We start from the raw sequence: 51,603 nt of genomic DNA, 5'->3' as shown, positions 1-51,603 counted from the left end.
CCGTCAGATTGGTGGTGCTGACGTTGGTTGCGCTCAGCGTGTTGATCGTGCCATTGCTGGCCGTCAGATTGGTGGTGCTGACGTTGGTTGCGCTCAGCGTGTTGATCGTTCCGTTGCTGGCCGTCAGATTGGTGGTGCTGACGTTGGTTGCGCTCAGCGTGTTGATCGTGCCATTGCTGGCCGTCAGATTGGTGGTGCTGACGTTGGTTGCGCTCAACGTGTTGATCGTTCCGTTGCTGGCCGTCAGATTGGTGGTGCTGACGTTGGTTGCGCTCAGCGTATTGATGGTGCCGTTGCTCGCGGTCAGGTCGGTGGTGCTGACATTGGTCGCGCTCAGCGTGTTGATCGTGCCGTTGCTCGCGGTCAGGTCGGAGGTGCTGACGTTGGTCGCGCTCAGCGTGTTGATCGTGCCGTTGTTGGCCGTCAGGTCGGTCGTGCTGACATTGGTGGCGCTGACGTTGGTAGCGCTCAACGTGTTGATGGTGCCGTTCGACGCGGTCAGGTTGGTGGTGCTGACGTTCGCCGAGCTCAGCGTGTTGATCGTGCCGTTGCTTGCCGTCAGGTTCGTCGTGCTCACGTTGGCCGAGCTCAACGTGTTGATGGTGCCGTTCGACGCGGTCAGGTTGGTAGTGCTGACGTTCGTCGAGCTCACCGTATTGATCGTGCCGTTCGAGGCCGTCAGGTTGGTGGTGCTGACGTTGGTGGAGGTCAGCGTGGCGATGCTGCCGGTGTTCGACGTCAGGTTGGTGGCATCGATGTTGGTCGAGGTGATGCCGGTCGCCAGCACATTCGTCGATGTGACGCCGGTCGCCAGGATGTTGGTCGAGGTCAGCGACTGGATCGTGCCGTTGCTCGAGGACACGCTGCCGGTGGTCACGCTGCCCGCGCTCACGGTGTTGGCCGTGATGCTGGTGGAGCTCAGCGTGTTGATCGTGCCGCTGGTGGCGGAGACGCTGGACGTGGTCAGGTTGTTGATGGTGCCGTTGGTGGCCGAGACGTTCGTGGCGCTGACGCTGCCTGCAGACACGGTACCCGCGGTGATCGTGCCGGCGCTGATGCTGGAGGAGGTCAGGTTGGTGACCGTGCCGCTGGTGGCGGAGAGGTTCGTCGCAGTGACGTTGGCCGAGGACACGGTGCCGGCGGTGATGCTGCCAGCAGACACGGTGCCTGCGGTGATCGTGCCCGTGCTGATGCTGGAAGAGGTCAGGTTGGTGACCGTGCCGCTGGTAGCGGAGAGGTTCGTCGCAGTGACGTTGGCCGAGGACACCGTACCGGCGGTGATGCTGCCCGCAGACACGGTGCCTGCGGTGATCGTTCCGGTGCTGATACTGGAGGAGGTCAGGTTGGTGACCGTGCCGCTGGTGGCGGACAGGTTCGTCGCAGTGACGTTGGCCGAGGACACGGTACCGGCGGTGATGCTACCTGTAGACACGGTGCCTGCAGAGATGCTGCCTGCGGACACAGTGCCCGCTGTGAGGGTGGCTGTGCTGATGCTCGTGGAGGTCAGGCTGGTTGCCGTCGCCGAGGTCGCGCTCAGGCTCGTGGTGGTCACTCGCGTTGCGGTGATGCTGCCTGCCGCGACCGTGCCGGACGTGATGCTGCCCGAACTCAGGGTATTGATCGTGCCGTTGGTGGCGGTGATATTGGTGCTGCTCACGCTGGCAGAGGACAGCGTCGTTGTCGACACGCCGCCGACTGCGTTCAGCACACCACTGTTGTTTCCTCCGAATCCCGGGCCAGGGGTGTCGACGATGACCTCCTGCCCACCGATCGTGACCTGCGCGTTTGCCACCGGCAGAGTCATCACGTATCCGGCGCTGACGAGCACCGATGCAAGAAGTTTGCTCACGCCCGGACGGCGAACAATGAAAGAGCGAACACTGGAGCGCTGGGATGTAGTCATTTGGACTTTCTTCCTTGAAGAAATCAGTTGCCATTTCTGGTCTTCCACACGCCCTCGTCGTGCGGAAGCAGGGTTGGGTTTCATCGAGTTACCCAATGCAACCGATGCTAGGAATCGAGGTCTTTGCTGAACATCACCGGTATCCGTAGTTATGGTTGTATGCATGTCGGCCGATGCGGCATCGACGAATGCATACATGTGCCGCGAAGCCAATGCACATGCGGCTTTGCGGGCATCGCATGAATCGCGTATTGACGTTTTGAGATGCGTCCTCGGACGCGTTTCGTGTGTCGCGGTGCTACGTAACACGCGCGGTAACTCGCACGTAACAACGGCCTGAAAACGACCTTCGGAAGGCCCTCGCGAGCGCTCGTTTTTCAGCTCGTTTCGGGCAATTTCTTCAACGAAATCAAAGTACTACACGCGTCCTTGCGTGATGTGCGCCGACGCTCGTCCGAGTGGGCATCGTTCCTGCGGTATCTGAAACGAAAGACAACATTTCGAAGCTACCCAAGGGTGGCGACAGAGCCAGAGGACGTCGCGTGATCAATTTTTTCTTGGACATCGGCAATGGCATCAGCGCATGCGGCACGGAACAGGTCCGTTGCGGCAAGGCAGGAGACAACGCAGGAGAGCTGACATGGAAATGAACATCCACTACACCTCTTCGGTCTCTTCGGCGCAGGTGCCTACGGCAGCGCAGTTGTATGGCGGCGTCTTCCATGCCGCGCTGATCGTCGCGGACGACGCCGCCTGCGCAGACCGCATGCGGCGCATCCTCTGCGAGCTCGCGCCGCATCGCCGCGTGGTGGTCGCATCGGGAAGGGCCGAGGCGTTCAATCTGCTTGCCGCGTTGCCTTACGACCTGGTGCTGGTCGACATGCGGCTGCAGGGCAACGATGGCGCCGCGGTTCTTCATCACGTGCGCCAGACCTATCCGCGCATCGAGTGCATCGGCATGTCGGCCACCGACGACCAGCAGCTCGTGAATGCCGCGATCGCCGCGGGCGCCATCGGGTATCTACTTACCGAGACCGACGACGCGGAACTCGCCTATCTGCTGCGCTCCATCGAGCGCGGCGGCTCGCCGATGGATTCGCGCATCGCGCGGCGCATCCTCGGTTCGATCGCGGCCTCGGCCAAGGCCCGCACGATCGACCCCATCCGCGTGCAGAAGCCGGCACCGCAGCGGCAGGACCGGCCGCAGGACCTGCAGCAGAAGGACGGCGCGGACTCGCGGCTGCCGCAAGGGCTGCTGTCGCCGCGCGAACTCAAGGTGCTGCGCCTCATCGCGCAGGGCTGGAGCAACAGGCAGATCGCTGAAGCCGTGTACCTGTCGGTCAACACCATCGAGTTCCACGCGAAGAGCATCTATCGCAAGCTCTCTGTCAAGTCGCGGACCCAGGCGGTCCACGAGGCGATGCAGCACGGGCTCCTGAACTGAAGTCCCCGCGGCGACAGTCTTCGTCGCCCTGCAGCCCCTGGCGGACGCCCGCGGAAGCGGCGCGCCCCGCCTGCGGCCGTCCGCCACGCGCCTGGCGGCCATTGAATATCCTTACAGCGCCCCGCTACAATCGCGGGTTGACTCCTGCTCCAGCGAAGAAGACAAGAGGATCCCCCATGAGTGACATGACCTCCGGCACGCACCGGATCGACACCAGCAAGCGCACGTGGTTGATTGCATCCAGCTGCGCTGGCGTGGCGGGCGGCGTGGCCACCGCCATCCCCTTTGTGAGCACTTTCCAGCCTTCCGAGAAGGCCAAGGCTGCGGGTGCTGCGGTCGAGGTCGATATCTCGGGCCTGAAGGTCGGCGAGAAGATCACGGTCGAATGGCGGGGCAAGCCGGTCTGGATCCTCAAGCGCTCTCCCGAGCAGATCGCGGAACTCCCCAAGCTCGACGGCCAGCTGGCCGACCCTCTCTCCAAGCGCCACCCCGACGAATTCACCCCCAAGTACGCACAGAACGAGCACCGCTCCATCAAGCCCGACGTGCTCGTCGTGGTCGGCATCTGCACCCACCTGGGCTGCTCGCCGACCGACCGTTTCCAGGCCGGTCCGCAGCCTTCGCTGCCGAACGACTGGGAAGGCGGCTTCCTCTGCCCTTGCCACGGTTCGACTTTCGACCTGGCCGGCCGGGTCTTCAAGAACAAGCCTGCGCCCGACAACCTGCCGGTGCCGCCGCACATGTACCTGTCGGACACCAAGCTCCTGATCGGTGAAGACTCCAAGAAGGCCTGAGGCGGAAGAAGAACATGGCTGAATTCCACGAGATCTCCCCCAACGCACCCGCCGGCGCCAAGCTGCTGAACTGGGTCGACAATCGCTTCCCGCTGAGCAAGCTGTGGAACGACCAGTGGGGCAAGTACTACGCGCCGAAGAACTTCAACTTCTGGTACATCTTCGGCTCGCTGGCGATGCTGGTCCTGGTGATCCAGATCGTCACCGGCATCTTCCTGGTCATGCACTACAAGCCCGACGCGAACCAGGCGTTCGCATCGGTCGAGTACATCATGCGCGACGTGCCGTGGGGCTGGCTGATCCGATACATCCATTCGACGGGCGCATCGGCGTTCTTCATCGTGGTGTACCTGCACATGTTCCGCGGCCTGATGTACGGCAGCTACCGCAAGCCGCGCGAGCTGATCTGGGTGTTCGGCTGCGCGATCTTCCTGTGCCTGATGGCCGAGGCCTTCATGGGCTACCTGCTGCCCTGGGGCCAGATGTCCTACTGGGGCGCCCAGGTGATCGTGAACCTGTTCGCCGCCATCCCGTTCGTCGGTCCCGACCTGGCCCTGCTGATCCGCGGCGACTACGTGGTGAGCGACGCCACGCTGAACCGCTTCTTCAGCTTCCACGTGATCGCCGTGCCGCTGGTGCTGCTCGGCCTGGTGGTCGCCCACCTGATCGCGCTGCACGAAGTGGGCTCGAACAACCCCGACGGCATCGAGATCAAGGCCAAGCGCGGCCCCGACGGCCATCCGCTGGACGGCATTCCGTCGCATCCGTACTACACCGTGCACGACATCTTCGGCGTGGTGGTGTTCCTCACGATCTTCTCGGCGGTGATCTTCTTCGCCCCCGAGGCAGGCGGCTACTTCCTCGAATACAACAACTTCATCCCGGCCGACTCGCTGAAGACGCCGAACCACATCGCCCCGGTGTGGTACTTCACGCCGTTCTATTCGATGCTGCGCGCGACCACCGACGACATGGTCAACGTGTTCTCGCTGATCATCGCCGTGGCCGCGATCTGGAACTTCGTCAAGGGCAAGTCGGGCACGGGCCTGAAGATCGCGATCATCGTCGCGGCCGCCGTGGTGATCTTCCTGCTCAAGACCTTCGACGCCAAGTTCTGGGGCGTGGTCGTCATGGGCGGCTCGGTCATCATCCTGTTCTTCCTGCCCTGGCTCGACCACAGCGAAGTCAAGTCGATCCGCTACCGTCCGGGCTGGCACAAGTACGTGTACGGCCTCTTCGTGTTCTTCTTCCTGATCCTCGGCTACCTGGGCATCCAGCCTCCCGGCGTGTGGGGCGAGCTGGGCATCGGCTCGTTCAAGCTGGACATCGCGCAGACCATCTCGCAGATCGGCACGCTCGTGTACCTCGGCTTCTTCCTGCTGATGCCGTGGTGGAGCCGCAAGGGCGAATTCAAGACCGTGCCCGAGCGCGTGGTCTTCGCCGCCCATTGATGAGAACCAGAAGCCAAGAGAGCTGAGAGAAACACGATGAAGAAAAGCATTTCCGGCTGGCTCGCTGTACTGGGTCTCGCGCTGGGCCTGACCTTCTCCGCAGCGGCGTCGGCCGAGTCCGGCGGCATCGCGTGGGACAAGGCACCCAACAAGACGAACGACGTGAGCGCGCTGCAGAACGGCGCCAAGCTGTTCGTCAACTACTGCCTGAACTGCCACTCGGCCGCCTTCATGCGCTACAACCGCCTGCAGGACATCGGCATCACCGAGCAGCAGATCAAGGACAACCTTCTGTTCACCACCGACAAGGTCGGTGAGACCATGAAGGCCAACATCGACGCGCGCCAGGCCAAGGACTGGTTCGGCACCACGCCGCCCGACCTCACGCTGGTCGCGCGCTCGCGTGCCGGCCACGGAGGCACCGGCGCCGACTATCTCTACACCTACCTTCGCACCTACTACCGCGACGAAACCAAGGCCACCGGCTGGAACAACCTGCTGTTCCCGAGCGTCGCCATGCCGAACCCCCTGTGGGAACTGCAAGGCGAGCGCCGCCCGGTCTACACCAAGGTCGAACAGCACGGCCACGAAACCGAGGTGTTCAAGGGCTGGGAGCAAGTCACTCCCGGCACCATGACGCCCGTGCAGTTCGACAATGCGGTCGGCGACCTTGTGAGTTACCTGCAATGGATGGCCGAGCCGGCTCAGAACACCCGCGTGCGCATCGGCGTGTGGGTGCTGCTGTTCCTGGTCATGTCGGTGGTGTTCGTGTGGCGGCTGAACGCCTCGTACTGGAAAGACGTCAAGTAGTTCCGTGCACGCCGACCGGATACCTTCGGGTGTCCGGTCCCACAGAGTGGGTTGCCAACGCGACCCACTCTTTTTGATTTTTAGGAGTCTCTCGCCATGATGGTCTTGTATTCAGGAACGACCTGCCCCTTTTCCCACCGCTGCCGCTTCGTGTTGTTCGAAAAGGGCATGGACTTCGAGATCCGCGACGTCGATCTCTACAACAAGCCCGAAGACATCAGCGTGATGAACCCGTACGGCCAGGTGCCGATCCTGGTCGAGCGCGACCTGATCCTGTACGAGTCGAACATCATCAACGAGTACATCGACGAACGCTTCCCGCACCCGCAGCTGATGCCCGGCGACCCGGTCGACCGCGCCCGCGTGCGCCTGTTCCTGCTCAACTTCGAGAAGGAACTCTTCGTGCACGTCTCGACCCTCGAGAACCGCACCACCAAGGGCAACGAGAAGGCGCTCGAAAAGGCCCGCTCGCACATCCGCGACCGCCTCACGCAGCTGGCGCCCGTGTTCCTCAAGAACAAGTACATGCTGGGCGACAACTTCTCGATGCTCGACGTGGCCATCGCGCCGCTGCTGTGGCGCCTCGACTACTACGGCATCGACCTCAGCAAGAACGCTGCGCCGCTGCTGAAGTACGCCGAGCGCATCTTCTCGCGCCCGGCCTACATCGAAGCACTGACCCCGTCCGAAAAGGTCATGCGAAAGTAATTAAGATCGCCCCCAGGCTTCGCGCACTTCGTGTCGCTTCGCCAACCCCCTTCCGGGGGCAGCACCAGCGGTCCGGCAAAGCCGGTTCCGCGGTGTTCCGCGAAGAGACGGTGGCCGATTCGAGGCCGCGATTTCGCGATTGTTTGGTACCAATTTCATGATCAACGCGCTCGAGTCGTCATCCACCCGCCCATACCTCATCCGGGCGCTGTACGAATGGTGCACCGACAACGGCTTCACGCCCTACGTCGCGGTGCAGGTCGACGAGACCGTCCAGGTTCCGCGCGAGTACGTGAAGAACGGCGAGATCGTGCTCAACATCAGCTTCGACGCGACCAGCTCGCTTAAGCTCGGCAACGACTTCATCGAGTTCAAGGCCCGCTTTGCGGGCACGGCGCGTGAAATCAGCGTACCGGTGGGGCGCGTGATCGCGATCTATGCGCGCGAGAACGGGCAGGGCATGGCGTTTCCCGCGCCGGCTCCGGCTGCTCCCCAAGAGGGCCATGCCGATGCGCCGGCTCCCGCCCAGGCACCCGCACGCTCGCCGCTGCGTGATGCTTCCCGCGGCGGCAGTGGCGCCCCCGAAGGCGATGCCGGCAAGATCGTCCACCTGGTGACGGGCGAGGACGGCAGCGAGACGGTCGATGCAGATTCCCCGGACGAGCCGCCGCGACCGCCATCCGGTGGTGGCACCCGACCGTCGCTCAAGCGGATCAAGTAAGCAACAGGCAGGCGCGCGTGGCGATCGGTGCCCGGCCGGACCGGTCGGCGGCGCCACTAGAATCACGTACTGGAATTCAGCCGCTTTAGCTCAATTGGTAGAGCACCCGCCTTGTAAGCGGAAGGTCGTCAGTTCGATTCCGACAAGCGGCACCAAGCAAGAAACCCCTGAGTCCTGAATGGGCTCAGGGGTTTTCTTCTTTTCCTGGCTCATGCCGAGGCCGACTGCGCCACCCCCTGCATCGCCAACCCCAGCATCGCCAGCTGCGCCACCAGCGCCGGCCTTTGGGCCGAGCGCATGTTCTCCAGCACCGTCCCCAGCAGCGCTGCGCTGCGCCCCAGGCCGGCCTGCTTCAGCCGCTGCACCTGAGCCTGTGCCCGCGACAGCGCGCCGCCGCTTTGGTGGCGCAGGCCCTGGCGCAGCCACAGGGCCAGCAGTTCCAGGGTGTCGCCGGCCAGTGCGTTGAGCGCGGGCACCTCCTCGATGTCGCTTTGCAGGCCCAGCGGCTGCGGCGCGGCGGTCTCGACCTGGAGCACCACGGCGCGCTGTTCGGTGAGCAGGGTCAGCGGCTGCATGATGGCCTGATCGCCCTGCAGATGCACCGTGCCCGCCACTGCGCGCAGTGCGCCGTGCTCGCCGGCCAGGGTGCGGGCCAGTGCGTCGACGGCGCCGGGGGTGACTGCGCGATGGGGCAGCGCCAGGTGCAGCAGCGATGGCGCATCGTTCTCGTGCGGGCTCGTGTCGTTTTCGTCGTCCGTTGCCGGCGATTGCCCCAGCCGCGCATGGAGCACCTGGGCAGCGGCGTCCCAATGGCACGACGCCACCTCCATGCGCTCGAAGGCCACCACGTGCAACTGGCCCGAGGCGCCGGCGGAAGCACCGCTCGCGGCCTGCCTGGGCTTGACGAAATCCGGCTGCGCCTCGCGCAGGTGTGCCACCAATGCGGCCACGCTGCCTTGTCTCAGCGGCGCGACGAGGTCGTCCCACGACTTGGGTGAGAGCGGTAGCACGCCCGTCTGCCGCGCGCCGGCCGTGATGTCGACCAGCCCGTTGGCGCGCCGGGTCGCGGTCTTGGTGATGACCTGTCCGCTCGCCAGCTGGCGCAGCGGAAAACCCGCGACGCGACGGTTCATGAGGCTGGGCGCGGCACCGCCTGCGGCGGCATCGGCGGCGCGCGACCACTGGCGCTCCAGCACGGTCACGTTCTGGGTGTCGGGGTCGGCGAAGAGGATGCTTGCGCCCTCCGCCGTCTCGTCGGACCAGAGTTCGGCGCCGAGCGAGACCAGCCGCAGATGGTCGAGCGCGACTTCGCCCTTCACGCCGATGCCGAGGATCTGGCTGGCCGGCAGCGTGGGCCGGCTGGTGCCTTCGGGCGGCCGCGCGGCATGCGCCGCCGCGCGCAGCCGCGCCCACAGCTCGGTCGTCACGCGCAGCAGGCGCAGCGGGTCGAAGCGGCTGCTGCGCGCCTGTTGCGCCTGCAGGAGCTGCCAGAGTTCGTCGAGCGCGTCGTCGACCCAGCTCCAGCCCAGCGTGCGGGCCTGTTCGCGCACGGCCTCGAAGCGGGCGGCCAGCGCCATCGCCGGCTGGCTCGATCCGTCGAGCCACAGCGACAGCAGCAGGGCGTCGATGCCGGAGCGCAGCGCGGCGGCAGCCTCGCCCTGCATCACGGAGGGCGCCGGCGAAGCGGCCGCGTCTTCTTCGGACGACGCGACCGGCTGCACCTCGACCATCACTTCCGCCGAGCCCGGCTCCAGCGCACCGGCCTGGCGGAACGCCCACAGCGCGATCACCACATGAGCGCAGCCGCCGCCCTGCTTGCAGTCGCAGCGCGCATGGACCAGCGAGCTGCGCGAGAAGAAACGCACGCTGCACATCGGCAGGCGCGCGACGGGCGGCGCGCTCGCGCTGCGCCAGGCCTGCACGCCGACCACGGGCCGCGCGGCGGCGAGCTTCGCGGCCTGATCGAGCACGGATGGGGCGAAGCTCGCGGCCAGGGCGGCATCGTCGAACTGCGCGGGGCTCCACGCGGTCTCTGGCTCGGGAGGCGAGGCTTCGGCGGAGGCGATCGATGCGCCGGCTTCCGCCGGCGTTGCATTCGCCTTCGCCAGCGCCTGATAGGCCAGCACCAGCATCACCCGATGCCTGCACATGCCGCTCGCGGGGCAGCTGCACTGCGCATCGCGCAGCGTGCGCCCCGGCGGCAGGCTGGTGCGCACGCCATCGTCGAACTGTGCCTGCACCGTGCCGTCGGCGCCGGTCTCGAGCTTGGGCAGCAGGCCGGCCGCCACGTCCTTCTGCGCGCGCTTGACGAAGCCGGCGTTGGCCAGCGCGGTGAGCGCCTCCGGCGTGAGCTCGAGCAGGTCGGCCCTCGACGACGATGCGATGCTGGCGCCGCTCATCCCTGCACCTTCTCTGCCAGCCAGCCTGCGAGCTGGCCCGGCGTCATCGCGCCGATCTGCGCGCCTTCGCGCACCAGGCGCGCGGCCATCTCGCGGTCGTAGTTGGGCTCGGCGTTCGAGTCGAGCGCGGCCAGCCCGAGCACCTTGGCGCCGGATTCGACCAGCGCCTTCACGCGCCGCACCAGCTCGTATTCGCTGCCGCCCTCGTAGAAGTCGCTCACCAGCACCACGATGCTCTTCGCCGGGTTGGCGACCAGCGACTGCGCATACGCCACCGCCTTCGCGATGTCGGTGCCGCCGCCGAGCTGCACTTTCATCAGCAGCTCCACGGGGTCGGAGACGTCGGCCGTCAGGTCGACCACTGCCGTGTCGAAGGCCACGAGGCGCGTGCGCATGCCGGGCAGCTGCCACAGGCAGGCGGCCATCACCGCGCTGTGGATCACCGAATCGACCATCGAGCCGCTCTGGTCGATCAGCAGGACGATGTCCCACGGCTCAGCATGCCGCTTCGTGCGGCTGATGAAGATCGGGTGCTCCACGTAGAGCTTGCGGCGCTGCGGGTCGTAGCGGTGCAGGTTAGCGGCCAGCGTCTGCCGAAAGTCGAAGTTGCGCGCCACCTTCATGCGCGAGCGGCGGCGCCGGTCGCGGCTGCCGCTGAAGGCCTGGCGCACTTCGGTGGCGAGTTTCTCCATGATGCGGCGCACCACCTCGGCCACCAGCTTGCGCGCGGCGGCCAGCACCTCGGGGTTCATCAGGTGCTTGGTGTGGAGCACCGCGCGCAGCAGCGATTCGGAAGGCTCGATGCGCTCCAGCACTTCGAGGTTGGTCACGACCTCGTCGATGCCGTAGCGCTCGACCGCGTCCTGCTCCAGCCGCTCGATCACTTCCTTCGGGAAGAGCGTGTGGATGGTGTTGATCCAGTCCGGCGTGCTCAGAGCCGAGGGGCCCAGGCCCGCGCTGCGTTCGCCGCGGCTTTCGCGGTCGGTGTCGCGGCCGTAGAGCCAGTCGAGCGCGGCGTCGGCGGCCTGCGCCTCGGCGCTCAGTCCGCCGCAGGCCGATTCGGCCGGATCGCCCAGCAGCAGGCGCCAGCGTTGCAGCGGATCGGGAATGTCGAGGCTCATGGGCGAGGGGCTTTCTCGATGTCTTTTTCTTGTTCTTCCAGCGTCACGCCCCAGGCGGCCAGGCGCGCGAACACCGCGTCCTCCACGCGGCGGGCTTCGGCCAGCTGTTCGGGCGGGGCTTCGCCGCTGCGGTGGGCGGTGAGGGTGCGGCGCGAGAGGTGCGTGGCGTCGTGCAGCGTGAGCACCTGGTCGGCGAGCAGGCCGCGCTCCTGCGGCGGCAGCCAGGCGAAGGCGGCGCGCAGGCTGGGCATGGCGCGCACGAAATCGGCGTTGTCCAGGGCCTGCACGGTGCGGTCCATGCCAGCGACGAAGGCGGGCTCCGAAGCGAGCTGCTCGCGCGCGAGCGCCAGAAGCCCGGTGAGCGCATCGCCGAGCACCGGCGGGGGCAGCGACTGCAGCAGCTGCATGGCCTCGGCCGCGCCGCTCTCGCCCTGCGCATGCGGATCGTCGGTACGGCCGGCCAGGCTCAGCGTGGCGCCCAGCGCCGCACCGCGGCTCACGGGCGCCGCGGCGGGGTCGGCGGCCTTGCGCTGCCACACGGCGAGCGCGCGCGCCGACTCCAGGTCGAGGAGCGGCTGCGCGTTGGAATGATCCTGCGCATGCGCCAGCGCGTCGGCCACCATGCGGCGCAGTGCCAGATGCCCTTCGAGGTGCGACTGCATGTCGGCCGGCGCGATGGCCGCGGGCGGCTCCAGCAGCCACAGCGCGCGGTCGAAGCCCGACTCGATCACCACGCGCAGCACCGGCGCGTCGGCCATGCCCAGCATCTGGCCGTGGCGCAGCAGCGTATGCAGCACCGAAAGGGCAGGGCCCAGCGCCTCGAAGCGCGGCTCGGCGGCGATCGCACCGCGCAGCTCGCGCAGCAGCGTGTCGCTCAGCGCGGAAAGCCCCGCCCAGGCGGCCTGGTTGAGGCCTTCAGCCAGCGGGCCGATGCGGCCCCGGGCCTGGCGCAGGTCGTCTTCGAGCCGGGCGCGTGCCGCGTCGTGCAGGCTCGCGCCCCAGGCACCTGCCTCGATCAGCGCGGCCTGCTGCTCCAGCGGCTCGGAAAGCGACCACAGCTCGGTGCGTTCGCCCGACATCGCGAGCTTCGGCCCCTGCGTGCGCCGCACGCCGGGCAGCCGCAGGATGGCGAGGCGATGCAGCAAGCGGCTCCTCGCGCGGTCGGTTTCGGCGAGCAGGTCGAGCTTGAGCTGGCCTCGCAGCGCGATGCCGTGTGCGCCCAGCTCGGCCTGCACGGCGGCCACCAGCGGCGGCTGCGGCGTGCCGGGCGCGAGGCGGCCGACGGTGTCGCCGGCCAGCACGTCCATGGCCTGGACCAGCACGGGATCGGTGCCGGGACGGATCCTGCCGCGATAGGTCCAGGGCAGCGGCGCATCGAGCGCGTCCTTCACCACCGCGCCGGCCAGCGCGTCGAGCCAGTCGGAGCGCAGCGGCTTGTCGTGTCCGCGCAGCCGCGCGAGTCCCTGGGCGCGCAGGTGCACTGCCATGAGGTCGGCGGTGGAGGCGGGCAGCTTCTTGTCGCGCAGGCGCTGCATCACCAGCTGCAGCGCGCGGTGCGCGGCGCCCTCGGGGCCGTGGTCCCACACCCACTGGTAGTAGGCGGGCGACGGCATGCCCGAGGCGTAGCCCGCGAAGGCGTCCAGGCGCTTGAAGGTGTAGGGCACGAGGTAGGAGCCGAAGCGCAGAGGGGCCTGCGGGCCCGGCGGCTGGGCTGGCTGCGACTCGTCTTCGTCCTCGTCGGTGGTCTCGGGCGAGGGCTGCGGCGTCTCGGGCAGCGTGGCGGGCAGGCCCTGCCACAGCCGCGCGAGCGCCGGCGCGTGATAGCCGCCGCACACCACCAGCGCCTGCGCACGGCCGGGTTCGCCCGGCTGCGCCATCGCCCAGGCGATCCAGCGCGCCATCATGGCTTCGCGCGCCTGGTTGCCCAGCGAGCCGGGGTCCTGGCCGCGCAGGTGATCGAAGTAGGTGGACAGGCGCTGCGCGAGCTCGGCCACGTCGCAGCCGTCCTCGAACAGGTGGTCCCACAGCGCATCGCGGCCCTGCACCGAGAGCTTCTCGGTCAGCGCGCGCTCGTAGGCCTCGGCGCGTTCCTCGTGTTCATGGTCGGCCACGTCGGCATAGCGGTTCTCCATGCGCGAGAAGGCGTCGTGCCAGGCCGGCAGGTCGATGAAGCGCACGGCGGCACCCACCTCGCGCGCCACCTGCAGCGCCTGCCACTCGGGCGAATGCTCGGCGAAGGGCGACCACGAGCCGCGGTGCGTGCGGTCGCTCGACAGATAGCTGTAGATCGCCACCGGCGGGCTGTGCTGCAGGTAGAGCTCGTCGAGCCGTTCGTTGAAGTCGGCCGGGCCTTCGATGAGCACGTACATGGGCCGCAGCGCACGGATGCGCTCGGCCACCAGCCGCGCACACGCGGGGCTGTGGTGGCGCACGCCGACGATGTGTGGTGATTCGCTCATCCTCGTCACCGATGGTGCGCCAAGCGAAGCGAAGGCCCTTCGCGGAACACCGCGGAACCGGCTCTGCCGGGCCGCTGGTGTTGCCCCCTGCAAGGGGGTTGGCGAAGCGACACGAAGTGCGCGAAGCCTGGGGGTTTGCTCATATCACGGCAGTCTGTGGCGAGCCTCGTAGTAGGCGCGCCAGTGCGTCCCGCTGCGCTTGGCCGCCTTCTGCTCGAAGTAGCGCCGCAGCTTCGCGCGGTCGTCCGCGTTGTCCTTGACCACCGTGCCGGCGATGCAATCGACCAGGTCCGCGGGCGAGCCTTCGCGCTGTTCGAGGAACCACGCGCGCACGCCCACCGCGTGGGCCACGTTCACGGCTTCCGCGGTCGACATCACGGCGGTGAGCCGGTCCATGGCCCCGTCGCCGCTGCTGCTGCCGCCGCCATCGCCCTTCGCGGGCGCTCCGCGCAGGTCGCGGAAGGTCGACACCAGCAGCTCCAGCACGGGCTCGGGCACCGTCTTCGGGATGCCGCTCTGCGCGAGCAGCCGCGCCGACGATTCCTGTACCAGCGCCAGCTCGCGGTCGAAGTCGAGGATGGGGAACACGGTCTCGAAGTCGAAGCGGCGCTTGAGCGCCGCGCTCATCTCGTTCACGCCGCGGTCGCGCGTGTTGGCGGTGGCGATGATGTTGAAGCCCTCGCGCGCATAGAGCATGCCGTGCTCGCCCGAGAGCTCGGGCACCGCCATCACGCGGTCGGAGAGCATGCCCAGCAGGCAGTCCTGCACTTCGAGCGGCGCGCGGGTGATTTCCTCGAAACGCACCACCTGGCCCTGCTGCATGCCCGTGTACAGCGGCGCCGGCACCATCGCGCGCGGGCTCGGTCCCTCGTTGATGAGCAGCGCGTAGTTCCAGCCGTACTTGATCTGGTCCTCGGTGATCGATGCGCCGCCCTGGATGGTGAGCGTCGAGATGCCCGAGATGGCCGTGGCCAGCAGCTCCGACAGCATCGACTTCGCGGTGCCCGGCTCGCCCACCAGCATCAGCCCGCGCCCGGTGGCCAGCGTGACCAGCATGCGCTCGATGCTGGCCACGGGCGCGACGATCTTCGGCGCGATGTCGAGCGCCGCGTCGCCCAGGATGAACGAGCGCGCGGCCTTCAGGCTCAGCGCCCAGCCCGGCGGGTGCGGGTCCTTGTCCTTCGCGCGCAGGCGGGCGAGCTGGTCGGCGTAGAGGATTTCCGCCGGCGGGCGCTGCAGCGCGGCGGGGGTGGTGTCCTTGGATGTCTTGCTTGCGGTGGCCATCTGGTCGTTCAGGCGCGAAGGCCTTCCATGTCACGAATGAGTTCGCTCGCCGAGATCGGATCGAGCTGGTTCAGCGTCTCCGCGTTCTGCATGTTGCCCCAGCCCGAAGGCTTGCCGACCTGCACTTCGCCGAGTTCCTGTTCGGGGTACTCGTCGACCATGCCGACGATGATGCCCGGGTCGAGGTACAGCTCGATCACGCGGTCGGTGCCCAGCGGCTTGGTGAAGTACCAGATGCCGCCGCCGTCCTGCGCCTCGCCGCGGCGCCAGCCCTTGTTGACCAGGCCGAGCACGCGGCCGGTGGGCACCTTGGCCTTCTTCCAGCGTTCGAGCTTGTTGCTGCCCTTTTCTTCCTCGGTCAGCGTGTAGACGTCGCGGCCGATCTGCGCGAAGGGCTGCAGCAACTCGTAGTCGGCGAACACCTGGCCGAAGGCCGCGGCATCGGCGGGCGGCAGTTCGAGCGCGTGCGGCACGCCGATGCGGATGTTCTCGCCCGTGGGCAGCTCGAAAGCGTCGTCCTCGGCCGTGGTGCAGCTGCCGTCCTCGGCCACGCGGAAGCAGGCCTTGAGCGTGCCGCCGTAGCTGCCGCCGCCGGCCACCTCGTACACGCCCCAGATCAGGCGCTGCACCAGGTGGCGCACCAGCGGATGCTCGACCAGGAAGGTGCGGAACACCTCGGGCGTCCAGCGGCGGCGGGTGCACATCGCGACTTCGAGGCGCAGCAGCTGCTGGCTGGCGATGGTGCGCGCGTCCTTCTTGAGCAGCTTGAAGCGCTCGACGGCTTCCTTGCCCAGCTCGGCGTCGTCGGTCTTCTTGGGCTTCGGCAGGTCGGGCAGGCGCGCGCCGGCCACGCCGTCGGCGCCGATCTCGCGCACGTAGGGCTTGAGCGTCTCGTCGAAGCCCACCTTGAAGGCGCGAGGGCCGAAGTCCAGCCGCATGGTGCCCTGCTCGTCGAGGCCGAGGTCGGGCGCGAGCCGGTCCTCGAGCTCCTCGGTGCTCAGGCCGCGCGCCTCGGCGATGGCGTCGATCTTCTCGCGCGCCTTGTCCTGCAGGCCCTTGAACTTGACCTTCTGCGCGATGCCGTTGAGCAGCATCAGCGCCACGTCGCTGCCGATGTTGGCGAGTACGTCGAGGCCGGTGACGGCGCGCGCGTGCGAAGCCTCGCCGGGCCAGGCGCGGATGAAGGGCGTGAGCTTGCGCGCGGTGTCGTCGTTGCCCAGGTGGCCCAGGCTGGTGAGGGCCCAGCCTTCCTTGCTCGGGCCGCTGGCCTCCAGCCATGCGGTGAAGGCGTCCCAAGCGAAGTCGGCGAGCGAGGCGGCGTCGCAGGCTTCCTTGACCACGGCGATGCCTCCGTAGACCTCTTCGTTGGTCGGGAAGGTGAGCATCTGGCCCAGGTGCTCCAGCGCGTCGTCGGGCAGCGCCTTGCCGTTCTTCAGCACAGGGCGGCGCCAGCCGCGCGGCTGCCAGAACTCGGGCAGCTTCGCGCGCTTGGTGGGAAAGCGGTCGAGCGGGCTCTCGTCGAGCACGGCGCGCAGCGCCTCCACCACCTCGGGCCTGCCGTAGCGGCCGGCGACTTCGAGCAGCAGCGCCTCGTGGCCGTTGGCCTGCAGCAGGCGCAGCGCCGAGCCGGCGCAGTCGCGCGCCTCGCCGGCCTTGCCCAGCGCGGGCGCGATCAACCCGCAGGCGGCGTGCTCGGGGAACTTGAGCAGCCACTCGCGGCCCGTGGCGCGCAGCGTCTTGAGCTTGGCGAAGGCGCGCGCGGCGGGCAGCGCGAGTTCGGGCGTGCCGTAGTAGAGCGCGAACGAGAGGTTCTCGCCCGGCTTGGCGCGCACCATCGACAGCAGCCCCGGCAGCACCGCCAGGCCGTGCGTCGCGAGGATGTGGCCGATGCCGTAGTCCTCGGCCTCGCCGGCGATCGCGTTCCAGAAAGGCACGCCCACGGCGGCCGGCAACATTGCCGCGTAGGTCGACTGGAAGCGGAACCAGTAGTAGCGCTCCTTCTTGCGCTCGACCACCATCGCGCGCCATGCGGCGATCAGCGCATCGGCATCGCCGGCAGCGACTGCGGCGACGGCGGCTTCGTTCATCGGGTGCAGCTGCTTCTTGCTGCGGTCGAAGCCCAGCTCGTCGAGCAGCACGCGCACGTCCTGTCGCGCGCTCGCGTGGCGGCTCTGCTGCCACGAGTTGGCGCTCAGCGCGTTCGCGCGCGCCGCCTCGTCCCAGCGCTCGACGGGCGCGAGCGCCAGCGGCTCCAGCGCCAGCGCGCCGGCCGCCTTCTTCTGCACCTTCGCCAGCCATGGCGGCGAGGCCAGCACGCCGGGAAGCTCGTCGGCGCCGGCCACCTCGGCAGGGCCGGCCAGCAGCGCGAGCTGGCGGTCGATGACGGCCTGCGCGCCGGCGTCGAGCCAGGGCCGAAGGCCGTCGACCAGGCCCGCGTGCGCGCGCAGCAGGCGCGTGAGGCTGGGCGTGACGAGATTGGCGTCCTTGCCGCCGGCGGCGACCAGCCGCGACAGCGCCACCAGCGCCGCCTGCGGCCAGCGGTCGACCGAGAGCGAGAAGCGCGCGAGCGCCGCCTTGGAGCTGCCGGCCACGCGCGCGAGCGCCTGCACCGCCTCGGGCGTGCCGATGGCCGCGAGCCCGTCGCCGGCCTCGTCGCTGGCGGCGCCGCGCTCCAGGCCTTCGACGGCATCGATGCCGCGTTCCTGGATCAGCGTGGCGACCATGTTGTCGTGGCCCCAGAAGCCGGTGGAGTAGCCCACGCGCGTCTTCGCGGCAAGCGCGATCGCCGCGGGCTCGGTGGCGGTGAGCGTCAGCCAGTGCAGTGTCTCGGGCGTGTCCTTCTCGGCCGCGAGGGAGTGCGCCAGCGCGTTGGAGATTTCGGGCGCATCGGGCAGCAGCATCGCGATGATCGGGCGGCGGCTCGCATGCAGCTGCGGCAGGGCCGTCTCGATCCGGTCGCGGGCTTGCTGCCACGCCTCCTGCGGTGCCGCGGCCAGGTGGCGCCGCACGGCCTGCTCGCCCTGGCCCAGCGGGCCGCGCCAGCCGTTGCTCATCGGGCGGGTTACGCTGCTCGTGAAGCGGCTCTTGCGGCTCTTGGTGCCGTGGTTGTAGTCGGTCTCGACCTGCACGCGCTGCGCGTCGAGCAGCACGCCGACGGCATCGACCAGGCCGTACTGCGCGACCAGGTAGTCGACGATGGCCTCGGCCGGCTCGCTTTCGCCGTAGTAGCCCGAGGTGCCGAGCGCCAGCGCGAGCATCAGCGCGTCGGCCTCGGTATCCGCGCCCGGCGCTGTGCTGGCGGCCTGCGCGCCCAAGCGATCGAGCATGCGCTGCGCGGCGGGGCGCAGCGCGGCGTCGGTGCCGTCGAGGTCGATCGAAGCTTCGAGCTTGCGCTGCGCGAGGTACCACGCGGCCGTCGTGCTGCGGTTCTCCACCGGTTGCGGGAAGCGACGCGACGCGAAGGCCTCCCGCCGCATCTCGGGCGTGAAGCGGATCGGCGTGCCGGCGGCCAGCCACGGCGGCGTGTCGGCGCTGCCGGCCGCATCGGAAGCGGAGGGCAGCACGACTGCTGCATCGGCGGCGCCGGTCGCAGCCTCGGCGCCGAGCTGGCGTGCGATCTTCTGGGCGTGCTTGCCCGGCGTGGCGGTGGTGCCCCAGCCGGAGAGCAGGCCCTGGTCCTTGAGGCGCTTGAAGGCCAGCGCAGCGGCCTGTTCGCTCACGCCGTGCTGGCGCTTGAGCATCGCGGCCGACAGCGCGTCGGTGGGCTTGAGCTGGTCGGCTTCGAGCTGCGCGCGCACCGCCTCGAAGGCGCGGTCGGCCTGCGTGTCGATGCTTTCGGTGGGAGCTGCGGTTTCCTGCGTCGCCGGCGCCGCTTCGGCCGTCGCCGCGGATGCCGGTGCGCTCGCTTCCGTCTTGGGTGTCGCCGCCTCGGCCTTCGGCTTCGCCTCGGTCTTGCCGATGGCAGCACCGGAGTCCACGCCGACTTCGCCGTAGCCCTTGCCGGTCTTCTCGTTCACCAGCTTGGTCAGCGCGGCCGCGGCCTTGGTGGCGTCGGCGAACGACTTGGTCTGGCTCTGGCCCGCGGTGCCGATGCGGCCCCAGCGGATGTTGAGTTCGGTGTCTGCCTGTTCGATCTCCCAGAATTTGCTGGCGGTTCCTTCGATCAGTTCAAAACGGCGCATGAAAAAGACGTCCTCCTGTGAATCGATGAAGAGCGGTCGGCGATCGCGCTGCGGGTCGTTCCTTCCGCCGGGTCGCCGCCGAGGATAAGGGGCCGGCGTGAAGGCCAGACCCTTGCGGGGCCTTCGTCGGCAGGAAGATTTCGTTCAAGGCGCCAGCAGGCGCGCGAGGATTACGAAGAAATCATTCAGGCGGTGCGCCCGAGCTCGCTCGCGAAGGCGTAGGCCGGTCCCATGCGCTGCCGCTTGCAGTGCGCCAGCGCGCGCTCGGCCGCTTCGAGCAGGCTGCCGAGCGTGTCGCCGTCGCCGGGATGGCTGGCGATGCCCATGCTGAGTTCGCCGCCCGCGAGCAGCCGGCCTTCATAGGCCACGGGCCGCGCACCGGCGGTCTCGATGCGGATCGCCATCTCCGCGAGCTTCTGCCGCGGCGGCACGCCGACCAGCAGGATCGCGAAGCTGTCGGCGCCGAGTCGCGCCACCATGTCGTCGGCGCGCAGCTGCTCGCGCAGGCGATGGGCGATGGCTGCCAGCACCGCATCGCCGCCTGTCTGGCCATGGCGTTCGTACACCGCGTCGAAATCGTTCAGTCCGATCAGCATCAGCGAGAAGCTGCGGTCCTCGCGCAGCCATTCCTCGCCGCGCAGCTCGAAGCCGGCCTCGCTGGCCGCACCGGTGAGCGCGTCGATGCCCGGCGCCGCCAGGAGCGATTGAGCGTGCGCCTCGACGGCTCTTTCTTCGCGGATGCGCATGGCGGCGGCCACCGCGAGCAGCGCGAGCTCTGCGATGACCGCGGCCTGCGCGAGGCTTGCATGGCCCGGTGTCCAGGGCGCCACGCCCCAGGCCGGAAGATGCGCCGCCGAGACGCCCGCCAGCAGCAGCGCCGCGCCCACGCAGAAGAGCAGCGCAGGCCACGGCGCGCGGCGGCGCACTGAGATGGCGCCTGCGACGAGCGTCACGGTGGAAGCCGCAACCAGCACCTGCAGCACGCGCAGCAGCCAGGGCAGGCGGGCCTCGATGGCGCAATAGAGAGCGGCCAGCGCCAGCGCGGCGAGAAAGCCCAGCGCGACGCGGTCCAGGCGCGGCGTGAACTTCGGCAGCCGCAGCAATTGCCGCGAGAACTCCAGGCGGCATCCGGCCCAGAGCATCAGCAGGAGTGCGGCCCAATGAGCTCGCGGCCCATCGGGCGAAAAGCGATCCAGCAGTGCGAAGCCCGCGAGCGCGAAGCCACAGGCCAGCACGTACCAGGCATGCATGCGGGCGCTGCCGGACACCAGCAGCAGCACCAGGCCGCAGACCATCAGGCCGGCGAGCACGCCAAGACTCATGCCGGCCTGCATGGGCGGGGGTGAAGGTGAAGGTTGGCTGAGACGGGGCGAAGGCTGGGCGGCATCCGGTCGGCTTCGGGAAGGAGGTCGCCGATCGTAGCTGGCCCCGCGGCCGTTCTCACGCCTGCGGTAATCGGGTGCGGGTCACGCCGGGCATCGGGCAGGTGACCGACACGCCCGTGCCCTTGAGCTCGTTGCGCGGCGCCATCGCGAACGAGTCGATGAAGGCCTTGCTGCCGTTGTAGACAGCCTGGAAGCTGTCCGGCTGGAAGCGCCGGACCTTCCGCTAGAACTCCGCGCCTTCCACCAGGAAGCGCAGCCGCCGCACCCCCTGCCACTCGTCGGCGTCGAGCCGGAACGCCAGCTTGACCTTCGGCGGCAGCGGCTCGGTGTGGCTGAACCACATCGCGTCGATGGGCTGGCCCTGGTGCCTGAGCTTGAGCGACAGGTGCTTCTCGCCCACCAGCCGCTGCGACACCACTTCAACCTCCTCGCTGAAGGTGGGCGGCGCGAAGCCCTGGCCCCACACCTCGCGATGCAGCGTGTCGACGAGGTCGATACGCATGTACTCGCGTGCGATGGGACCGTCGGTCTCGATCTGGCGCGTGAGCGCGGATTCGGCCAGCAGCTCGCGCGCGACCTGCGCGAATCCCTTCTCGAAGGTCTCGAAGTGCTCGCGCGCGACGGTGCAGCCCGCCGCCATCGCGTGGCCGCCGAAGCGCAGCAGCACGCCCGGATGGCGCTTGGCCACGAGGTCGAGCGCGTCGCGCAGGTGGAAGCCCGGGATCGAGCGGCCCGAGCCTTTCAGCTCCTGCTCCTTGCCCGGCGCGCCGCTCGCGGCGAAGACGAAGGTGGGGCGGTGGAAGCGGTCCTTGATGCGCGAGGCCACGATGCCGACCACGCCTTCATGGAAGCCCGCGTCGAACACGCTGATGGCCGGCGGCGGCGCCTCGATGCCGTCGCCATCGGCGGCGAACAGCGATTCGGCCAGCAGCAGCGCCTGGTCGCGCATCCCGCCCTCGATGTCGCGCCGCTCGCGGTTGATGCCGTCGAGCATGCGCGCGAGTTCCTCGGCGCGGCCGGCGTCGTCGGTCAGCAGGCATTCGATGCCCAGCGTCATGTCCGAAAGCCGGCCCGCGGCGTTGATGCGCGGGCCGAGCGCGAAGCCGAAGTCGAAGGTGGTGGCGATGGACGCGTTGCGCCCCGCCGCCTTGAACAGCGCCGCGACACCGGCAGGCATGCTTCCCGCGCGGATGCGGCGCAGGCCCTGCGCCACGAGGCGGCGGTTGTTGGCATCGAGCCGAACCACGTCGGCGACCGTGCCCAGTGCGACGAGCGGCAGCAGCGCATCGAGCTTGGGCTGGGGTTTGCCTGCCCCCCGGCTTGCCACTTCGTGTGCTTCGCCACTCCCCGAGGGGGAGGCTGGCCCGCCTTGGGGCGGCCCGGCGGCGGGCGCAGGCGTGTCGAACACGCCGCGCCGGCGCAGCTCGGAGCGCAGCGCGAGCAGCACGTAGAACATCACGCCGACGCCGGCGATGCTCTTGCTCTCGAAGCCGCAGCAGGGCTGGTTGGGGTTGACCAGCACGTCGGCCGCGGGCAGCTCGGGCCCGGGCAGGTGGTGGTCGGTCACCAGCACCTGCAGGCCGCGCGCCTTGGCAGCGGCCACGCCCTCGACGCTGGCGATGCCGTTGTCGACGGTGATGAGCATGTCGGCGCCGCTCGCGGCCACGCGCTCGGCGATGGGCGGCGTGAGGCCGTAGCCGTCGACCACGCGGTCGGGCACGAGGTAGCTCACGTTCTTCGCGCCCAGCAGGCGCAGGCCGCGCACGCCGACCGCGCAGGCGGTGGCGCCGTCGCAGTCGTAGTCGGCGACGATGCACAGGCGCTTGTCCTGCGCGATGGCGTCGGCCAGCAGCGCGGCGGCTTCGCGGGTGCCGTGCAGGGTGTCGGGTGGCAGCAGCAGCGCGAGGCCGTCGTCCAGTTCTTCCTTGGCACGCACGCCGCGCGCCGCGAACAGCCGCGCCAGCAGCGGATGAACGCCGGCCTGCTCCAGCGCCCAGACGGTGCGCGGGGGAATGTCCCTGGCTATGATTTTCATAGCGCCTCCAGTATGCCGGCCGCACGCTTGCGTTCGAACAGGCTCTTCGCCCAGCGCGCCAGGCCGCGCGGCTGCACGGTGTAGCGCTGTGAGGCGCGGTCGCCGCACAGCGTGAGCGACACGTCGTTCGCGCCGCGCGTGTACTCGGCCAGCAGCGCGGCGACGGGGCCGGCATCGAGCGCCTGCCAGGCCTCGGTCCAGCCGATGCCGTCGTCGCGCAGCGCGGCGGTGCGCAGAGAGTCGTCGGCGGCCGGTGCGACGGCGGTTGCTGCCGCTGCGTTCATCAGCGCGCCGGTGCCGGCGAGCCAGAAGGAGTTGATGGGCGGCACGCCGCGCGCGGCGCGGTCGTCGTTCACGCGCTGGGTGTACAGCAGCATCTGCATCTCGTTCTGCAGCCGGCGCAGCGGCCGCGCGGCATCGGCCAGCGGCGACCACTGCGAGACGGGGTAGCCCACGGCGCGGTCGATGGAGGCGGTGGCCAGCCCGTCGAAGATGCCCGCGCGCGCCAGCCAGCGGCCGGGCACGGGCGAGGCATGCAGTGCGATGCCGTCCTCCTCGAAGAAGGGGCGGGCGGCTTCCAGCAGCGCGGCCGACTCGCCGGCGTCGATCTCGATGGAGGCCGGATCGCCCAGCACCACGTCGTCGATGCCGACCTGCCAGTTGCACAGCGTGACGGTGCCCCAGCCCTCGGTGTCGCCCGGTGCGGCGATGCCCAGCCGGCGCGCCTCGAGCGCGGCCCAGGGAATGCAGCCGTCGGGCGCGGAGATGCCCAGCGCCTGCGCCAGCGCGCGTTCATGCGGAGGCGAGCGCGTGCTTTCGTCCTGCGAGTCGGTCTCCGCGAGGGTGAGCCGCGAGAGCAGGTTTTCGAGATTGGGGAGCCTGAGCGTGGAGAGGGCCGCGCGGCATGACGGGGAACCGCGGCCGGCGAAAGGGATCAGCAATTGGCGTGGGGAGGTTTCGGCCATCCCCCTATTGTCCGGGAAGCCCCAGGTTTGCCCGGAATGCCACAATTCCGACCCTATGCGACTTCCTTATGAACTGCAGCTCGGCTGGCGCTACACGCGTGCAGGCCGGGCGACGCGGCGCAACGGCTTCATCTCCTTCATCTCCGGTGTCTCGATGCTCGGCATCGCGCTGGGCGTGGCGGCGCTGATCATTGTGCTCAGTGTGATGAACGGCTTCCAGAAGGAAGTGCGCGACCGCATGCTCGGCGTGGTGTCGCACGTCGAGATCTTCTCGCGCGACGGGCAGGCGCTGCAGCAGCTCGACCAGATCATGGCGGCGGCGCGCAAGCACCCCGAGGTGGTCGGCGCGGCGCCCTTCATCAACACGCAGGCGCTCATCGCGCGCGGCGAGGACATGAAGGGCACGCTGGTGCGCGGCATCGACCCCAAGCTCGAGCCCGAGGTCACCGACATCAACGGCATCGCCTCGCGCGGCACCTTCGACAAGCTCGTGCCGGGCCAGTTCGGCATCGTGCTCGGCGCGGAACTCGCGCGCTCGCTCTTCGTGCAGCCGGGCGACCAGGTCACGCTGGTGGCGCCGGGCGGGCAGGTCACGCCGGCGGGCGTGGTGCCTCGGCTCAAGCAGTTCACCGTGGTCGGCACCTTCGACTCGGGCCACTACGAATACGACTCCGCGCTGGCCATGGTGCACGAGCAGGACGCCGCCAAGGTGTTCCGCCTCGAAGGCCCCACCGGCATCCGCCTGAAGCTCAAGAACCTCAACGAGGCGCGCGAGGTGGCCGACCAGCTGGCCGTGAGCCTGCCGGGCGAGTTCCTCATCCGCGACTGGACGCGCCAGAACAAGACCTGGTTCGCGGCGGTGCAGGTCGAGAAACGCATGATGTTCATCATCCTCACGCTGATCGTGGCGGTCGCGGCCTTCAACCTGGTCTCCACGCTCGTGATGACCGTGACCGACAAGCGTGCCGACATCGCCATCCTGCGCACGCTGGGCAGCTCGCCGCGCAGCATCATGGGCATCTTCGTGGTGCAGGGTGCGATGGTCGGCGTGATCGGCACCGTGGCCGGCCTGCTGCTGGGCCTGGGCATCGCCTACAACATCGACGTGATCGTGCCCTTCCTGGAGCAGCTGTTCCATGCGAGCTTCCTGCCGAAGGACATCTACCTGATCAGCAAGATGCCCAGCGATCCGCAGCAAAGCGACATCGTGCCCATCGCGATCATTTCCCTGGTGCTGGCCTTCGTCGCCACGCTGTATCCGAGCTGGCGCGCCAGCCGCGTGAACCCCGCCGAAGCCCTGCGTTATGAGTGAAATGACCCCCACGCTCGGCACTGTCGTGTCCTCGCTGCCCCCCGAGGGGGCCGCCATTGGCTTGGGGCGGCCCGGCGCCAATGATGTTGTTCTGAAAGCCCGTGGACTGACCAAGCGGTTCCACGAGGGCAGGCTCGACCTGACCGTGCTGCACGGCATCGACCTCGACGTGCACGCTGGCGAGACGCTGGCCATCGTCGGCGCCTCCGGCTCCGGCAAGAGCACGCTGCTGCACCTGATGGGCGGGCTCGACGAGCCCACCACCGGCAAGGTCGAGCTGCTGGGCAAGGACATCGCCCACGCCGATCCGGCCGAGCAGGGGCGGCTGCGCAATCAGCACCTGGGCTTCGTCTACCAGTTTCACCACCTGCTGCCCGAGTTCAGCGCGCTGGACAACGTGGCCATGCCACTGAAGATCCGCCGCGTCGAGAAGCAGGCCGCCGCGCAGTCGGCCGCGAAGATCCTCGAGAGCGTGGGCCTTGGCCAGCGCCTGCACCACCGCCCGGCCGAACTCTCGGGCGGCGAGCGCCAGCGCGTGGCGATCGCGCGCGCTCTGGTCACGCAGCCGGCCTGCGTATTGGCCGACGAGCCCACCGGCAACCTCGACCGAAGCACCGCCGACACCGTCTTCGAACTGATGCTCGACCTCGCACGCCGGCACGGCACCGCCTTCGTGATGGTGACGCACGACCAGGACCTGGCGAAGCGCTGCGACCGGGTGCTGCAGCTGGTGGCGGGGCGATTGGCGGGTTGATACCGGCCTTTGTCTTTCTCCCTCCCCCGCTGGGGGAGGGCAGGGGTGGGGGCACGGCGGCGTTCAACAAAGCACTGCGCCGAACAACCGCAGCTTGCCCCCATCCCAACCTTCCCCCAGAGGGGGAAGGGGCTAATACGACAGGGCTGCTTCGGCCTCTTCGTCCGTCTGCCTTGCATCGAGCGGCAAGACACACAGCACCTTGCCTCCCAGCGTGAGCACGAGTCCAAGCCGGCCGCCCATCTGCATCACCTGGCAGACGGTGCGCGGTGTTTCACCGGCCGCGCTCGCCGACATCGACAAGGCCCGCGCAGGCGGCTGCCGCAGCATCGCGAACAACACGCGCGCATCGCAGTCCTGCAGCGCCTGCCGGTAGACATGGAAGACCGTGTCCGAGGAGCCGGCTTCATCCCGGCTCTTTTCCTCGCGCAGCCGCAGCAGTGCGCGATGCAGCTGCTGCCTGCAGGCCGCCTCGGTCCTGCCGGCGGCCTCGGCGATTTCCCTGAAGCTGGCTTCGAAGACTTCGCGCAGCAGCACCGCTGCGCCGTCGGCCGGCGATAGCTTCGCGGCGACAAGGCGCAAGGCCTGATCGATGGATTCGGCCTGCGCCGCCTCGCTCTCCGCCGAAGGCGCCTCGGATGCGAGCCCCTCGGCATCCTTCAGCCAGCGCTGCATCCAGCCGTCGCGACGCAGCCGGTCGATCGCCAGGTGCTGCATCACGGTCGTCAGCCAGGCCTGCATCGATTCGGGCCCGGGCCCTTCGCCGGCTTCCAGCGCGCGCAGGTAGCTCTCTTGCACCACGTCCTCGGCATCGGCCGGGCCGCCGAGCATGCGCGCGGCCGCGCGGACCAGCCGGCCGCGCAGTGCCGGGAATTGCGAGAGGTAGTGTTCGTCGAGCATCCGCACAGCTTGCCATGGTGCGCAAAGCCCGTGCAATGCCCGCGCAATGTCACGAAACTGTGGGCTTGTTCGTCAAGACAGTCCAACCACAGGAGCTTTCTTCATGCAGCAACCCACCATGCCCATGTTCTCGATGGGATCCGACGAAGACGACACCAAGCCCGCCGCCACGGCCGAGCCGCGCAACTCCTACCTGGAAGAAAAGGCGTTCAAGTCGCGCACGCTGCTGATCTTCGGCGCCATCACCGATTCGGTGGCCGCCGACGTGACGCGCCGGCTCATCGCGCTGGACGCCGACAGCGCCGCGAAGCCCATCGACATCCTCGTGAGCTCGCCCGGCGGGCACCTGGAGTCGGGCGATGCCATCCACGACATCGTGCGTTTCATCAGCGCGCCGGTGAACATGATCGGCACCGGCTGGGTGGGCAGCGCGGCCACGCACCTGTTCCTGGCGGCACCGCGCGAGCGCCGCGTGTGCCTGCCCAACACGCGCTTCCTGATCCACCAGCCCAGCGGCGGCGCGGGCGGCCAGGCGACCGACATCGCCATCCAGGCCCAGGAAATCATCAAGGCCCGCCAGCGCATCGCGCACGAGATCGCTCGCGAGACCGGCAAGCCCATCGACGTGGTGCTGGCCGACATCGAGCGCGACCGCTGGCTCTCGGCCGAGGAGGCGGTGGAGTACGGGCTGGTCTCGCGGATCATCCAGCGCAAGACCGAATTGCACGGCTGAAGGCGGAAGACCGGACGCAAAAGCGAATCCGGAAGAATTTTCCGGGTCTTACTTTCGCGCTCTTCGCGTCCGGCTGTCCGATCCCGCTTTCTCAGGCCTTGGGCTTGTAGGCCACCACGTCGATCTCCACCCGCGCATCGACCATCAGGCGGGCCTCGGTGGTCGAGCGGGCCGGCTTGTTCTCACCGAAATAGCTCATGTAGATGCGGTTGAAGGCACCAAAGTCGCGCGCGTCCTGCAGCCAGCAGGTGCTCTTGCAGACGTCGTCGAGGGTGGCGCCGGCCAGCGCGAGCACGGACTTGATGTTCTCCATCACCTGGCGCGTCTGCGCCTCGATGCCGCCCACCACGATCTCGCCGTCCTTGTTCACGGGCACCTGGCCCGAGACGTAGATGAAGTCGCCGGCGCGCACGGCCGGGGAGAAGGGGCGGACCTGGCGGTCGGAGGCAAGGGGAGGGGCGCCGAGGTATTCGAGGGGCATGGGTACTCCTGAGTAGTGTTGAAGGAAGAAGGGAAGGAACAAGGAAACAAGGGCTGGAGCCAGCCGCGAGTATCCCTCCGATTTGAAAATCTATTTCAAAAAAATCGTCCGAACGAGGGTTAACACGGATGATTTGGCATGGATACTGCTTCAAAGTCCGGGCCAGAGAGAAAATTTCTTTCACAAATCAGTCCGCCCCATGAAGGAGTTCCCCATGCCCCACGTCGGTCCCGTCCAGCGCCTGCCCATGCTGTCCAAGCGCAGCCTGCTGGGTGCCTCCCTGCTCGCGGTGCTGTGCGCCGCGCTGCCCCACCAGAGCGTCCATGCCCAGGGGCCGCGCAATTTCGCCACGCTGGCGATGGTGGCGGAGCCGCAGACGCTCGACCCGATGGCTTCCACCGCAGACCTGGTCGGAACCATCATGCAGCACGTGTACGAGACGCTCTACACCTTCGACGCCAAGTGGAACGTGGTGCCGATGCTGGCCGAGGGCATGCCGAAGATCTCGGCCGACGGCAAGACCTACGCCATCACCCTGCGCAAGGGCGTGATGCTGCACAGCGGCCGCGAGCTCACGGCCGACGACGTGGTGGCCAGCCTGCAGCGCTGGATGGACCAGTCGCCGCGCGGCAAGGCCGTGGGCAAGGAAATCGACAGCCTCAAGGCCAAGGGCCCGCTGGCGGTGGAGATCGTGCTGAAGGAACCCTACGCGCCGCTGCTGTCGCAGCTCGCGCTGCCCAGCGGCATGGCCGCCATCATGGCCAAGGACTCCATCGCCTCGCCGCTGAAGGAGTTCGTGGGCACAGGCCCCTACAAGTTCAAGGAGCGCCGCCCCGACCAGTTCGTGCTGCTCACCCGCTTCGACAAGTACAGCCCGCGCAAGGAAGCCGCCAGCGGCTACGGCGGCAAGCGCGAGGCGGCCATCGAGGAGCTGCGCTTCGTGCCCGTGCCCAACGCCAGCACCCGCGTCGAGGGTGCGCTGGCCGGCCAGTACGACTTCGCCGACCTGCTGCCGGTGGAAGCGCTGCCGCGGCTGGAGAAGTCGGGCGGCAAGACCGTGCCGATCATGACGCCCTCGTTCGGCTTCCCGTACCTCGTGCTCAACACCAAGGAAGGCGTGGCCGCCAGCCAGCCTGTGCGCCAGGCGATCCAGACCGCGCTGGGCGAAGGCGAGATGCTCGCCGCCGGCTTCGGCGACACGCGCTTCTTCACCGCCGAGCCCAACCACTTCCCGAAGGGCTCGCCCTTCTATTCGACCGCGGGCGCCGACCAGTACAACCAGCGCAACGCCGCCAAGGCCAAGGAAGCCGCCGCCAAGGCCGGCTACAAGGGCGAGCCGATCCGCGTGCTCACCAGCCGCCAGTACGACTTCCACTACAACATGGCGCTGCTGATGGCCGAGCAGCTCAAGCGCGCCGGCTTCAAGGTCGACCTCAACGTGGTCGACTGGGCCACGCTGGTGCAGCGGCGCAACGACGCCAAGCTGTGGGACATCTACGTCACCCACTCGGGGCAGTTCCCCGAGCCCATGCTCTCGCCGCCGCAGCTCGGCGACGGCGCGCCCGGCTGGTGGGAAACGCCTGCCAAGAAGTCGGCGCTGCAGGCCTTCAACGTCGAGAGCGACCCCGCCAGGCGCGGCGCGCTGTGGGGCAAGGTGCAGCAGGTGGTGTACGACGAGGTGCCGTACATCAACGTCGGCAAGTTCAACGGCCTCTCGGCCAAGAGCCCGGCGCTGGACAACTACCAGCCCGCGACCTGGCCGTTCTTCTGGAACGCGAAGATCAAGTAAGAAGGCGGAGACACACAGCCATGCCGTCGCGTCGCCAACTCCTGCAAGCCAGCGCACTGGCCTCCGGCCTCGGGGCTCTGGGCCTCGAACCTTCCCTTGCCTTCGCCGCCCGGGCTGCCGCCCAGGGCCCGGTCTACGCCTACGTCGGCACCTACAGCGACGGCGGCAAGCCGTGGCGCGGCGGCCGCGGACAGGGCGTGCACCAGTTCGTGCTCGACAGCGCCACCGGCGCGCTCAAGCCCATTCCCGGCGCACCGGCGGCCGTGGCAGGCACGGGAGAGGGCGCGAAGCTGCGCAACCCCGCCTCGCTCGCGCGCCACCCGAAGCTGCCGATGCTCTATGCGGCCAACGAGTTCGAGGCCGGCTCGGTCTCGGCTTTTCGTATCGGTGCAGACGGCGCGCTGAGCTTCGTCTCCGAGACGCCCTGCGGCGGCAAGGACCCGGCCTACATCAGCGTGCACCCCGACGGCCGCTTTCTCTTCACCGCCAACTATGCGAGCGGCGACGTCAGCGTGCTCGCGCTGCGCGCCGACGGCACGCCCGATCCCGCCGTCGCAGCCGTCGTCTACAAGGACGCGGAAGCCTGCGGCGCCGGCACGCCCTGCAAGCCCGGCGCCGACGTGGTGCCGCAGGCCGCGCGCTCGCACGAAGGCTTCGCCACCAGCGACCACGACGGCCCGCACGCGCACATGGTGCATGCCGACCCGAAGGGCAACTTCGTGCTCGTGGCCGACCTGGGGCTCGACCGCCTCATCTCCTACCGCTTCAACCGCGCCACCGGCGTGCTGAGCCAGCCGAGCACCGTGACCGTGTCCGAAAGCTCCGGCGCGCGCCACTTCGTGTTCCACCCGAACGGCAAGTGGCTCTACCTGGTGAACGAGGAGGCCTCGACCATCGCCTTCATGCGCTATGACGACGCCACCGGCGTGCTCACGCTGGTGAGCGAGACCTCGGCGCTGCCCAAGGGCTTCAAGGGCACGAGCTACGCATCGGGCATCCGCATGCTGCCCGACGGCCAGCACTTCGTGTCGCTCAACCGGCTGCATGACTCGATCTCGATCTTCAGGGTCGACGCCCGCACCGGCGCGCCCTCGCTGGTGCGAGAGGAATGGTCGCGCGGCAACTACCCGCGCAGCTGCACGCTCGACCCCAGCGGCAGGTTCCTCTACGTGTGCCACAACAAGCAGGGCGACAACGTGACGGTCTTCCGCGTGAAGGGCGGCGACATCCAGTTCACCGGGCAGTACATCGCGGTCGGTTCCGCTGCGGCCCTCGAGTTTTCAGCGTGATGAAGAAATCGCTGTTCCGCTACATCGCCTCTCGCGTCGCGGGCATGCTGGTCGTGCTCGCCATCGTGGCGGTGCTGGTCTTCGTGCTCACGCGCGCCGCGTCGGGCGACCCGGTCTCGGTGCTGCTGGGCGACCAGGCCACCGCGGCCGACATCGCCCGCGTGCAGAAGGAATACGGCCTCGACAAGCCGCTGCCCGTGCAGTTCGGCTACTGGCTGCGCGAGGTGCTGCAGGGCAACCTGGGCCAGTCGATCTTCCTGCAGCGCCCCGTGACGCAGGCGCTGTGGGAGCGCTCCGAGCCCACCGCGCTGCTCGCTTTGATGGCGGTGGCCATCGCGGCGCTGATCGGCGTGCCGTGCGGCATCGTGTCGGCGGTGTTCCGGGGGCGCGCGGTCGACCAGCTCTTCACCGGCATCGCGATGCTGGGTGCCAGCATCCCGAGCTTCTGGCTCGGCATCGTGCTGATCCAGATCTTCGCCGTGTCGCTGGGCTGGTTCCCGGTGTCCGGCTACGGCGCGCCCGATGCGCCCTTCGCCGAGCGCCTGCATGCGCTGGTGCTGCCGGCCGCCGTGCTGGGCCTGCTGAACTCGGCGCTCATCATCCGCTTCACCCGCGCCTCGATGCTCGACGTGCTCGGCGAGGACTACGTGCGCACCGCGCGTTCCAAGGGCCTGAGCGAGGGCACCGTGGTGCTCAAGCACGCGCTGCGCAATGCGCTGGTGCCCATCGTCACGGTGATCGGCCTCACGATCGCGCTGATGATCGGCGGCGCCGTCATCACCGAGACCGTCTTCGGCCTGCCGGGCGTGGGCAACCTCGTGGTCAGCGCGGTGCTGCGGCGCGACTATCCGGTGATCCAGGGGGCGCTGCTCGTCATTGCGGCGATCTACGTGCTCATCAATTTCTCCATCGACCTGCTGTACGCGGTGGTCGACCCGCGCGTCAAAGTATGAATACCCCCAGGCTTGCCCACTTCGTGTGGCCTCCAACCCCCTTGCAGGGGGCAATACCAGCGGCGCGGCAGAGCCGGTTCCGCGGTATTTCTGGAATCGGTTGCTCGACCCGTTGTCTTGCTGTGGCTGGAGGTATCTGATGCAAATGCCCCGAATGCTCCGCCAGCTGATGCACAGACGCATCGTGATGGTGTCCGCGCTGGTGCTGCTGGTGATCGCGGTGCTCGCGATCGGCGCGCCGCTGTTCGCTTCCATCGACCCCAACGACACGGCGGTGCTCGAACGCCTGAAGGCGCCGAGCGCCGAGCACCTGCTCGGCACCGACGAACTCGGCCGCGACCTCTATTCGCGCATCGTGCATGGCGCGCGCTACTCGCTGGCCATCGCCGCGCTCACCGCGCTGGGCGCCGTGATTGCTGGCACCGTGCTGGGCCTGATGGCGGGCTTCTTCCGCCGTCTCGATGCGCCGCTGATGCGCGTGGTCGACGCGATGATGTCCTTCCCCGACATCCTGCTGGCCATCGCGCTGGTGGCCATCCTCGGGCCCTCGCTGGTCAACACGGTGCTGGCGCTGGTGCTGGTCTACACGCCGCGCGTGGCGCGGGTGGTGCGGGCCTCCACGCTGGTGGTGCGCGAACTGCTCTTCGTGGAAGCGGTGCGCGCGCTGGGCGTGCGCACCTCGCGCATCCTGTGGCGGCACATCCTGCCGAACCTGATGTCGCCGATCCTGGTGCAGGTGTCGTTCATCTTCGCCTACGCCATCCTGGCCGAGGCAGGGCTCTCGTTCCTCGGCGTGGGCGTGCCGCCCGAGATCCCGACCTGGGGCACGATGGTCGCGGGCAGCCAACAGTACGCGCACCAGGCCTTCTGGGTGGTGCTGTTCCCGGGGCTCGCGATCATCTTCACGGCGCTGTCTCTGCAACTGCTCGGCGACGGCGTGCGCGACCTGCTCGACCCCAAGCTGAAAAAGACGGCATGAAAGCACTCCCCCAGGCTTGCTCACTGCGTGTGGCCGTCGACCCCTTCGCCGGGGGCGATGCCTGCGGCCCGGCAAAGCCGGCTCTGCGGTATTCCGCGCGAAAGGCATATCCGAGATGAACACCGCTTCCAATTCCCCGCGCCTCACGGTCAGCCACCTGAGCACCAGCTTCCCGACCGAGGACGGCCTCGTGCGCTCGGTGGCCGACGTGAGCTTCTCGATCCAGCCCGGCAAGACGACCGCGCTGGTCGGCGAGTCGGGCTCGGGCAAGTCGGTCACCAGCCTCACGCTGATGCGCCTGTTGCCCAAGACCGCCAACGCGCAGGTCAGCGGCAGCGCTTCCTTCGTGACGCGCGAGGGCAAGACGCTCGACCTGCTGGGCATCGGCGAGCGCGAGATGCGCTCGCTGCGCGGCAACCAGCTGTCGATGATCTTCCAGGAGCCGATGACCAGCCTGAACCCGGTGTTCACCATCGGCGAGCAGATCGCGGAGAGCGTGCGCCTGCACAAGGGGCTCGACCGCAAGGCGGCGCTGGCGCATGCGCAGCGCATGCTGGAGCTGGTGGAGATTCCGGCCGCGGCGCAGCGCATCCACGAGTACCCGCATCAGCTCTCGGGCGGCATGCGCCAGCGCGCGATGATCGCCCTGGCCATGGCCTGCGACCCGACGCTGCTGATCGCCGACGAGCCCACCACGGCGCTCGACGTGACCATCCAGGCGCAGATCCTCGAGCTCATGCGCCGGCTGCAGGCCGAGACGGGCATGAGCATCCTGTTCATCACGCACAACCTGGGCGTGGTCGCGCACCATGCCGACGACGTGGTCGTGATGTATTCGGGCCGCGTGGTCGAGAGCGCGCCGGTGCGGCCGCTGTTCGCGCAGCCCGAGCACCCGTACACGCAGGGCCTGCTGGCCTGCCTGCCGGGCAAGGCGCGACAGCCCGGCCAGCCCAAGCCCAGGCGCCTGTTCGCCATTCGCGGGCAGGTGTCGAGCCCGCTCGCGCCGCCGCCGGGCTGTGCCTTCGAGCCGCGCTGCGATCTGGCGTTGGCCGAATGCAGCGCGGGGATGCCGCCGCTGCTGGACATCCGGCAGGGGCGGCAGGCGCGATGCGTTCGTGTGCAGCCTGAAGCAACGCTGGCGAGGGCTGCATGAGTCGTACCCCGTCCCCGTCTTGCTCCGTCCCCCTCTGGGGGAGGGCCGGGGTGGGGGCACGCGGCCTTTCCACCGCCGCGACAGTCTCCACCGCCCCTAGCCCCCACCCCAACCCTCCCCCAGAAGGGGAGGGAGCCAATACCCAAAGTCCACGATGACCACCGCAGCCCCCCTCATCGAAGTCCGCGCCCTCAAGAAGTACTTCGGCAGCAGCGACCGCCCGGTGCGCGCGGTGGACGACGTGTCCTTCGCGATCCACCCCGGCGAGACGCTGGGCCTGGTCGGCGAATCGGGCTCGGGCAAGAGCACCATCGGCCGAACCGTGCTGCGCCTGCTGGAGCGCAGTGGCGGCCAGGTGCTCTATCGCGGCGACGACATCGGCGAGCTCTCGGCCGAGCGCATGCGCCGGCTGCGCAGCAAGCTGCAGATCATCTTCCAGGACCCGTACGCCAGCCTGAACCCGAAGATGCGCATCGGCGCGATCCTCGGCGAGGCGCTGTCAACGCACGGCCTGCACAAGGGGGCGGCGGCGCGCGAGAAGCGCATCGCCGAGCTGCTCGAGACCGTCGGCCTGCGTGCAGAGCATGCGAACCGCTTCCCGCACGAGTTCTCGGGCGGGCAGCGCCAGCGCATCGGCGTGGCACGGGCGCTGGCCGTGGAGCCCGAGTTCATCGTGGCGGACGAGCCGCTGTCGGCGCTGGACGTGTCCATTCAATCGCAGGTCATCAACCTGCTGGCCGACCTGCGCGAGCGGCTGGGCCTGACGATGCTCTTCATCTCGCACGACCTCGACGTGGTCGAGTACCTGTGCGACCGCGTGGTGGTGCTGTACCTCGGCAAGGTGATGGAAGTCGCCACCACCGAGGAGCTGTTCGCGCGCCCCTCGCATCCCTACACCCGCGCGCTGCTGGCTGCGAGCCCGAAGCCCGATCCGGAGATGGCGACCGAGCGCATTGCGCTCAAGGGCGACATCCCGAGTCCCATCTCGCCGCCTTCGGGCTGCGTGTTCCGCACGCGCTGCCCGCATGCCGCAGAAGCCTGTGCGCAGACGGTGCCACCGCTCGAAGAGATTTCGGCGGGACACTACAGCGCCTGCATCAAGTTATGACCAAACCCCAGTCTTCGCGCACTTCGTGTCGCGTGCGCCAACCCCCTTGCAGGGGGCAACACCTGCAGCCCGGCAAAGCCGGTTCCGCGGTGTTTCACGAACATGCGATGACAACAATGAACCCTGAGACTCAATGAACACTCCGCTCGTCATGAACGACTTCACAGACCCGCTGCTGGGCAGCAACTTCAAGGGCTATCCGCGCACCGCCGCGCCGCGCCGCCGCAGCGAGATCGGCGCCGCCGGCTGGAACGTGCTGGCCGGCGACCTGCCGCTGCCGCTGGCCGTGCTCAAGCGCGAGGCGCTCGAGCACAACCTGGCGTGGATGCAGTCGCGTGTGCGCGAGTGGGGCATCGACCTCGCGCCGCACGGCAAGACCACCATGTCGCCGCAGCTCTTCCAGCGCCAGCTCGACGCCGGCGCCTGGGGCCTGACCTTCGCCACCGTCACGCAGCTGGCGGTGGGCGTGGCGGCCGGCGCGCGCCGCACGCTCATCGCCAACCAGGTGGTGAGCGACGAAGACCTGGCCGGCATCCAGATGCTGCTGAGCAGGCACCCCGACCTGCGCATCGTGTTCCTGGTCGACTCGCTGGCGCAGCTGGCGCTGATCGAGGACTGGTCGAAGCGCCATCCTTCGAGCGTGCCCTTCGAGGTGATGATCGAGATCGGCGTGGACGGTGCACGCACCGGCTGCCGCACGCACGAGGAAGCCGTGGCGCTGGCCACGAGGCTGCGCGCGAGCGACGCGGTCAAGCTCGTGGGCATCGAGTGCTACGAAGGGCAGGGCGCCACCGGCCAGAGCGAGCCCGACACCGCCTACGCCAAGGCGTTGATGGACCGCGTGGAAGCCGTGGCGCGCCATTGCGACGAGAACAGTCTCTTCGAGACCGGCGAGGTGCTGGTCTCGGCCGGCGGCTCGGCCATCTTCGACCTCGTGGCCGGCCGGCTCAAGCCCGCGCTGGGTGCGCCGGTGCGCGGCCTGCTGCGCTCGGGCTGCTACGTCACGCACGACCACGGCTTCTACAAGCGCATGGTGAGCGCGGTGGATGAGCGCCTGGGCTGCAACTGCGGCGAAAGCCTGGTGCCGGCGATGGAAGTCTGGGCCACCGTGCAGTCGCGCCCGGAGCCGGGCCTGGCGATCCTGGCGGTGGGCAAGCGCGACATTTCCTTCGACCTCTCGCTGCCCGTGCCCATCGCACGCGCGGCGCGCGGCGTGCTGCAGCCGCAGGGCGTGCCCGCCGGCTGGAAGATCACCGCGCTGAACGACCAGCACGCCTACCTGCGCTGGGAAGCGAACGAGGAAGCCGAGGCGCCGAAGGTCGGCGACCGCGTGGGTCTGGGCATCTCGCACCCCTGCACCACCTTCGACAAATGGCACTGGATGCCGGTCGTCGAGCAGGACTACCGCGTGAGCGACGCGGTGGCCATGCATTTCTGAGAGAGCGACTTCCCGAGCGCATTCCGATGACCCCATCACTGCTCCAGAGGATCGCGGACATCCGCAGCGACGCACCGGCGACGCGGCGCGCGATTCTCGACCTGATCCTCGAAGACCCCGACCGCGTGCTCGAAGAAAGCTTCGAGCAGCTGGCCGAGCGCTCGCGCAGCTCGGTGCCCACCATCATGCGGACCTGCCGAGACCTCGGTTTCGCCGGCCTGCGCGAATTCAAGCTCGCGCTCGCGCAGGAGCTCGCGCTGGGCGGCTCGCCGCTGCACCGCCGCGTGAACATCGAGGACGCGGCCGACGAAGTGGTCGGCAAGATCGCGCGCAGCGCGGCGGCCTCGGTCTCGGGCGTGCGCGGCCAGCTCGACATGCAGGTGCTCGACGGCGCCGTGGCGGCGATCGCGGCGGCGCCGCACGTCGACCTGTACGGCGCGGGCGCCACCTCGTGGTTCATGGCCAACGACCTGCAGGCGCGGCTCTTCCGCCTGGGCCTGTCGGCCAACGCATGGGCCGACTACCACCTGCAGCAGGTGGCCGGCGCGGCGCAGCGGCCGGGCGGCGTGGTCATCGCCATCTCGCACGTGGGCGGCATGCCCTCGCTGCTCGATGCGGTGGACATCGCGCGCGGGCAGGGCGCCAAGGTGGTCGCGCTCACGCGGCCGGGCACGGCGCTCGCGGCCAGGGCCGACTTCCTGCTGGGCCTGTCGGTGCCCGACGACGCGGTGATGCACGTGGGCATCGACGCCTACCTCACGCACCTCACGGTCATCGAGATCCTCACCGTGCTGGTGGCCCAGCGCCGCGGCGAGCCCGCGGTGCAGCGCCTGCAGCGTGCGCGCGAGGCCTTCCAGCGCCATGGCATCGACGCCACCACGCATCCGCTGCAGAGCTGGGACGGCGGCGGCGTGAACGACGGAGGGAGCGCATCGTGAGCGAAGACAACAAGAAGGCCGTGCTGCTGGAGGCCGGCCTGGTGGTCGACGGCTCGGGCGGCCCTTCGTGGCCGGGCGACGTGCTGCTGCAGGGCGACCGCATCGTCGCGCTGGGCGAGGGCCTGCGCGGGCGGCTGCCCGATGGCCTGGCGCTGGCCGACGTCGAGGCGGTCGACTGCCGCGCGAAGGTGATCGCCCCCGGCTTCATCGATGCGCACACGCACGACGACGCCATCGTGCTGCGCGACCCGCTGTGCCTGCCGAAGGTGTCGCAGGGCATCACCACGGTGGTGACGGGCAACTGCGGCATCTCGCTGGCGCCGTACCGCACGCCGCAGTCGCTGCCGCCGCTCACGCTGCTGGGCGCCGATTCGTTCCGGCACGCGACCATGGCCGAGTACCGCGCCGCAGTCGATGAGACGCAGCCCGCGCTCAACGTGGCCGCGCTGGTCGGCCACACCACGCTGCGCTTCGCCGCCATGCAGGCGCTGGACCGTCCCGCCGATGCCGAAGAGCTGGCGCGCATGGAAGCGCTGCTCGACGGCTGCATGGCCGACGGGGCGCACGGCATGTCCTCGGGCCTGTTCTATGAAGAAGCCTTCGCGGCGCCCGCGGAGGAGGTGACCGCGCTGGCGCGCGTGGTGAGCCGCCACGGCGGCGTCTACGCCACGCACCTGCGCAGCGAGATGCAGCAGATCATCGAGGCGCTGCACGAGGCCGGCGACTGCGCCTTCGAGGCCGGCGTGCCGCTGGTGATCTCGCATCACAAGTGCGCGGGCCCCGCCAACTGGGGCCGCACGAAGGAGACGCTGCCGCTGATCGAGTCGCTCGCGCAGCGCCAGAAGATCGCGATGGACGTGTACCCCTACGTGGCCGGCTCCACCGTGCTGCGCGAGGACCTGGTGGATGGCGTGATCGACGTGCTGCTGACCTGGTCCGATCCGCATCCGGAGATGACGGGGCGGCTGGTCTCCGACATCGCGCGCGAGTGGGGTGTGAGCGAGCAGGAGGCCTGCCTGAGGCTGAAGCCCGGCGGCGCCTGCTATTTCCAGATGCAGGAGGAGGACGTGGAGCGCGTCATCTCGCACCCGCTCACCATGATCGGCAGCGACGGCCTGCCGCACGACCGCCATCCGCATCCGCGCCTGTGGGGTGCCTTTCCGCGCGTGTTCGCACGCTACTGGCGCCAGCGACGGCTGTTCACGCTGGAGCAGGCGGTGCACAAGATGACCGGCATGACCGCGCGCAACCTGCGCATCGCCGACCGCGGCCTGCTGCGCGCCGGCACCATGGCCGACGTGGTGGTGTTCGACCCCGAGACCATCGCCGACACCGCCACCTACGACCAGCCGCACGGCGTGAGCCTGGGCGTGGAGCGGGTGTTCGTGAACGGCGTGCTGGCCTATCGCGGCGGCGAGCCCGAGGCCCGGGTGCTCGCGCGCGCCGGGCGGATGCTGACGCGGGGCAGCGCTAGCTAGGGCCCGCTCACATCGCGCCGCCGCCCCGGGGCGGCGACGCTGGCGCGGTCAGCCTGGTCGCACCGGGCGCCTCGCAGCCAGCCTCCCTCCAGGCCTGGGCGGTCCCCGTGCCGGGGCTCGGGCTGCCGCCCCGGCCGCTTCATGCTGCACCGCAATATCTGTGCGGCTATAACCCTAAGACCGCTAAAGTTCTAACGCTCCAGGCAGAAATCAGTCAAACTGTGCACTTCCCAGCCGTCGAATTCCTACTGGAGCAAAGATGGACAAGGACGCCGAAGGCCTTGGCGCCGACTTCGAGTTGTGGCAACAGCTCACCGACGACTACGAAGTCGCTCTGGGTGCGCTAGCCCGTGGCGAGCCCGGCGCGCGAGAGCGGGTGGTTCGGCTGTCGCTGGCGCTGCAGCGGCTGCACCCCGATCTTTCCCCGGTCGGCGGCGACGGCTGAGCCGGCGTTAACAAGGCGTTTCCCCGTCGAAGGCGCTCAGGCCGGGCCGGATTCGCCGGATTCCTCCTTTTTCTCCCCTTCCTTTTCCTTTTCCTTTTCCTCCTCTCCCTGCGCCTGGAACATGCGCGCGAAGTCGCAGCATTCCTGCGCCAGCATCACGATCGACGAGGTGAGTGCGCTGCGGTGCTCGCCCTTGTGCATCGCCACATAGCGCACCACCGGCAGGGCCGGCGCCACCTCGATCACCGCGAGCATGCCCGCCGCCACCAGCGGCTGCAGGCACTCCCGCGGCAGGTAGCTCACGCCCAGGCCCGACACGGTGAGCCCGGTCAGCGCCACCAGGTTGCTCACCACGATCACGTCGGAGGGCTGCACGCCCTGGTCCTTCATCCAGGCGTCGTAGGCGCGGCCGGTGCCGGAGTTGTTGCCCTGCACCAGCATGCGGTGGCGCGCCAGTTCGTGCAGCCGCATGGCGCCGCCGCTGGGTTGCGGCACCACGCCGGGCTTGCACATCCAGGCGCTTTTGACTTGGCCGATGACCTTGTGCGGAAGGCGCGAGTCGGCGAAGGTCTCGGGCACGATGACCAGGTCGAGCTCGTCGGCCAGCAGCTTGTCGCGCAGCTGCAGGCTGTCGTCCACGTCGGGCTCGAGGATCACCTTGGGGTAGTGCCGCCGGATCAGGCCGACCAGCCGCGGCAGCCAGGTCATCGCCGTCAGCTCGGTCACGCCGAGGCGGATGCGCCGCTCCACCACCTCCGGCTTGCCGAACTGCTCGATGGCCGCGTCGCGCTGCTCCAGCAGCTTGCGGGCGAGCACGAACATCTCCTCGCCCTTCTCGGTGAGGCGGGCGGTGCGCTGGCTGCGGTCGAAGAGCTCGGTGTCGAAGAGCTGCTCCAGCTCGTGCACACGCTTGGAGATGGCCGACTGCGAGGTGTGCAGCTGGTTGGCCGCCTGCGCGAAGCCGCCCAGCCGGGCGATCCAGTACAGGGCTTCGAGCTGCTTGAAGGTCATCACGGGAAGCTGGCTCCGTATTGAAAAGAACGCTTTTTCTCATGCGATTCGATCACAAAAAATCGCTTTTGGAAATTGATGGCGAGACCGAAGATTCGCCGGAACCACCTCATCGACCCTTCAAGGAACCGCCATGGACTTCAAGAAACTGCCCCTCGCGCTCGGACTCGCCCTTGTCTTCGCCAGCGGCGCTGCCGTCGCCCAGTACAGCGGCACGCTGCAGAAGATCAAGGACAGCGGCACGATCCAGATCGGCGCGCGCGACAGCCAGATCCCGTTCTCGTACAAGCTGGGTGCCGACGGCGACCCCATCGGCTTCACCAACGACATCTGCCTGAAGATCGTCGATGCGGTGAAGGCCAGGCTGGGCCTTGCGAAGATCGACGTGCGCTACACCATGCTCAACTCGACCAACCGCATTCCGCTGCTGCAGAACGGCACCGTCGACCTCGACTGCGCGACCACCACCAACACCACGCAGCGCCAGCAGCAGGTCGACTTCGCGCCCAGCCACTTCGTGGCCAACATCACCGCCGCCGTGCGCAAGAACTCCGGCATCGACACGTTCGCCGACCTCAACGGCAAGAACGTGGCCACCGTCTCGGGCAGCACCTCGATCCAGCTGCTGCGCGTTGCGCGCAAGAGCGGCACCATCGAAGTCAACGAGATCCCCGGCAAGGACACCTCCGACGGCTTCCTGCGCTTGTCCAACGGCCGCGCCGACGCCTATGTGCTCGACGACGTGCAGCTCGCCGGCATGATCGCCAGCTCCACCAACCCGGGCGAGTACAAGATCCTGAAGGAATCGCTGCGCCAGGAGCCCTACGGGATCATGCTGCGCAAGGACGACCCGCAGTTCAAGGCGCTGGTGGACGAGACCGTCACGGGCCTGATGAAGTCGGGCGCCATCGAACAGCTCTACACCAAGTGGTTCCTCTCGCCGATCCCTCCGCGCAACGCGAACCTCAACTTCCCGATGACCGACGCGGTGCGCGAGATCTACAAGAACCCGAACAACAAGGGCGTCTGAGCGATGGATTCCAAGCTGTCATCGAGCCATCCGAACGGGCTGGCCTTTTCCGACGCGCTAATGCGCGAGGTGAAGAGCCGCTTCCTGCAGGTCGACCATGACCACCACGGCCGCGAGCGCCTGTACTTCGACAACGCCGGCGGCTCCTTCCGCCTGAAGGCCGCGGCCGAGCGCTTCGCGCAGGTCGATGCCATTCCCGACAACACCGAGCGCATCCACGCCACCGCCGTCGAGCTGCAGCAGATCCAGGCCAGGGGCTGCGCCGACCTGCGCACCATCCTCAACGCCACCGGCGGCAGCGTGTACGCCTCGCTCACCGCCTCGGGCGCCATGTTCGACATGGTGCGCGCGGTGGCCGAGAACGTGCCGGGCACGAACATGGTCACCACCGTGCTGGAGCATCCTTCGGCCTTCGACGCGATGAGCCTTTACGCCCAGCGCCTGGGTCGCGAGCTGCGCGTGGCGAAGAGCAACCCCGTCACCGGCGGCGTCGATGTCGACGAGATCGTTCGGCTGGTCGACAAGGACACCTGCCTGCTCAACGTGATCCACGCGTCGAACATCTCGGGCGCCAAGCTCGACATGGAAGCCATCGTGCGCCGCGCGCGCGAGATCAAGCCCGACCTCTACATCCTGGTCGACGCCGTGCAGCACGCGCCGCACGGCCTCATCGACCTGCAGAAGACGCCGGTGGACGGCATCAACCTCGCGCCCTACAAGTTCTTCGGCTGCAGGGGCTCGGGGCTGTCGTGGATGTCCGACCGCGCGGCCGTGCTGCCGCACCACAAGCTCGCGGGCAAGAAGCCCGACTACTGGGACCTGGGCAGCGCCTCGCCATGGCAGTTCGCGGTGCTCACCGAGATCGTCGACTACGTCTGCTGGCTGGGCTCGCACTTCGCTGATGCCGCGGACAGGCGTGAGCTCTTCGTAGCGGGCATCACCCATATCGAGCTGCACGAGCGCGCGCTGCTGGCGGCCCTGCTCGACGGCACTGCGAACGCCGTCGGCATGCGCAGGATGGAAGGCGTCAACGTCTTCCTCGACTACGAGGACCTGAGCAAGCGCGACCTGATCCTGGGCATCGGCTTCGACCGCATCGACTGCACGCAGGCGGTGGTCGAGTATGCGAAGCGCGGCGTGACGGTCTACGAGCGCGTGGCGAGCAGCATCTACTCGAAGCGCATGCTCGAATCCTTCGGGCTCACGGGCACCGTGCGGGTGTCGCCGCTGCACTGCCATTCGATGGCGGACATCGAGAAGTTCCTGCGGATCACCCGGGAGATTGCCCGGAACGCGCAGTGATGCCGGGCGCCGTGCGCGGCACCGCATCGTCCACGCTCCACGGCGCGTACACCTCGGCATGCAGGTCGGGTGAATTCACCTTCGCGAGCAGGTCGCGCACGTCGTCCTTCACGCGCGCCAGCGAGAGGCGAAGGCCCCGCACGCGCACGTAGGCCGCGAAGTCGCACAGGGCCTCGATGCTGGTCGCGTCGAGGTCGGGCGACTCCTCCAGGCTCAGCACCATGCGCTGCAGGCCCGGCGCGGCGTCGATGCGCGCGCGGATCGATGCGAACACCGCGTCCGCATTGCCGAAGAAAAGCGGCACCTCGGGCCGCGCGATCAGCACGCCCGGAGGCACCACGGCCTCGGGGTGGCGCGCGATGTCGACGAAGTCGTGGCTCTGGCCCAGCCGCCCGAGCCAGCTCACCGTGGTGCGAGTGAAGCCGCGCAGCAGCAGCAGGATGCTCACGCCGATGGCTGCCAGCAGCCCGTTGAGCACGCCCAGCACCAGCACCGCGGCCACCGCCACCAGCGCCACCAGACGGTCGCGCCGCCACTGGAAGTAGGGCCGCAGCGCAGCCGGGTTCAGCGTGTGGCTCACCGCGTGGATCACGATGGCCGCCAGCAGCGGCTCGGGCGTGTGCGCGATCCACGGCAGCAGCGTGAGCACCGCCACCAGCACCACCAGCCCCGCGACGATGCCGGCCGCGCGGCTCCTGGCGCCCGCCGATTCGTTCGCCGATGTCGCCGAGTACCCCGCGCCCACCGGCATGCCCTGGAACAGCGCCGACAGCAGGTTCGCCCCGCCCAGCGCGAGCAGGTCGCGGTTGGCCGACACGTTGTCGCCGTGGCGCATGGCGAAGGTGCGTATGGAGCCGTACGACTCGGCATAGAGGATCAGCGCCATCGCGAAGGCCAGCCCGCCAAGGTTCTGCCACTGCGCGCGATCGAGCTGCGGCACCGTCGGATGCGAGAAGTCGAGCGAGATCGGCCCCACCGCCGCCACGCCCCAGGCATGGCAGAAGCCCTGCGCGTCGAGCGCGATGCCCGCCACGATCACCAGCAGCGCCGCCGGCACCGCGCGCCATCGTGCGAGGCCGCGCAGCAGCACCAGCGCTACCAGCGCCATGGCCGCGCCTGCGATGTTCCAGTGCCGCCATTCGGCCACCAGGCCCGCGAGGAGCCTGAAGAAATCGCTGTGCGCCGGATGCACGTCGAGCACCTTGGGCAGCTGCTTGACCACGATGGTGAGCGCCAGCCCCAGCGCGAAGCCGCGCAGCACGGGCTTGGCGATCAGACTCGACACCGCGCCCAGCCGGGCGACGCCCGCGATCACGAAGAACACGCCGGCCAGCAGCACGATGCCCATGCCCATCGCAAGCCGCGTGGCGGCGTCCACGCCCGTCACCGAGGTGGTGGCCGCGAACAGCACCGCAGCCGAGGAGGAGGTGGCGGAAACGATTGCGAAGCGGCTGCTGCCGAAGAGGCCGTAGACCAGCAGCCCGGCGAAGAGTGCGATCACTCCCGCTTGCGGCGGCAGCCCCGCGATGCCCGAATAGGCCACCGCCTCCGGAAGCAGCAGGCCTGCGATTGAAATACCTGCCACGATGTCGGCGAAGACGGGGCGGCGGGCGTTGGCTGTCGGTGTCGGCGAGGGTTCGGCGGCCATGGGCAGGCAAGTGTGCTGATGTCGTCCCATGCTTGCAATGGCTGGCGGACCGGAAGCTGACTCATCGAACGGGCATACTCGCGCGCGCCCGAAAAACCATATCTCTCTACAACAAGGATCCCATGTCAGGACACGGCTTTCACGTGCACGGCCCGCACGATCACGAACTCGAACACGCCGCATCGGGCGGCCACGGTCATGGCCATGGCGATGGCCATCACGCGGCCCCGGCAGAGGAGCAATCCGGCGGCATGAGCATGACGAGCAAGATCGCCATGTGCACCGCCGTCATCGCGACCTTCGGCGCCATCTTCGCGTACATGGGCGGCGCCACGCAGGCCAACGCGGGCATCTACAAGAACAACGCCGCCATCAAGAAGACCGAGGCGTCGAACCAGTGGAATTACTTCCAGTCGAAGAGCACCAAGCAGGCCCTCGCCGAGTTCGCCCGCGACACCGCGACCGACGACGCGCGCAAGCAGGGCTGGCAGGCCAAGGTGGCGCGCTACGAGCAGGAGAAGACCGACATCCAGACCGAGGCGAAGAAGCTGGAGGCCGAGGCGGGCAAGTGGGACGCACAGTCGGATGAGCAGATGCACCAGCATCATCGGTGGGCGCAGGCGACCACCGTGCTGCAGGTTTCCATTGCCCTGGCTGCCATTGCGCTGTTGACGAAGAACAAGTGGCTGGAGCGGGCGATGTTCGGGGTGGCGGCTGCGGGGCTGGCGGTCGGGGTACTGGCTGCATTCCACCTCTGAGGCGGCTGGCACAGGCCCGAAAACCGGCCAGAAACCGGACAAGCGTCAAGAAACCCCGCCTGCGAAATGCCGTTTGGCGCTGCCCGCCGATGCGCGTATGGTGGGTTCGCTCGATGCTCGCGCCAATCCATCGATCCTGGTGGCCCGCATGTATCGGGTACCGAGGTGTGCGTGGATGGAAGTACCTTTGTCTATGACGGCCGGTCCGGACCCTGGGCCTGCACGATCTACCTTCTGACGCAGGAGGAGGGCAATTTCGCCGCCGTGGGCGATGTTGCCCTTGATGGCCGGCACCGCTGCAAGCTGGTGCTGTGCCAACCCCGCGTCCCCGTGGAAACCGGGCTCGATCTGCTGAAGCGCCGCTGCGTCGACTGGATCGAGCAGGTGGAGCGCCACGAGCAAGACTCTTCCCGCATGCAGCCGATTCCCGCCTGACCCTCTCGGGGGCCCTGGCAGGCACCGATCAGGCCGTCGTCTTCTCCGAGCGTCCTGCCGTGAAGCTGGCCCAGTACTCCCGCATCACCGCCTTCAGCGTTCGCATGCCCTCGGGGTCGCCCTGCCAGAGCGCGGAGAAGTACGCCTTGGCCTGTGCCAGCGAGACGTCCGGCGGCAGCGGCGGCACCGCGGCGTCGGTCACCATGTCGAGCAGCACCGGCCTGTCGGCCCTGAAGGCCGCATCCCAGGCGTCGCCGATGGCGTCGGGATTCTCGACGCGGATGCCTTGCAGCCCCAGCATCTGCGCGAAGCGCGCATAGGGAAAGTCGGGCAGCTCCTGCGAGGCATCGAACTTCGGGTCGCCGCCGAGCACGCGCTGTTCCCAGCTCACCAGGTTCAGGTCGCGGTTGTTGAGCACCATCACCACCAGCCGCGGGTCGGCCCAGTCGCGCCACAGGCGTGCGATGGTGATGAGGCCGTTGATGCCGTTCATCTGCATCGCGCCGTCGCCCAGCAGCGCAACCACCGGGCGCTCGGGGTGCACGTGCTTCGCAGCGATCGCATACGGAACCGCCGGACCCATGGTCGCGAGCCCGCCGGAGAGGCTGGCCTTCATGCCGCGGCGCAGCTTGACGTCGCGCGCGTACCAGTTGGCGGCCGAGCCGCTGTCGCAGGTGATCACCGCGTGGTCGGGCAGGCGAGGGGAGAGCTCCCAGAACACGCGCTGCGGGTTGATCGGCGATGCGGGCACGTGCGCGCGCGCCTCGAGCACGCGCCACCAGCGCGCGACTTCGCTTTCGATGGAGGCGCGCCATGGCGATTCGGCCCTGCGCTCCAGCAGCGGCAGCAACGCCGCCAGCGTGGCGGCGCTGTCGCCCACGAGGCCCAGCTCCGCGGGGTAGCGCAAGCCCAGCGCGCGTGCGTCGGTGTCGATCTGCACGCAGCGCGCCTGCCCTTCCTCGGGCAGGAACTCGGCATAGGGGAAGGAGGAGCCGACGATCAGCAGCGTGTCGCACTCTTCCATCATCCAGGAGCTCGGCCGCGTGCCGAGCACACCGATGGAACCGGTCACGAATGGAAGGTCGTCGGGCACCGCGGCCTTGCCGAGCAGTGCCTTGGCGATGCCGGCGCCCAGGCACTCGGCCACGGCGATGAGTTCGTCGCCCGCATGGAGCGCACCAGCGCCCGCAAGGATCGCGACCTTGCTGCCCGTGTTGAGGATGTCCGCCGCGTACTGCAGTGCGTCGGGCGGCGGCACCATCGACGGCACGGTGATGCCGATGCCGCTGTGCACCGTGCCGTGCTCGCGCGGTGGCACCGGCACGGCGGGAAGGTCCTGCACATCGTTCGGGAAGATCACGCAGGTCACGGTGCGGCGGTCGCGGGCAATGCGGAACGCCCGGTCGATGAGATGGCGCACCTGCTCGGCGCTGGTGGCCATCTGCACGAACTCGTGGGCCACGTCCTTGAAGACAGAGACGAGGTCCACCTCCTGCTGGTAGTCGCCGCCGAGCGCGCTGCGCTTCTGCTGGCCGACGAGCGCAACCACCGGCTGGTGGTCGAGCTTCGCGTCGTAGAGGCCGTTGAGCAGGTGGATGGCACCCGGCCCCGATGTCGCCAGGCACACGCCCACCTCGCCCGAGAACTTGGCATGCGCGCACGCCATGAAGGCGGCCAGTTCCTCGTGGCGGGCCTGAACGAACTCGATGGCATCGCCCGCGCGGTCGAGCGCGCCCACGATGCCGTTGATGCCGTCGCCCGGATAGCCATAGATGCGGCGCACGCCCCACTGGTGCATGCGCTCCACGACGAAATCGCCGACTGTGCTCGATGCCATGTTCCTGCCCTTCCTCAGCCCATGTCGGGCTGTCCGTTGGATGCCATCAGGCCGCCGTCGACCGGCATCGCGACGCCCGAGACGAAGCTTGCGTCGTCGCTCGCCAGGAAGGCGACCACGGCCGCGATCTCCGAAGGATCGGCGCCGCGCCCCAATGGAATGCGCTCGGCGAACTTCGCCATCAGCGCGCCGTCGCTCTTCATGTCCTCGGTCATGGGGGTGAAGGTGAGACTCGGGCACACGGCATTCACGCGCACGCCGTCCTTGCCGTGGTCGAGCGCGAGGGCCTTGGTGAAATTGACGATCGCGCCCTTCGACGCGTTGTAGAAGCCCATCGCCCAGTCGCCGCCCAGGCCCGAGACCGAGGCGGTGTTGACGATGCAGCCCTTGCTGCGCACCAGGTGCGGCATGGCTGCGCGGCAGCCGTGGAACACGCCGCCGGCGTTGACCGCCATGATCCGGCTCCAGTCTTCCAGTGGCGGTTGCGTGACCGTGCCCTCGACCGCGATGCCGGCGTTGTTGAAGAGCACGTGCAGCGCACCGAAGCGCTCGATGGTCGCATCCACCAGCGCCTGCACCTGTTCGAAGCTGGAGACGTCGGCCACCTTCACCAGCGTGCGCTCCCTCGGCAGGTCGCGCGCGACGCGCTCGAGCTTGTCGAGGGTGTCGCCCGCGAGCACCACGCTCGCGCCCTCCTGTGAAAAGCGGCGGGCGGTCGCTTCGCCGATGCCGCTGCCTGCGCCGGTCACGATGACGACGCGGTCCTTGAAACGTTGCATAACGATCCTCTCGGTGATGGGGTCGGGTTGATGACGGGGCGCCGTCTATTTCGGCGGTGCGGCTGGTGCCGTCGCCGGAGATGTCTGCGCGCCGCCCTGCACCTGCGCGGCCGGCGGCGGGGCCTCGTGCGAGGGCCCTTCGCCACGCTTGTCCGCGGCATAGAAATAGAGCAGGGCGCCGAGCATCACGACGATGGCCAGCGTCACGCTGAACACGAACACCCGCTGGTTGTCGCGTCGGTCGCTCCTGGCCTGCTGTCTTCTCGCTGTGTCGGTCATGGGATGTTCCTTTCCTGCGGTGCGGACTTATCCGTCCACAAGGGACAAGCTAGGACGGCGTTGCGGCTCGCGTGTCGGACATCGGCTTGGACGCCTGTCGAGAAGACTCTCCCGGGTACGGCAACACGAGGCGCGGCTGTTCATCCAAGCTGCAGCTCGCACTGCTCAAGGAGGTGTGATGAGGTTGGGGGGAGAGAAGGCGGGGGTGTCTGGCCGAGCGAGCGGCCTCGCGGCGAGCTGCGTTGGGTGCCGCACTGAAACGGGCGCCACGGCACAGGAAGGGCAGCCGCCAGCCCAGCGCTGACGGCTGCCCCGTAGGAAGATGCGAAAGCCCGGCCTCAGGCCATCGCTTCCATCTCCGCCATGAGCTCTTCCTTGCGCTGCGCCAGCTGCTCGCGCATGGCGACCAAGTCGAGGCCGCGGGCCGCGCGGGCCTTCACGAAGATCTCGTTGCGCTCTTCCTTCACGTGGTGGTCGATGTACTCGCCCAGAACCTTCACCTTGGCGTCGAACTTCTCGTCGACCTCGGTGGCGTCCTGGATCTGCGCGATGAGCTCCTTGGCGCTGGCGTGTTCCACCTCGGCTTCGTCGAGCAGGTCCACCTCCTTGATGGCCTCGCGCAGCGCCGGATAGAAGATCTCTTCTTCCAGCTGCGTATGCACCTGCAGTTCCATGCAGATCTGCATCGCGAGGTCGCGCTTCTTCTCGGTTGCGCTCGCGGCGCGGGAGTGGGCGAGTTCGTCGTAGGCGGTGAAGAGCTTCTTCACGTTCTTGTGGTCGGTATCCAGAAGGCTGCAGGCATCGGGGGTGGCGCGACGGGTCGTTGGCATCGTGGGCTCCATGGTTTGGGTTGAGGAATGAAAAACAGGCAATCAACAAAGAACTTGAGTCCAGAAGATGGAACTCGCCTTGCCCCCGTTGCGTAGGAAAGCGGCGTACGCGGCTGGCGGTGCATTTCTTCCAGCGCAACAAACGGCAACACGGGCCTGCAACTTCGGGAGTGGTTCCCACGGCCTTCGCAGACGCCATCCCGCCCCGACGGCAGGAACGCCATCGTCGACGACACCTGGAGCGCCGTGGGCTTCGCCGGGCCGCCGAGCCGCTCAGATGAAGGGCACGCCCCCGGTCACCGGAATGGTGGCGCCCGAGATGTAGCTGGCCTCGTCGGAGGCGAGCAGCACGTACACCGCCTGCAGTTCCGCGGGCTGGCCGGGCCGCTTCATCGGCGTCTGCATGCCGAATTCCTTCACCTTTTCTGGCGGCAGGGTCGAGGGGATCAGCGGCGTCCAGAACGGCCCCGGCGCCACGCAGTTCACGCGGATGCCCTTCTCGGCCAGCAGCTGCGCCATGCCGCCGGACATGTTCTGGATCGCGCCCTTGGTCGCGGCGTAGGCCACCAGCGTGGCATTCGGCTTGTCGGCGTTGACCGATGCGGTGCTGATGATGGCGCTGCCCGGCTTCATGCACGCCGCCGCTGCCTTGCTGAGGAAGAAGTTGGCGTAGACGTTGGTGCGGAAGGTGCGGTCGAACTCCTCGGGCGTGATCTCGCAGAGGTCCTTGTGGGCCATCTGGAAGGCCGCGTTGTTCACCAGGATGTCGAGCTTGCCGAAGCGCTCCATGGCCGTGTCCACGAGCTTCCTGCAGTGCGGTTCGTCGCGGATGTCGCCCGGCACGGCGACGCAGGTGCGGCCCTCCTTCTCGATGAGCTCCGCGGTGCGGCGCGCGTCCGACTCCTCCTCGGCAAGGTAGGAGATCAGCACGTCCGCCCCTTCGCGTGCGAAGGCCAGCGCCACGGCGCGGCCGATGCCGCTGTCGCCTCCGGTGATGATCGCGGCCTTTCCGATGAGCTTGCCGGAGCCGACGTACGACGACTCACCGAAGTCCGGCGGCGGATCCATCCGCGATTCGAGTCCGGGCGGGGTCTGGCGGGGCGTGTCGAAGGGTGGCTGCGGTGCGGCTTGCATGGGGTGTGTCATGGGTTTCTCCAAACGGAAGTGGGAACGAAAAGGAAACAGAAAAAGAAATGGAGGAGCTATCGCTTGCGCGATCGCGCGGCCGGCAGGCGGATGCGCGGGCCGGAGGTGGTCGCGATGCCGAACACCGTCTCGCACTGCTCCAGCAGCATCGCGTGGCGCCTGGCCGTCTGCGTGGCGGTGCAGTCCCTGGGAAGCACCACCTCGAAGCCGTGCATGCGCGCGTCGGTGGCCGTGCTCATCACGCACTGGTCGCTGGCCACGCCGGTCACGATGAGGCGGCGCGCCTTCAGAACGCCCAGCAGCTGTTCGAGCGGCGTGGCGACGAAGGCGGACTGCTGCGGCTTCAGCACGAAGTAGTCGTCGTGGTCCGGCGCGAGGCTGGCCGTGATGTCCGCGCCGGGGCCGCCGCTCTGCATCGAGAGGCCGACCAGCGCATTGAAGTCGGAGCGCCATCGGCCGCGGTTGTCGTTGACGTAGATCGCCGGCACGCCGCGCGCCTTGCAGCGCCGCTTCAGCGCCACGATGGAAGGAGCGATCGCCACGGCTGCGGGCAGCAGCTTCTCGGCGTCGGGAAAGTCCCAACTGCTGATCATGTCGATGATGAGCAGGGCGGTCTCGCCATTGGCCGCTTCGACGGCCAGGGCGTCGTTCGATGGGGAAGAGGACCCGGTACGGGGCCGGTGCGGTGTTGCCATGTCGAAAAGAAGGAAGGCACCCGCTCAACCCCTGCCGGACTCGCGACGGGTCTTCATTTCAAGGCTTCGGGCCGGGTCGGAGGTGGGGCTGCTGCTCATGGGCTTTCCTTGGAGTGAGGGATGTCATTCCAGGGCCCGAGTGTTCGCAGCTGAAGCCCGCGCGAACGAGGCCATCGCCGTTGCCGTGGGTCGGTGCTGTCTTACGTGCGTGGCGCGAGCCACACTGAATCAGGAGCGTCGCTTGACGATGCTCAGCTTGCCGTCGCGCTCCAGCACCGCGCATTCAACTTCGTCGAGCGACACGCCGCCGCCCTGCTGGCGCAGCGCCTCGTCGATGTCCTTGTGCGAGACCAGCGCGTGATGCATGGCTTTCTCGTCGAGCCTGCCATCGCGCACCAGCGTGATCTTGTGGCCGTTGACCAGATCCTCGAAGCCCTGCCACC

General features: G+C 68.5%; 44 protein-coding genes, 1 tRNA gene and 1 pseudogene (1 of these 46 only partly in view). 25 read left to right on the top strand and 21 right to left on the bottom strand.

From position 1 onward, the window contains the following. On the bottom strand, nucleotides 1-1,432 hold a 1,432-nt coding region (locus FHY06_RS08480; protein ID WP_409327443.1), incomplete at its 3' end, for a beta strand repeat-containing protein. Between the two features lies 1 nt (nucleotide 1,433). On the opposite strand from FHY06_RS08480, the gene FHY06_RS08475 reads away from it, so the two are divergent. The 8 genes from FHY06_RS08475 to FHY06_RS08440 all read left to right on the top strand — a co-directional run bounded on the left by FHY06_RS08475 (nucleotide 1,434) and on the right by FHY06_RS08440 (nucleotide 7,986). Beyond that, nucleotides 1,434-2,033: a hypothetical protein gene (locus FHY06_RS08475; protein ID WP_221404179.1), complete on the top strand. Its 600-nt coding sequence runs from the start codon at nucleotides 1,434-1,436 to the stop codon at nucleotides 2,031-2,033. 510 nt (nucleotides 2,034-2,543) lie between these two features. Continuing rightward, nucleotides 2,544-3,347, top strand: a complete 804-nt coding sequence (locus FHY06_RS08470) for a response regulator transcription factor (RefSeq protein ID WP_132796903.1) — start codon at nucleotides 2,544-2,546, stop codon at nucleotides 3,345-3,347. 176 nt (nucleotides 3,348-3,523) lie between these two features. Continuing rightward, nucleotides 3,524-4,141: a ubiquinol-cytochrome c reductase iron-sulfur subunit gene (gene petA / locus FHY06_RS08465; protein ID WP_019654381.1), complete on the top strand. Its 618-nt coding sequence runs from the start codon at nucleotides 3,524-3,526 to the stop codon at nucleotides 4,139-4,141. Between the two features lie 14 nt (nucleotides 4,142-4,155). Continuing rightward, complete coding sequence (locus tag FHY06_RS08460) at nucleotides 4,156-5,592, top strand: cytochrome b (protein ID WP_019654380.1); 1,437 nt, start codon at nucleotides 4,156-4,158, stop codon at nucleotides 5,590-5,592. A 36-nt stretch (nucleotides 5,593-5,628) separates the two neighbouring features. Continuing rightward, entirely contained in the window at nucleotides 5,629-6,402 is a 774-nt protein-coding gene (locus FHY06_RS08455) for a cytochrome c1 (RefSeq protein ID WP_184604465.1), read from the top strand. A 96-nt stretch (nucleotides 6,403-6,498) separates the two neighbouring features. After that, nucleotides 6,499-7,110, top strand: coding sequence for a glutathione S-transferase N-terminal domain-containing protein (locus FHY06_RS08450; protein ID WP_007835362.1), 612 nt, complete (start codon nucleotides 6,499-6,501; stop codon nucleotides 7,108-7,110). A 157-nt stretch (nucleotides 7,111-7,267) separates the two neighbouring features. Continuing rightward, a complete protein-coding gene (locus FHY06_RS08445) occupies nucleotides 7,268-7,831 on the top strand; it encodes a ClpXP protease specificity-enhancing factor (protein WP_019654378.1) in 564 nt (187 codons plus the stop codon). Between the two features lie 79 nt (nucleotides 7,832-7,910). After that, nucleotides 7,911-7,986: transfer RNA gene (locus FHY06_RS08440), tRNA-Thr, on the top strand. A 54-nt stretch (nucleotides 7,987-8,040) separates the two neighbouring features. Here FHY06_RS08440 and FHY06_RS08435 read toward each other — a convergent pair. From FHY06_RS08435 to FHY06_RS08395, 9 genes and pseudogenes are all read right to left on the bottom strand, one after another. After that, nucleotides 8,041-10,230, bottom strand: a complete 2,190-nt coding sequence (locus tag FHY06_RS08435; RefSeq protein WP_184604462.1) for a YehQ family protein — start codon at nucleotides 10,228-10,230, stop codon at nucleotides 8,041-8,043. Continuing rightward, complete coding sequence (locus FHY06_RS08430; protein ID WP_184604459.1) at nucleotides 10,227-11,351, bottom strand: VWA domain-containing protein; 1,125 nt, start codon at nucleotides 11,349-11,351, stop codon at nucleotides 10,227-10,229. Before FHY06_RS08430 ends, FHY06_RS08435 begins: the two co-directional genes overlap by 4 nt. Then, nucleotides 11,348-13,810, bottom strand: coding sequence for a DUF5682 family protein (locus tag FHY06_RS08425; RefSeq protein WP_184604456.1), 2,463 nt, complete (start codon nucleotides 13,808-13,810; stop codon nucleotides 11,348-11,350). The genes FHY06_RS08430 and FHY06_RS08425 overlap by 4 nt, the downstream gene beginning before the upstream one ends. A 144-nt stretch (nucleotides 13,811-13,954) precedes the next feature. Then, the gene (locus tag FHY06_RS08420; RefSeq protein ID WP_184604454.1) at nucleotides 13,955-15,094 is read right to left on the bottom strand and encodes an ATP-binding protein; all 1,140 of its coding nucleotides are present in this window, start codon (nucleotides 15,092-15,094) and stop codon (nucleotides 13,955-13,957) included. An 8-nt stretch (nucleotides 15,095-15,102) separates the two neighbouring features. Next, nucleotides 15,103-19,275 (bottom strand): WGR and DUF4132 domain-containing protein, encoded by a 4,173-nt coding sequence (locus FHY06_RS08415; protein ID WP_019654372.1) that lies wholly within the window; start codon nucleotides 19,273-19,275, stop codon nucleotides 15,103-15,105. Nucleotides 19,276-19,460: 185 nt separating this feature from the next. After that, entirely contained in the window at nucleotides 19,461-20,597 is a 1,137-nt protein-coding gene (locus FHY06_RS08410; RefSeq protein WP_184604451.1) for a sensor domain-containing diguanylate cyclase, read from the bottom strand. 136 nt (nucleotides 20,598-20,733) lie between these two features. Then, a pseudogene (locus FHY06_RS08405) lies at nucleotides 20,734-20,868 on the bottom strand (SDR family NAD(P)-dependent oxidoreductase); the annotation flags it as partial. Between the two features lie 15 nt (nucleotides 20,869-20,883). Continuing rightward, the gene (gene recJ / locus FHY06_RS08400; RefSeq protein ID WP_126182699.1) at nucleotides 20,884-22,695 is read right to left on the bottom strand and encodes a single-stranded-DNA-specific exonuclease RecJ; all 1,812 of its coding nucleotides are present in this window, start codon (nucleotides 22,693-22,695) and stop codon (nucleotides 20,884-20,886) included. After that, entirely contained in the window at nucleotides 22,692-23,660 is a 969-nt protein-coding gene (locus FHY06_RS08395; protein WP_184604444.1) for a hypothetical protein, read from the bottom strand. Before FHY06_RS08395 ends, recJ begins: the two co-directional genes overlap by 4 nt. A 55-nt stretch (nucleotides 23,661-23,715) precedes the next feature. On the opposite strand from FHY06_RS08395, the gene FHY06_RS08390 reads away from it, so the two are divergent. Together FHY06_RS08390 and lolD are read left to right on the top strand one after the other, a co-directional pair. Continuing rightward, nucleotides 23,716-24,972, top strand: a complete 1,257-nt coding sequence (locus tag FHY06_RS08390) for a lipoprotein-releasing ABC transporter permease subunit (RefSeq protein ID WP_184604441.1) — start codon at nucleotides 23,716-23,718, stop codon at nucleotides 24,970-24,972. After that, nucleotides 24,965-25,726: a lipoprotein-releasing ABC transporter ATP-binding protein LolD gene (gene lolD / locus FHY06_RS08385; protein WP_260310163.1), complete on the top strand. Its 762-nt coding sequence runs from the start codon at nucleotides 24,965-24,967 to the stop codon at nucleotides 25,724-25,726. The genes FHY06_RS08390 and lolD overlap by 8 nt, the downstream gene beginning before the upstream one ends. A gap of 132 nt (nucleotides 25,727-25,858) precedes the next feature. Here the strand turns inward: lolD and FHY06_RS08380 are convergent, their stop codons facing one another. Further along, complete coding sequence (locus tag FHY06_RS08380) at nucleotides 25,859-26,626, bottom strand: sigma-70 family RNA polymerase sigma factor (RefSeq protein ID WP_184604439.1); 768 nt, start codon at nucleotides 26,624-26,626, stop codon at nucleotides 25,859-25,861. Between the two features lie 103 nt (nucleotides 26,627-26,729). Between FHY06_RS08380 and FHY06_RS08375 the strand changes: the two genes are divergently transcribed. Next, nucleotides 26,730-27,359, top strand: a complete 630-nt coding sequence (locus FHY06_RS08375; RefSeq protein WP_409327442.1) for an ATP-dependent Clp protease proteolytic subunit — start codon at nucleotides 26,730-26,732, stop codon at nucleotides 27,357-27,359. A gap of 91 nt (nucleotides 27,360-27,450) precedes the next feature. Here FHY06_RS08375 and FHY06_RS08370 read toward each other — a convergent pair whose 3' ends face one another. Then, entirely contained in the window at nucleotides 27,451-27,840 is a 390-nt protein-coding gene (locus FHY06_RS08370) for a RidA family protein (protein ID WP_019654363.1), read from the bottom strand. Between the two features lie 214 nt (nucleotides 27,841-28,054). Here FHY06_RS08370 and FHY06_RS08365 point away from each other — a divergent pair, with 214 nt between their 5' ends. The 10 genes from FHY06_RS08365 to FHY06_RS08320 all read left to right on the top strand — a co-directional run bounded on the left by FHY06_RS08365 (nucleotide 28,055) and on the right by FHY06_RS08320 (nucleotide 39,410). Beyond that, complete coding sequence (locus FHY06_RS08365; protein ID WP_184604436.1) at nucleotides 28,055-29,629, top strand: ABC transporter substrate-binding protein; 1,575 nt, start codon at nucleotides 28,055-28,057, stop codon at nucleotides 29,627-29,629. Nucleotides 29,630-29,649: 20 nt separating this feature from the next. Then, entirely contained in the window at nucleotides 29,650-30,918 is a 1,269-nt protein-coding gene (locus FHY06_RS08360) for a lactonase family protein (RefSeq protein ID WP_184604433.1), read from the top strand. A gap of 11 nt (nucleotides 30,919-30,929) precedes the next feature. Further along, nucleotides 30,930-31,871 (top strand): ABC transporter permease, encoded by a 942-nt coding sequence (locus FHY06_RS08355; protein ID WP_126182888.1) that lies wholly within the window; start codon nucleotides 30,930-30,932, stop codon nucleotides 31,869-31,871. A 139-nt stretch (nucleotides 31,872-32,010) separates the two neighbouring features. Continuing rightward, on the top strand, nucleotides 32,011-32,850 hold the full coding sequence (locus FHY06_RS08350) for an ABC transporter permease (protein WP_019654359.1): 840 nt from the start codon (nucleotides 32,011-32,013) through the stop codon (nucleotides 32,848-32,850). A 115-nt stretch (nucleotides 32,851-32,965) separates the two neighbouring features. Then, nucleotides 32,966-34,003, top strand: coding sequence for an ABC transporter ATP-binding protein (locus tag FHY06_RS08345; RefSeq protein ID WP_126182703.1), 1,038 nt, complete (start codon nucleotides 32,966-32,968; stop codon nucleotides 34,001-34,003). 154 nt (nucleotides 34,004-34,157) lie between these two features. Then, nucleotides 34,158-35,111 (top strand): ABC transporter ATP-binding protein, encoded by a 954-nt coding sequence (locus FHY06_RS08340; RefSeq protein WP_126182704.1) that lies wholly within the window; start codon nucleotides 34,158-34,160, stop codon nucleotides 35,109-35,111. A gap of 133 nt (nucleotides 35,112-35,244) precedes the next feature. Then, nucleotides 35,245-36,549, top strand: a complete 1,305-nt coding sequence (locus FHY06_RS08335; protein WP_126182705.1) for an amino acid deaminase — start codon at nucleotides 35,245-35,247, stop codon at nucleotides 36,547-36,549. A gap of 26 nt (nucleotides 36,550-36,575) precedes the next feature. Then, nucleotides 36,576-37,487 carry a MurR/RpiR family transcriptional regulator gene (locus FHY06_RS08330; protein ID WP_019654355.1) on the top strand — a complete coding sequence of 304 codons (912 nt, stop codon included), beginning with the start codon at nucleotides 36,576-36,578 and terminating at the stop codon, nucleotides 37,485-37,487. Continuing rightward, complete coding sequence (locus FHY06_RS08325) at nucleotides 37,484-38,965, top strand: N-acyl-D-amino-acid deacylase family protein (protein WP_184604427.1); 1,482 nt, start codon at nucleotides 37,484-37,486, stop codon at nucleotides 38,963-38,965. Before FHY06_RS08330 ends, FHY06_RS08325 begins: the two co-directional genes overlap by 4 nt. Nucleotides 38,966-39,224: 259 nt before the next feature. Beyond that, nucleotides 39,225-39,410: a hypothetical protein gene (locus tag FHY06_RS08320; protein WP_019654353.1), complete on the top strand. Its 186-nt coding sequence runs from the start codon at nucleotides 39,225-39,227 to the stop codon at nucleotides 39,408-39,410. Between the two features lie 36 nt (nucleotides 39,411-39,446). On the opposite strand, the gene FHY06_RS08315 is transcribed toward FHY06_RS08320, so the two are convergent. Then, a complete protein-coding gene (locus FHY06_RS08315) occupies nucleotides 39,447-40,421 on the bottom strand; it encodes a LysR family transcriptional regulator (RefSeq protein ID WP_184605000.1) in 975 nt (324 codons plus the stop codon). 133 nt (nucleotides 40,422-40,554) lie between these two features. Here FHY06_RS08315 and FHY06_RS08310 point away from each other — a divergent pair, with 133 nt between their 5' ends. Then, nucleotides 40,555-41,451 carry an amino acid ABC transporter substrate-binding protein gene (locus FHY06_RS08310; protein WP_019654351.1) on the top strand — a complete coding sequence of 299 codons (897 nt, stop codon included), beginning with the start codon at nucleotides 40,555-40,557 and terminating at the stop codon, nucleotides 41,449-41,451. A 3-nt stretch (nucleotides 41,452-41,454) separates the two neighbouring features. Further along, nucleotides 41,455-42,753, top strand: coding sequence for an aminotransferase class V-fold PLP-dependent enzyme (locus FHY06_RS08305; RefSeq protein ID WP_184604424.1), 1,299 nt, complete (start codon nucleotides 41,455-41,457; stop codon nucleotides 42,751-42,753). Here the strand turns inward: FHY06_RS08305 and FHY06_RS08300 are convergent. Next, complete coding sequence (locus FHY06_RS08300) at nucleotides 42,722-44,401, bottom strand: SulP family inorganic anion transporter (RefSeq protein ID WP_184604423.1); 1,680 nt, start codon at nucleotides 44,399-44,401, stop codon at nucleotides 42,722-42,724. The genes FHY06_RS08305 and FHY06_RS08300 overlap by 32 nt on opposite strands. Before the next feature lie 122 nt (nucleotides 44,402-44,523). Here FHY06_RS08300 and FHY06_RS08295 point away from each other — a divergent pair, with 122 nt between their 5' ends. Together FHY06_RS08295 and FHY06_RS08290 are read left to right on the top strand one after the other, a co-directional pair. After that, a complete protein-coding gene (locus FHY06_RS08295) occupies nucleotides 44,524-45,159 on the top strand; it encodes a DUF4337 domain-containing protein (RefSeq protein ID WP_184604422.1) in 636 nt (211 codons plus the stop codon). A gap of 171 nt (nucleotides 45,160-45,330) precedes the next feature. Then, nucleotides 45,331-45,594, top strand: coding sequence for a hypothetical protein (locus FHY06_RS08290; RefSeq protein WP_184604421.1), 264 nt, complete (start codon nucleotides 45,331-45,333; stop codon nucleotides 45,592-45,594). Nucleotides 45,595-45,622: 28 nt separating this feature from the next. Here the strand turns inward: FHY06_RS08290 and FHY06_RS08285 are convergent, their stop codons facing one another. The 7 genes from FHY06_RS08285 to FHY06_RS08255 all read right to left on the bottom strand — a co-directional run. Then, nucleotides 45,623-47,431: a thiamine pyrophosphate-requiring protein gene (locus FHY06_RS08285; RefSeq protein WP_184604419.1), complete on the bottom strand. Its 1,809-nt coding sequence runs from the start codon at nucleotides 47,429-47,431 to the stop codon at nucleotides 45,623-45,625. Between the two features lie 14 nt (nucleotides 47,432-47,445). Next, nucleotides 47,446-48,210, bottom strand: a complete 765-nt coding sequence (locus FHY06_RS08280) for a meso-2,3-butanediol dehydrogenase (RefSeq protein WP_184604417.1) — start codon at nucleotides 48,208-48,210, stop codon at nucleotides 47,446-47,448. 45 nt (nucleotides 48,211-48,255) lie between these two features. Then, entirely contained in the window at nucleotides 48,256-48,489 is a 234-nt protein-coding gene (locus FHY06_RS08275; protein WP_184604415.1) for a hypothetical protein, read from the bottom strand. Nucleotides 48,490-48,827: 338 nt separating this feature from the next. After that, a complete protein-coding gene (locus FHY06_RS08270) occupies nucleotides 48,828-49,319 on the bottom strand; it encodes a hemerythrin domain-containing protein (protein WP_126182712.1) in 492 nt (163 codons plus the stop codon). A gap of 273 nt (nucleotides 49,320-49,592) precedes the next feature. Continuing rightward, nucleotides 49,593-50,465 (bottom strand): glucose 1-dehydrogenase, encoded by an 873-nt coding sequence (locus tag FHY06_RS08265; protein ID WP_019654342.1) that lies wholly within the window; start codon nucleotides 50,463-50,465, stop codon nucleotides 49,593-49,595. 56 nt (nucleotides 50,466-50,521) lie between these two features. Then, entirely contained in the window at nucleotides 50,522-51,160 is a 639-nt protein-coding gene (locus FHY06_RS08260; protein WP_184604413.1) for a cysteine hydrolase family protein, read from the bottom strand. 228 nt (nucleotides 51,161-51,388) lie between these two features. Next, a protein-coding gene (locus tag FHY06_RS08255) for a DUF421 domain-containing protein (RefSeq protein WP_184604411.1) crosses the window boundary here: on the bottom strand, nucleotides 51,389-51,603 show its 3' portion. Its footprint extends 289 nt past the window's final position; the window shows 215 of its 504 coding nt (coding positions 290-504); the start codon falls outside the window, past its right edge; it ends in the stop codon at nucleotides 51,389-51,391.

This window comes from Variovorax atrisoli (assembly GCF_014195185.1).
Classification (GTDB): domain Bacteria; phylum Pseudomonadota; class Gammaproteobacteria; order Burkholderiales; family Burkholderiaceae_C; genus Variovorax; species Variovorax atrisoli.
This window is presented reverse-complemented; position numbering and strand designations above follow the sequence as displayed.

What these genes read in the sequence shown, in the direction of transcription:
- FHY06_RS08470 (WP_132796903.1), top strand. Translation starts at nt 2,544, where the DNA reads ATGGAAATGAACATCCACTACACCTCTTCGGTCTCTTCGGCGCAGGTG.
- petA (WP_019654381.1), top strand. Translation starts at nt 3,524, where the DNA reads ATGAGTGACATGACCTCCGGCACGCACCGGATCGACACCAGCAAGCGC.
- FHY06_RS08460 (WP_019654380.1), top strand. Translation starts at nt 4,156, where the DNA reads ATGGCTGAATTCCACGAGATCTCCCCCAACGCACCCGCCGGCGCCAAG.
- FHY06_RS08455 (WP_184604465.1), top strand. Translation starts at nt 5,629, where the DNA reads ATGAAGAAAAGCATTTCCGGCTGGCTCGCTGTACTGGGTCTCGCGCTG.
- FHY06_RS08450 (WP_007835362.1), top strand. Translation starts at nt 6,499, where the DNA reads ATGATGGTCTTGTATTCAGGAACGACCTGCCCCTTTTCCCACCGCTGC.
- FHY06_RS08445 (WP_019654378.1), top strand. Translation starts at nt 7,268, where the DNA reads ATGATCAACGCGCTCGAGTCGTCATCCACCCGCCCATACCTCATCCGG.
- FHY06_RS08435 (WP_184604462.1), bottom strand. Translation starts at nt 10,230, where the DNA reads ATGAGCGGCGCCAGCATCGCATCGTCGTCGAGGGCCGACCTGCTCGAG.
- FHY06_RS08430 (WP_184604459.1), bottom strand. Translation starts at nt 11,351, where the DNA reads ATGAGCCTCGACATTCCCGATCCGCTGCAACGCTGGCGCCTGCTGCTG.
- FHY06_RS08425 (WP_184604456.1), bottom strand. Translation starts at nt 13,810, where the DNA reads ATGAGCGAATCACCACACATCGTCGGCGTGCGCCACCACAGCCCCGCG.
- FHY06_RS08420 (WP_184604454.1), bottom strand. Translation starts at nt 15,094, where the DNA reads ATGGCCACCGCAAGCAAGACATCCAAGGACACCACCCCCGCCGCGCTG.
- FHY06_RS08415 (WP_019654372.1), bottom strand. Translation starts at nt 19,275, where the DNA reads ATGCGCCGTTTTGAACTGATCGAAGGAACCGCCAGCAAATTCTGGGAG.
- FHY06_RS08410 (WP_184604451.1), bottom strand. Translation starts at nt 20,597, where the DNA reads ATGAGTCTTGGCGTGCTCGCCGGCCTGATGGTCTGCGGCCTGGTGCTG.
- recJ (WP_126182699.1), bottom strand. Translation starts at nt 22,695, where the DNA reads ATGAAAATCATAGCCAGGGACATTCCCCCGCGCACCGTCTGGGCGCTG.
- FHY06_RS08395 (WP_184604444.1), bottom strand. Translation starts at nt 23,660, where the DNA reads ATGGCCGAAACCTCCCCACGCCAATTGCTGATCCCTTTCGCCGGCCGC.
- FHY06_RS08390 (WP_184604441.1), top strand. Translation starts at nt 23,716, where the DNA reads ATGCGACTTCCTTATGAACTGCAGCTCGGCTGGCGCTACACGCGTGCA.
- lolD (WP_260310163.1), top strand. Translation starts at nt 24,965, where the DNA reads ATGAGTGAAATGACCCCCACGCTCGGCACTGTCGTGTCCTCGCTGCCC.
- FHY06_RS08380 (WP_184604439.1), bottom strand. Translation starts at nt 26,626, where the DNA reads ATGCTCGACGAACACTACCTCTCGCAATTCCCGGCACTGCGCGGCCGG.
- FHY06_RS08375 (WP_409327442.1), top strand. Translation starts at nt 26,730, where the DNA reads ATGCAGCAACCCACCATGCCCATGTTCTCGATGGGATCCGACGAAGAC.
- FHY06_RS08370 (WP_019654363.1), bottom strand. Translation starts at nt 27,840, where the DNA reads ATGCCCCTCGAATACCTCGGCGCCCCTCCCCTTGCCTCCGACCGCCAG.
- FHY06_RS08365 (WP_184604436.1), top strand. Translation starts at nt 28,055, where the DNA reads ATGCCCCACGTCGGTCCCGTCCAGCGCCTGCCCATGCTGTCCAAGCGC.
- FHY06_RS08360 (WP_184604433.1), top strand. Translation starts at nt 29,650, where the DNA reads ATGCCGTCGCGTCGCCAACTCCTGCAAGCCAGCGCACTGGCCTCCGGC.
- FHY06_RS08350 (WP_019654359.1), top strand. Translation starts at nt 32,011, where the DNA reads ATGCAAATGCCCCGAATGCTCCGCCAGCTGATGCACAGACGCATCGTG.
- FHY06_RS08345 (WP_126182703.1), top strand. Translation starts at nt 32,966, where the DNA reads ATGAACACCGCTTCCAATTCCCCGCGCCTCACGGTCAGCCACCTGAGC.
- FHY06_RS08340 (WP_126182704.1), top strand. Translation starts at nt 34,158, where the DNA reads ATGACCACCGCAGCCCCCCTCATCGAAGTCCGCGCCCTCAAGAAGTAC.
- FHY06_RS08335 (WP_126182705.1), top strand. Translation starts at nt 35,245, where the DNA reads ATGAACACTCCGCTCGTCATGAACGACTTCACAGACCCGCTGCTGGGC.
- FHY06_RS08330 (WP_019654355.1), top strand. Translation starts at nt 36,576, where the DNA reads ATGACCCCATCACTGCTCCAGAGGATCGCGGACATCCGCAGCGACGCA.
- FHY06_RS08320 (WP_019654353.1), top strand. Translation starts at nt 39,225, where the DNA reads ATGGACAAGGACGCCGAAGGCCTTGGCGCCGACTTCGAGTTGTGGCAA.
- FHY06_RS08315 (WP_184605000.1), bottom strand. Translation starts at nt 40,421, where the DNA reads ATGACCTTCAAGCAGCTCGAAGCCCTGTACTGGATCGCCCGGCTGGGC.
- FHY06_RS08310 (WP_019654351.1), top strand. Translation starts at nt 40,555, where the DNA reads ATGGACTTCAAGAAACTGCCCCTCGCGCTCGGACTCGCCCTTGTCTTC.
- FHY06_RS08305 (WP_184604424.1), top strand. Translation starts at nt 41,455, where the DNA reads ATGGATTCCAAGCTGTCATCGAGCCATCCGAACGGGCTGGCCTTTTCC.
- FHY06_RS08300 (WP_184604423.1), bottom strand. Translation starts at nt 44,401, where the DNA reads ATGGCCGCCGAACCCTCGCCGACACCGACAGCCAACGCCCGCCGCCCC.
- FHY06_RS08295 (WP_184604422.1), top strand. Translation starts at nt 44,524, where the DNA reads ATGTCAGGACACGGCTTTCACGTGCACGGCCCGCACGATCACGAACTC.
- FHY06_RS08285 (WP_184604419.1), bottom strand. Translation starts at nt 47,431, where the DNA reads ATGGCATCGAGCACAGTCGGCGATTTCGTCGTGGAGCGCATGCACCAG.
- FHY06_RS08280 (WP_184604417.1), bottom strand. Translation starts at nt 48,210, where the DNA reads ATGCAACGTTTCAAGGACCGCGTCGTCATCGTGACCGGCGCAGGCAGC.
- FHY06_RS08275 (WP_184604415.1), bottom strand. Translation starts at nt 48,489, where the DNA reads ATGACCGACACAGCGAGAAGACAGCAGGCCAGGAGCGACCGACGCGAC.
- FHY06_RS08270 (WP_126182712.1), bottom strand. Translation starts at nt 49,319, where the DNA reads ATGCCAACGACCCGTCGCGCCACCCCCGATGCCTGCAGCCTTCTGGAT.
- FHY06_RS08265 (WP_019654342.1), bottom strand. Translation starts at nt 50,465, where the DNA reads ATGACACACCCCATGCAAGCCGCACCGCAGCCACCCTTCGACACGCCC.
- FHY06_RS08260 (WP_184604413.1), bottom strand. Translation starts at nt 51,160, where the DNA reads ATGGCAACACCGCACCGGCCCCGTACCGGGTCCTCTTCCCCATCGAAC.